Below are 57671 nucleotides of genomic sequence, written 5' to 3'. Positions count from 1 at the left end.
ACCAGCTGCGGATGGGATCCGAACCCATGGTGTTGGCAAACTTCGGATCGTCCTCATGAAGCTGCTTCTCAAGTTGCTCAAGCAGCTTCTGTTCATGCTCCGAGAGGGGCATCGCGACCTCCTTTAGTCAGCCAGCGTCTGGACGAATCGCGGCCTGTGCGTCTGTTTCCAAAACGATCGGGCCACGAAAAGCGTTCCCAAAAATTTCCGCTTTGTTAGCGGACATCCCGGGACCGACTGCTCAGGAAACAGCTGTCCAGACGATCTATATATCTGTACTAATTAGGATAGTTTGTCAGGCGCTGTTCTGAAAGACGCGCGGAAGGCACCTGCGCGGCATCGCAGCGGTCATTCGGCGTCAGGAGTCTTGCGCGGATCCAGGAGCTTGGCCGGGAGCAACGTTTTGGAGCCGAAGCGTTCCGCAACTCGGTCAAGGGCCTGCTCCGCGGCCCGCCAGTTGTCATCCCGTCGATCAAGGCTGAGCTGCATGGACGCTTGGCCGGCCGGTTCCAGCTGCTCCGCACGGACACCCACAAGACGAACGCTCATGGATCGCGCCCCCAGGGATTCCAGCAATTGCACGGCAACCTGGTAAATAAGCTGGGCACTGTCAACGGGAGTATGTACCGTCCGGCTGCGGGTCACAGTGGAAAAATCGGCGTATCGGAGTTTCAAAGCGACGGTTCGGGCCAGCATCCCGGAACTGCGCAGCCGCGCTGCCGTGCGATGGGACAACCTGAGGAGCTCCCTGTGCAGCAGGGCGTCGTCTGCCGAATCTGTGGCGAAAGTCTCCTCCGCCCCGATGCTCTTTTCCAATCTCGTAGGAGTGACCGGCCTGGGATCTATTCCCATGGACAGCCTGTGTACATGCTCTCCGCTGGCGCCAAGGACCTTTTTCAGCGATGCCACCGGCGTAGCCGCTACGTCGGCCACTGTCCGGATGCCGAGCCGCGCCAGCACCTCGCCGGTCTTGCCGCCGACTCCCCAGAGAGCACTGACCGGCAAGGTGTGAAGGTACTGGATGGTGTCCTCGGCGTCGATCTGGAGGATGCCGTCCGGCTTGCAACGGGTGGATGCGATCTTGGCCACAAACTTGGTTCCGGCAATCCCCACTGAAGCGGTGATACCAAGCTCAGACCGAACCCGTTTGCGGATGAGGTGGCCGATGTCCAAGGGAGACCCGAGACGGCGGATTGCACCGCCGACGTCCAGGAAAGCCTCGTCAACGCTCAGCGGCTCCACGAGGTCCGTGATGGAGGCGAAGATCTCCATGAGCTGCGCTGAGACCTCGTAGTAGAGCTTGTGGCGCGGCTGGATGATGACAGCTCCCGGGCACATCCGCATGGCAATAGCCATGGGCATCGCTGACTTCACACCTGTGGCCCGGGCTTCGTAGGACGCCGACAACACGACGGAACGTTCAGCAGGGAAGCCGACGATCACTGGCTTGCCCCGCAGGTCCGGCCGGCTGCGCAATTCCACGGAGACGAAAAAGGCATCCATGTCCACGTGGAGGATGCTGGTTCGCCGCTGTTCCCGCAGTGCATCTTGAGCGCTGCGGGCTGGTTCGCTGCCCGCGCTTTGGGCGCTACCGAATGCTTCCTGCCTCACAACGGCAATACTATGCCCGGCCACTGACTAAACTGGAGGCACTGTCCCCCGTCAGCCCAAGGAAGGATACCCCTGTGAAGCTCTTTGGAACTCCTCAATCGCGAGGGTTTGCCCTGCTCGCAGCGAGTGTCGCCCTGGCGGTTTCCGCCTGTACTCCGTCCACCAGCAACACGGCTGCCCCATCCACATCGGGGAACTCCTCTGATTCATCCACGGCTGCGCCCTCTTCCCCAGCCTCCGCCTCATCCTCGTCACAGGCTCCTGACACGTCCGGATCAGCCGGACCTGTGCCCGGAGCGACGGCCACAGTGGGCGCCTTGGTCCCGGGCTTTCCGGAACAGCTCATCCCGGTGATGCCCAAGACGTCAGTGCGCTCCAGCAGCTTTGACAAAAACGTATCTCCTGCCACCGTTGCCCTTGTAGGAACGGTCAAAGCTCCGCCGGAAAGCGTGGTGGATTACTACAAGACCTCGCTTGAAGCACAAGGATTCAAGGTTGTTCCGGGCCCCGAAGCCGTAGGCAACGTCACGTCGATCGACTTCATCCGCGGTGACGGTGAAACAGTCAACGTGTCAGTGAGGCAAAAAGAAGGCGTTTCCACGTTCACCATCGGCGCCAACGTGGCGGCCGGGTCCGTCAAGTGACGCCGGTTTCCCAACTCCACACGGAGCAACTCGAGTTTATTGCCGGCGTAGCCGGGAAGCTGAATGAGTTCCTGGCGGTCCAGCAGGACATGATGGCTACGATTTCCCCGGACGTCGCGCCCCTCATGGGGTCAATATCGAACCTCGTCACAGGCGGAAAACGGCTTCGTGCGCTGATGTGCTACTGGGGCTGGCGGGGTGCGGGCGGTCCCGCCGGTGACGCGGACATCCTGACGGCCGGCTGCGCTTTGGAACTTTTCCAAGCCGCGGCCCTCATCCATGACGACATCATTGACCGTTCCGATACGCGTCGCGGAGGCCCCAGTGTGCACCGTCGCTTCAGCCAACTCCATGAGGCCAATGGATGGGCGCTGGACAATGAACGGTTCGGCCATGCAGCAGCGATCCTGACCGGCGATTTGTGCCTTTCCTTCAGCGAGGAATCCTTCACGGAAATCGGCCCCAGGGCAGCAGCAGGAAGCGAAGCACGCCGCATTTTCAACCTCATGCGGGCCGAGGTAATGGCCGGGCAATACCTGGACATTCTCGAGGAAGTAGCCGGTCCTGTACGCGATCGCGCGGGTTCCGTGGAGCGCGCCACCTCGATTATTCGCTATAAATCCGCAAAATACTCCACCGAGCACCCTTTGGCCCTGGGTGGAGCGTTGGCGGGCGCTTCGAAGGAGCTGCTGAAGGCATATTCCGCATTTTCCTTGCCCTTGGGCGAGGCGTTCCAATTGCGCGATGATGTCCTGGGCGTTTTCGGCGATCCGGAGACGACAGGAAAACCTGCAGGCGATGACCTCCGCGAGGGCAAACGGACAGTGCTCGTTGGATTTGCCATTAACCTGGCTCCCACGGATCAAGCCACGTACTTGGACGAAATGCTGGGGAAACCGAATCTGGGTGAGGACGAAGTTTCCACAATCCGCAACATAATGGTCCACTGCGGAGCGCTTGACGCCACGGAGTCGCTGATTGCTGAGCTAAGTGACAAAGCCTTCGCTGCCCTGGAACAGCTGCCGCTGGAAGAATTACCGCTCACAGCATTGCGCCAACTGGCTGAGGCAGCTGTCAGCCGGGCCGCTTGACGGGTTTTTCCAGGCGTTGAGTTTTCCAGGCGTTGAGACGACGACGGCGGTCAAGAACCGCCGTCGTCCGCTGTTTAACTGCTTATGACGGAATCTAAACTGCCGACTACCAGGCGAGAGATTGGGCGCGACGCCGAATCTCCGTCTTGCGTCCTTCGCGCAACGCATCCACCGGCCGTCCCCGCAATGAATCGTCGGGGGTAAACAACCACACGATGAGTTCTTCGTCGTTATAACCAGCATCGCTAAGAACCGCAATGGTTCCCTTCAAGCTGTCAACGACGTGTCCATCCTGAATAAACAGCGCCGGAATCGAGCGGATATTACGCTCTCCCCGCCTGATGGCCACCAGTGCACGCTCATCCAACAGTCCGTGGACTTTGGTGATGGAAACTCCCAACAGCTCGGCGACATCCGGCAGCGGCAACCAGTCGGAAACAAGGCTTTCTACATTACTCACGGAACAAGGTTGCCACGCCGGGCTGCCAGTCGCCTAGCCGGAGCACGACGGCGGTCCCTCCGTGCGGGAGAAAGTCGCCTTTTCAGGGGGATGAATTCGGCGAAGAGATTTCCAAGGTGCAGGAATTGTTGTGCCGAATGAATAAGTGTGAGAGATTCACACTGATCACACTTGCAACATTGATAACATCAGTAACATTGGCAACACTGGTAACAGCGGCAACACAAAACTATTCCCGCTGCTGAGATGAGGACACACTCCATGACGACGCCCCGCTCGCCGAAACGAACCATGAGCATGCCGGTAATTGCGGCAACCACGGCTGCGCTTCCCGCCGTGGTTTTGTCCTCGCTTGCCTTGGCCCAGCCAGCCACGGCTGCACCGGCACCCCAGCCGCGAAAGATTCCCGCTACGCTCGCTGCAGCCATGAAGGCCCAGGCCACCAAAGTGGGCAATGTGATTCCCGCCCAAGCAGTTGCGGCAACGCTTCCTGCCGCCCTGCGGCCCATGGCTCCCTCCGTACCGGACACATACAAGATCGTCCGCGGAGACACCATCAGTGCCATTGCACGCCGCTTCAACCTGGACACGTCCGCCGTCCTGCAGTTGAACAAGCTCACGGCAACAACGCTGATTTACCCTGGCCAAACCATCAAACTCACTGGCACTGCTCCGGCCGCCCCTGACCAGGCGCCCACGCCGGCGCCGAGCGCACCTTCAAATGCCACCACCTACACGGTGGTCTCGGGCGATACGCTGGGCGCGATCGCCGCCCGGCACGGTGTCCCGCTGTCCAGCATCTTCAGCTGGAACAATCTCAGTGGCAGCTCCATCATCTACCCTGGCCAGAAGATCAAGGTCAGTGGCGGCTCCTCGCCCTCGACTCCCTCTGCGCCGGCACCCGCTCCGGCACCTGTGGCCACTCCCGTGGCGAGCACAGGCTCTTACACCATCAAAGCGGGCGACACCCTGAGCTCCATTGCATCGCGTCACAACGTGTCGTTGTCAGCCCTGATGAGCGTCAATACAGTGTCGGCAACGACCGTCATTTACCCCGGGCAGAAGCTCACCATCCCCGGCACTACGTCACTGCAGCCCGCCGGGGAAACCAAGCCCCTGGTGCCGAGCTCGTTCCTGGGCTTTACGTACCCGCCCGCTGTTGTCAGCTCCGCCAACGAGAACAAGGCGCTGCTGAACGCTTCGCCTGTCCCGAGCCGGGATGAAATGAAAGCGATCGTGGCTGATACCGCCCGGCGCATGGGAGTCAGCCCCTCACTGGCACTGGCCTTCGCCGAACAGGAATCCGGCTTCGACCAGCGCGCGGTCTCCCCCGCCAACGCCATTGGAACCATGCAGGTCATTCCGTCCTCCGGCCAATGGGCATCTGACTTGGTGGGCCGCAAGCTCAACCTCCTGGATCCATATGACAATGCGACGGCCGGCGTCGCCATCATCAGGGCACTCATCGCTACCAGCAAAGACCTCGACAACGCCATCGCCGGTTACTACCAAGGGCAGTACTCGGTCAGCAAGTACGGCATGTACGACGACACCAAGCGCTACGTCGAATCGATCAAGGCCCGGCAACGTACTTTCGGCTAGGCCGTTCCCAAGCACCTTCGGACGAGGCCTGGATCCATTGCGGATTCGGGCCTCTTCCCTGCCTCGTTTAGGATCATATGGTGCAGGAACCAACGCAGGACCACCTCATCGGGACCACGGTGGACGGGCGCTACCACGTCCGCTCACGCCTTGCCAGGGGTGGAATGTCCACCGTTTACCTGGCCACGGACCAGCGCCTGGAGCGCGACGTGGCCCTCAAAGTCCTGCACCCGCACCTGGCCAATGACGAGACGTTCCTGGAGCGACTCAGCCGCGAGGCCAAGGCCGCCGCGAGCCTGTCCCATCCCCACGTTGTCAGCGTGCTGGACCAGGGCGAAGACGGGCATATCGCTTATCTGGTGATGGAGTATGTCAAAGGCCATACGCTCCGCGACGTCATCAACCAGCAGGGTGCACTTCCACCGCGCCTTGCCCTCGCCCTGATCGATCCGGTCATCGAAGGTCTTGCGGCAGCCCACGGATCAGGACTCATCCATCGGGACATCAAGCCCGAGAACGTGCTGATAGCCGAAGACGGCCGGATCAAGGTAGGCGACTTCGGATTAGCCAGGGCTGTCACGGCCACCACAAGTACTGGCGCCTTGATCGGCACGGTGGCGTACCTCGCTCCCGAATTGGTGCTCGGGAAACCCGCCGATGCCCGCAGCGACGTCTACTCAGCGGGCATCATGCTCTACGAAATGCTCACAGGCAAGCAGCCATATGCTGGTGAGTCCCCGATTCAAGTTGCTTACCAGCACGTCAACGCCGTAGTTGGCCGCCCCTCCGAGGCTGCTCCCGGTCTTGCCGAAGACCTGGACGAACTGGTGCAGTGGTGTACTGCTGTGGACGCCGAAAACCGGCCCGTGGACGGCTCCGCTTTGCTATCCGAACTGCGCCACATCCGGACCACACTGAGCGACGAACAACTGGACCACAGGCAGCCTTCCTCCCGGCCCCTCTCCCCTGGCGCTGCTGCTGGGGCAGCGGGTTCCGTCGGGGCAGCCGCTTCCGGGGGTCCCGCTTCCGGCGCTGCCCGGCAGGGGGCCACCCCGCAGGAGAATCCCACCGAGGCCCTTGCCACTACAGCGTCACCCACCGAATTCATCCCACACCAGAGCAACCCGACAACCGTGATGGCAGCGTCTGCGCGGCAACCACGCAACGCCGGCCTGGCCCTTCCCGGTGTGGACGACGACCTGCGCCAGCCCGGCAAACGGGAGCAGAAAAAACTGGAGCGGCAACAGGCTAAAGACCAAGCCCGGGCTGCTGCCACCCCGGTGCGCCCCTTGCGTGAAGGAAATCCCCGGCGACGCGCTGTTATTTGGACAGTCGTAATCGTGATCCTGGCGCTGCTGGCAGCTTCTGCCGGATGGTTCTTCGGCATGGGGCCTGGATCTCCAGGCACCGTTCCCGATGTCAAGAACAAGACAGTGGCCGAGGCCCAACAACTCCTGCGAACAGCAGGATTCCAGTCCGAGCCCAAGGACGTATTCGACGACGACGTCCAGGCCGGTCTCGCCGTCGGGACTGAACCCAAATCGGGGGAAGTGGTACGGAAATTTCAACCCATCGCACTTTTCGTTTCGAAAGGCGCACAGCTCTTTGCACTGCCTGCGCTGACTGGCGGAACCCTGGATCAAGCAAAGACTGCCCTGAACGCCGCCCAAATGACCCTCGGCAATGTTACGGAGGCTTTCGACGAAAAGATCCCCGCGGGCATTGTCATCTCCCAGGACCCTGCCCCTGGCAAACAAGTCCGCCACGGCACGCCGGTATCCTTCGTTGTTTCCAAGGGACCCCAGCCTATCCCCGTTCCCGATGTTCGGGGTTTGCCTCAGGACGCTGCCGTGAAAGCACTTCAGGATGCCGGGTTGAAGGCCGTTGTCGCTCCGGAGACAGTCAACGACAAATCCGTGCCCAAGGGCGCCGTTGTGGCACAGTCCCCTGGCAACGGCACGCTCGTCCGCGGCGAAACGGTGACCCTGACGCTGTCCAAGGGACCCAAAATGGTCAAACTCCCCAATTACGTTGGCCAGCAGGCCAAGAAGGCCGTGGAGGAGCTTGGCAAATTGGGTTTCGAAGTCAAGATCACCGATGTCCTCGGCGGTTTCTTGGGAATCGTCCGCGACCAGAGCCCAGCAGGCCCAGAAGCGCCGGAAGGGTCAACCGTTAACCTAACGGTGGTCTAGCCGTTCCATCCTAGTCGCAGACTATAGAAACTGGGGCGGCCTGGATTCATCCGGACCGCCCCTTTTCTCGTATCTACTATCGCTTGGACAGGGCTCCTGCAACCAGGAACGCCATCTCAAGTGACTGCATGTGGTTCAGGCGCGGATCGCAGACAGACTCATAGCGGTCCAGGAAAGCGTCCTGGTCGATCGGATCTGCGCCACCGAGGCACTCGGCGACGTCGTCGCCGGTCATTTCGACATGCAGGCCGCCCGGAACCGTTCCCAGGGAGTGGTGTACCTCGAAGAATCCACGTACTTCATCGATGACGTCGTCGAAGTTGCGGGTCTTGTACCCGTTTGGCGAGGTCACCGTGTTGCCGTGCATCGGGTCTGTCACCCACAGGACCTGGGCACCGGAAGCGGTAACGCGCTCGACGACGGCCGGCAGCTTTTCGCGGATGTTGGTGGCTCCCATGCGGGTAATGAATGTCAGGCGCCCGGGTTCGCGGTTCGGGTCCAGCTTGTCGATAAGGCGCAGGGCATCGTCGCCGCTGGTGGTAGGGCCGAGCTTGACTCCAATGGGGTTCCGCACACGGGAAAGGAAGTCCACGTGGGCATGATCGAGTTCGCGGGTCCGCTCGCCGATCCAGAGGAAGTGGGCGGAAGTGTCGTACGGCAGGCCAGTGCGGGAGTCGATGCGGGTCAATGCCCGTTCGTAGTCGAGCAGCAGTGCCTCGTGGCTGGCGAAGAACTCAACCCGCTTGAGGGCCTCGAAGTCAGCACCACACGAGTCCATGAACATGATGGCGCGGTCAATGTCACGGGCAAGGGATTCGTACCGGGCATGTGCCGGGTTCTCAGTGAAGCCCTTGTTCCACTGATGGACCAGCCGAAGGTCCGCGAAGCCACCCTGGGTGAATGCCCGGATCAGGTTCAGTGTGGATGCCGAGGTATGGTATGCCTGCAGCATCCTGCCGGCGTCGTGCGCGCGGGACTCGGGTGTGAAGTCGTAGCCGTTGACGATATCTCCGCGGTACGCGGGAAGTGTCACGCCGTCGCGGGTTTCATCGTTGGACGAGCGTGGCTTGGCGAATTGGCCTGCCATGCGGCCCATCTTGATGACCGGCATCGCAGCACCGTACGTGAGCACGACGGCCATCTGGAGGATCGTCTTGACGCGTGCGCTGATCTTGTCCGCCGTGGCGGCTTCAAAGGTTTCTGCGCAGTCTCCCCCCTGCAGGAGGAAAGCCTTGCCCTGGGCGGCCGCAGCCAAGCGCTCCCGAAGAACGTCAACTTCGCCGGCAAATACCAAAGGCGGAACGACGGAAAGTTCCTTAACGGAGGCCTTGAAGACCTCAGAGTCAGACCATGTGGGCTGCTGGGAAATCGGCAGGTCCCGCCAGGCGTCGAGACCGGGGTAATTTGCAGCCCCACTCTGGGCGGTGCTGGCGAGTGGGTCTACTACGGGGGGTGCGGTGTTCGCGGTTAGCTCAGTCACCCTTCAAGAGTAGTAGCCTCCGCCAATGTTGGGGCACTGCAGGCGTAACTGTCCCTGCCGGATGCGTCACAGTCCCCCGCTGGCTGCTCCCCCGTCTTCCGTGGGTCCGTCCTTGTCATCAGCGATGTCTGAAGGAGCCTCCTCGGCCGCTTTGACTTTCCCAACTGTCCCGGGCCCTTTGCCATCCATCCGGGCCTTGACCACAGCTGCATATTCGTCCACATACTCCTGGCCGGAAAGCCGCATCAACTCGTACATGATTTCGTCAGTTACGGCTCGTTGAATGAGCCGGTCATCTTCCATGCCGTAATAGCGGCTAAAGTCCATCGGCTGCCCAAAGATCACACCGATACGGCGGATGCTGGGCAGCCTCTTGCCAATGGGCTGAACCTTTTCCGTGCCAATCATGGCCACCGGCACTACAGGGACACGGGTCTGGAGTGCGAGCCGGGCAACACCCACCTTGCCCCGGTAGAGCTTGGCATCCGGACTGCGGGTGCCTTCGGGGTAGATTCCCAAGAGCCCGCCGGAATTCAGGACGTCCCTCCCGGCTTGCAGCGATAGCTCCGATGCGGCTCCCCCGGAACGGTCCATGGGCAGTTGGTTGGTCAACCTGAAGAACAGCGCTGTCAGGCGGCCCTTCATGCCCTTGCCGGTGAAGTACTCGGACTTGGCAAGGAAGATCACGGGCCGATCCACCATCAGGGGAAGGAAGATGGAGTCCGAAAAAGACAAATGGTTGGACGCCAGGATCGCTGCGCCGTTTTCGGGGACGTTGTCCAGCCCTTTGACCCATGGCCTGAACAGGAGTTTGAGAACAGGACCAAGAAAGATCCTCTTCATGACCCAATAGAACACGTTTGTCCTCTCACGGCCGGTTTACGGGCGTCCTTCCGGCCAAGCCGGCGGCACTCAACAGCAACCCTACTCCAGTGAGAAATGTCGGGAAGAGTGACACGATGGAGCCATGACGGAACGCAACCAACCAGCCGCGCCGCTCGCCTTCCACCATCCCGGCCACGGAGCCAATGCTTCCACCGGAGTGGCCATCTGCCACGGATTTACGGGTAGCCCGCTGAGCGTCCTGCCTTGGGCCGAGTATCTGGCCGGGCAGGGCTTTTCCGTTTCAGTGCCTCTGCTTCCCGGTCACGGAACCAGCTGGCACGATCTCGCCACAACACGCTGGCAGGATTGGTACAGGACATTTGAGCGAAGCTATCTGAACCTTGCCGCCCGGACCGAAACGTGTTTTGTGGCAGGCCTGTCCATGGGCGGTGCCGTTGCCCTCCGCGTCGCTTCACTGCACGATGTTCCGGGCCTGGTCCTGGTGAACCCGGGGTTGAGTTTCTACGATCGCCGCGTCAGGTACGTCGGAGCACTCAAGTACGTCATGCGGACCACCTCACCCATTGAGGAAGAAAAGCCGACGGCGGCTGCTACCGAGGACGGTGACTACTCAAAGACGCCTTTGAAGTCCGTGCACGAACTGAAGAAGCTCTTTCGCCAAGCAACCCGTGCCCTCCCACAAATTCAAGCACCGGCGCTTGTCTTCAAATCTTCAGTGGACGGTGTCATCCCGCCCAGTTCCGTAGCTATGATCAGCAGGCATATGGACCCATCACGGCTCAAGGTGGTGACCCTCCCGGCGAGCGGCCACGTGGCCACGTTGGATGTGGATGCACCCACCATCTTTGAAGAATCGGCGGAGTTTTTCCGTCAGCATGCCGCGGACAGAGTAGCCTCAGAGTCATCATGAAAATGCTTCCCGATTTCTCCCCGTTCCTCAGCAACTGGACTGGCTCAGGCCCCCGGGTTGGTGTCGTCATGTCACACGGGTTTACGGGAAGCCCGCACAGCGTTCGGCCCTGGGCCGAGCACCTGGCAGCGGCGGGATATGCCGTCAGGGTTCCATTGCTCCCTGGGCATGGAACTACCTGGCAGGATATGGCCACACGTTCATGGCGTGAATGGCACCGGGCCGTTGACGATACCTACAGGGAACTGGCAGGCGAATGCGATTTCGTCTTCGCGGCCGGACTGTCCATGGGCGGAACACTGGCCCTGCGCATTGCCGCGACACGGCCCGTGGCCGGCACTATTGTGGTCAACCCAGGCCTGGTACTTGATGACCCTCGGGCTGTCATCGTTGCGGCCCTGAAGTACGTCGTGAAGAGCACTCCGGCGATCGCCAATGACATTTTGAAGCCGGACCAGGACGAAGGGGCATATTCCCGCACCCCGGTTGCAGCGGCCCACGAGTTGAAGAAGATGTACAAGGATACTGCCGCGCTGCTGCCCCGCATCAGTTCGCCCGTCCGGGTCTTTCGTTCCACGGTGGATAATGTCATCTCCAACGCCAGCCTTGAGTTCCTCCGTGCACGGGTCCAGGCGCCCGTTGACGTCACGTACCTCAGCAACAGCCATCATGTTGCGACCCTGGACAACGACGCCCCTGAAATCTTCACGGGAACTGTCGACTTCATCCAAAAGACCATGGCGGCACTGGCCGGCAACGGGTCTTCCCTCGAAAAGGACAAAGCCGATGAACAGGCCTGATCCCAACTCTGCCGATCAGAGCGCCAACAAAGATGACGACGCTGTCTGGTTGGATTTGGTGGCCAGGCTGGAAGCGACGGAATCCTCACCCCTCCCAGAGGCCTCCGAACCGGGTCGGCCGGAAACGGACCAGGCAGGAGCCGCGCCGGTCAGGAAAGACGCGCCAGCCAGGGAAGACGCACCAAAGGCCTTCAGGGACTTTGATCCGCTGGGACTGTCGTCTGCGGCCACGGCGCCAGAGGCTGATGCCCGGACGCCACAAGGAGAAAAGGAACAATCAGACGGCGGGCCCCTGGGTCCCCGCGATTTCGAGGTGGACGACGACGACGGCGCCTTCGTGCCCGAGGAGCCTCCCAGCCTGGTAGGAACCGACCCGCTGACCATGCTGGCATGGATCGGCGCTGTGGGTGGCCCCCTCGCCCTGCTTTTTACGGCGATGTTTTGGCGTTCGGCACCGTTGCTGGCCATCCTTGGCATAGTGGTGGCCTTTGCAGCTTCCGTCGTCTACCTGATCATGCGGCTGCCGCACGAGAAAAACGAGGACGACGACGGCGCACGCATCTAGCTGCTCTCGCGCCTGCTGAATTGTGGGCTTTCCTGGCTGTTGGCTTTCCTGTTTGTGGTCTTATCAGCTATGGGCACGGCCGCTGACCCTGGAAAGGTCAGCAGCGCCGATCATGCCTGCACGGGGTCCGAGAGCAGCGAGCTCAATCCTTGCCATCGGACGGAATCCACGCCCCGTCAAATTTCGGGCGAATGCCTCGCGGGCCGGTCCGGCAAGGAGGTCCCCTGCGTCGCACAATCCGCCGCCGATCACGAACATACCGGGATCCAGTGCCGCCGCCAGGTTGGCCAGCCCCAAGCCCAACCATTCACCTTGGTCCGCCAACAGTTCCCTTGACGTGGAGTCCCCGGCAAGCGCCAACGCGGTAACTGCAGCGCCGGTGATGCTCTCCTCCACACCTCCCGCCCGATCAAGAAGTGCACGGCCCTCAGGCGAGTTGGTTCGCACCAATTGGCGGGCCTCTCGGCCGAGGGCGTTGCCGGACGCGTACTGCTCCCAGCAGCCACGGTTGCCGCATTCGCAACGGTGCCCGCCGGGAAAAATGATCTGGTGGCCGAATTCGCCAGCCACACCGTAGCGGCCGCGTTCAACCCGTCCGTCCATCACCATTGCACCGCCGATGCCTGTGCCCAGCGTGATGCACACCAGGCGGCTCTCACCCTGGCCGGCGCCAAAGCGCCACTCCGCCCAGGCGGCCGCATCGGCGTCGTTCGTTAGCAATACCGGCCGCCTCAACAGATTCTGCAGGCTTTCCCTCAGGGGCTCGTTGCGCCAGGCAAGATGCGGGCTGAACAGGACCGTACCGCCGTCGAGGTCCATCCAACCTGCCGCGCCAATACCCACGGAGGCAATCCGGTGGTCCGCGCTGAGTTCGTCAACCAGTTCCACGATGGTCTGCTCCACGGCCCGGGGGTCGGCGCCGGGAGTGGACCTGCGCGCCTCAGCAAGGATCCTGCCCTCGGCGTCAACCACGCCGGCAGCTACCTTGGTGCCGCCGATATCAATGCCGATGGCCAGCCCACGCCGGCCTAAATGACTCCTGCGCCCAGCCCAAGGAACGTCCTTCCAGGCAGCGACTGGCGGCCGGGGCCGGGCACGGGAACTGGACCGTAGTGAAGGCATCCCAACATCCTATTCTGCCGGGCAGGGCAAGCAGACATCGCCAAGCGCTGGACAACGCCAAGTTGCTCGAAACGGACGGTCATCCGTAAAGTTACTCGCCAGTAGGTTAAATAGGACACACCTCCGCGAGTGGACATACTAGAGTGAAAGCAGCCTCTCGCGGCCCATGGATATCAAAGGAGCTACCGTGCGTGAATTCAGTGTTCCGCCTCTTGTTAATGTTGCCCCTGAAACCAACATCACGGACCTCGTGGTCCGGGAAGCCGCCAAGCCTTCAAATCCGGCCCTGTTCGCCAAGCTGGACAGCAATGCACAATGGCAGGACATCCGGGCCACGGACTTCCTTGCCGACGTCAAGGCCTTGGCCAAGGGCCTTATCGCCAGTGGAGTGGGCGCCGGCGACCGCGTCGGCATTATGTCCCGGACCCGTTATGAATGGTCGCTGGTGGACTTTGCCATCTGGTTCGCAGGAGCCGTTTCTGTCCCGATTTATGAGACCTCTTCCCCATCGCAGGTGGCTTGGAACCTGGGCGACTCCGGTGCTGTGGCCGCCTTCGGTGAAGCCGCCCACCACGAGGACATCATCCGGCAAGCTGTCGCGGCCGAAGACATTCAGTCAGTGGCCAACGTCTGGCAGCTTGAGGGTGCCGGCCTTGATGCCCTTCGCGCCGCCGGCACCAGTGTCACCGATGAGGAACTCGAGACGCGCCGGTCCGCTGCGGGCCTGACGGACCTGGCCACCATCATCTACACCTCCGGAACTACAGGCCGGCCCAAGGGCTGCGAGCTGACCCACGGAAACTTCGTGGAACTCTCCGAGAATGCCCGTGCGGCGCTGGGCGAAATCATCAACGAATCGGCCAAGACCATCATGTTCCTTCCGCTGGCGCACGTCTTTGCGCGCTTCATCTCCGTGCTGGCCGTTGCAGGGGGCGTCAAAGTTGCCCACACTCCGGATATCAAGCATCTGCTGGCCGATCTGCACAGCTTCCAGCCAACGTTCATCCTTGCTGTGCCGCGTGTCTTCGAGAAGGTCTACAACTCGGCACTGACCAAAGCCGAGGACAGCGGCAAGGGTGCCATCTTCCACCGTGCAGTGGACACGGCGATCGCGTACTCCAAGGCGCGCCAGGCCGGCTCCCTGGGCTTGGGCTTGAAGCTCAAGCATGCAGTATTCGACAAACTCGTCTACGGAAAGCTCCGCGACGCCATGGGCGGACATGTGGCACACGCTGTCTCCGGTGGCGGCCCCCTGGGAGAACGCCTGGGCCACTTCTTCCAGGGCATAGGCCTGCAGATCCTGGAGGGATACGGCCTGACGGAAACCACGGCGCCCATTTCCGTCAACACACCCTCGATGATCAGGATCGGCACCGTGGGCGCCCCGCTTCCGGGCAACGCCGTCAAGATTGCAGACGACGGCGAAATTCTCGCCAAAGGCGTCTGCGTCATGCGTGGCTACTACAAGCGCGAAGACCTCACCGAGGAAACCTTTGCCGACGGGTGGTTCCGCACCGGGGACATCGGTGAACTGGATAGCAATGGCTTCCTCAAGATCACCGGGCGCAAGAAGGAAATCATCGTTACGGCCGGTGGAAAGAACGTGGTTCCTGCGCTGCTGGAAGACCAGATCCGCGCAGACGCCTTGGTTTCCCAGGTCCTGGTAGTGGGCGATAACCGTCCGTTCATCGGCGCTTTGGTGACCTTGGATGAGGAGGCGTTGCCGGGATGGCTGGAACGCCACGGACTTCCATCCGGTACCTCCTTGGGTGAAGCTGCCGGGAACCCGGTAGTAAGGGCTGCCGTCCAGGACCTCATCAGCAAAGCCAACCAGTCTGTCTCCCAAGCGGAGGCGATCAAGTCCTTCCGGATAGTCCCCGCAGACTTCACGGAGGCCTCAGGCCACCTGACTCCGTCGCTGAAGGTCAAGCGCGCGCAGGTCATGAAGGACTTTGACGCCGTGATCGAAGAGATGTATTCGGCGCCACGGGCGCAGTAGGCACGACGCCACGGCAAACAAAAAACCCCTTCCGGAATTCCTCCGGAAGGGGTTTTTCGTTGGTGGATCGTTAGCCGATCACCAGCAGCAAATCGCCGCCCTGGACCTGCTCCACCGAGGAGATCGCAATGCGGGAGACCGTGCCGGCCACCGGCGTCGTGATGGATGCTTCCATCTTCATTGCCTCAATGGTGGCAACGGTATCGCCGGCGTTGACGACGTCGCCCGCTTTGACCGTGACCGTGACGGCTCCAGCGAACGGGGCTGCGACCTGGCCGGGCTGTGCTGGGTCGGCCTTCTCCGCCGCCTTGACGTTGCTCACTACGGAACGGTCACGGACAACCACCGGACGCGACTGGCCGTTGAGCGTACACATCACTGTACGCATGCCCTTCTCGTCAGCCTCGGACACGGCCTCAAGCTGGGCGATAAGCCGTACACCCTTCTCCAGCTCGATGACGTGCTCTGAACCCTGCTGGAAACCGTAGAGGTAATCACGGGTGTCCAGCACGGAGATATTGCCGTAGGTCTCCACGCTCTTGAGGTAGTCCTTGGTAGGACCTGCGAAGAGCAACCGGTTCAGGGTGTGCTGGCGGGTCTTCGAATCACCCTTCAGCGCGGCGCTGTCCTCTGAACTGATCTCAACGTCGCGGACCTTGATGCTGCGGCCTTGGAGGGCCTTGGTACGGAACGGCTCGGGCCAGCCTCCGGGAGGATCTCCAAGTTCGCCCGAAAGGAAGCCGATGACGGAGTCCGGGATGTCGTAGTTCTGCGGGTTCTCGTTGAAGTCCGCAGGGTCAGCGTTCAGGCCGACAAGGTGCAGTGCGAGATCTCCCACCACCTTGGAGGACGGAGTCACCTTGACCAATCGGCCCAGGATGCGGTCTGCCGCCGTGTACATGTCCTCGATGGCTTCGAACTGCTCCCCCAACCCCAGGGCGATGGCCTGCTGGCGAAGGTTGGACAGCTGGCCACCAGGGATTTCGTGCTGGTAGACACGGCCTGTGGGACCGGGCAGCCCAGACTCGAACGGCGCGTAAACGCGTCGAACCGCTTCCCAGTACGGCTCCAGAGCACCGACGTTGGCGAGGCTCATCCCGGTGTCGCGCGGTGTATTGGCCAACGCTGCAACGAGAGCGGATGCGGCAGGCTGGCTGGTAGTGCCTGCCAGTGAAGCAGAAGCGACGTCCACGGCGTCGACTCCAGCATCCACGGCTGCCAGGAGTGTTGCGAGCTGGCCACCGGCGGTGTCGTGCGTGTGCAGGTGCACCGGGAGATCGAAGCGCTCACGCAAAGCCGAGACGAGCTTGGCGGCCGCAGCGGGACGCAGGAGGCCTGCCATGTCCTTGATGGCGAGGATGTGGGCACCGGCGTCGACGATCTTCTGGGCAAGGTCCAGGTAGTAGTCGAGGGTGTACAGGTCCTCGTTCGGGTCAAGGAGGTTGCCGGTGTAGCAAAGTGCGACCTCTGCCACGGCAGTCCCTGTAGCACGCACAGCCCGGATCGCCGGGGCCATCTGGTTGACGTCATTGAGGGCGTCGAAGATGCGGAAGATGTCAATGCCGGTAGCCGCTGCTTCGTTAACGAAGGCCTCGGTCACCTCTTCCGGGTATGGCGTGTAGCCAACAGTGTTGCGTCCGCGGAGCAGCATCTGGATACAGGTGTTCGGCAGCGCCTGGCGCAGAGCAGCCAAGCGGTCCCATGGATCTTCGCCAAGGAAGCGGAGCGCGACGTCGTACGTTGCACCACCCCAGGCCTCCACCGAAAGCAGCTCCGGCAGCAACGCTGTGACGGCCGGACCGGCAGCCACGAGGTCGCGGGTACGGACACGGGTAGCCAGCAAGGACTGGTGGGCGTCACGGAACGTGGTGTCCGTAACGGCGACTGCCTGCTGCTCGCGCAGCGCTTTCGCAAAGCCCTCAGGACCGAGCTCCAGCAGTTTCTGGCGCGAACCTGACGTGGGAACCGGGCCATCGATCACGGGTAGCTTGCTGGCGGGGTCGGAGTGGACCTTGAGTTCACCATTCGGCTTGTTCACGGTGACCTCGGCCAACCAGGTGAGCAGCTTGGTTCCACGGTCGGCAGAGATGTGCGACTTGAGCAGTTCAGGGCGCTTGTCGATGAAGTCCGTGGCCACGTTCCCGGCGTTGAAATCCGGATCGGCCAGCACGGCCTGCAGGAACGGAATGTTGGTGGACACGCCACGGATCCGGAATTCCGCCAGGCCGCGCCGCGCACGGGCAACCGCAGCGGGGTAATCGCGTCCGCGGCAGGTCAGCTTGACGAGCATGGAGTCGAAGTGCGGGCTGATCTCGGCACCTGAGTAGACGGTACCGCCGTCGAGACGCACGCCTGCGCCACCTGCGGAACGGTAGCCGGTGATCTTTCCGACGTCCGGGCGGAAGCCGTTGGCCGGGTCCTCCGTGGTGATGCGGCACTGCAGCGCGGCACCCTTGATGGATACTGTCTCCTGGCTCAGGCCAAGGTCCGCGAGGGTCTCACCCGAGGCAATACGCATCTGCGCCTGCACGAGGTCCACATCCGTGATTTCTTCGGTCACAGTGTGCTCAACCTGGATGCGGGGGTTCATTTCGATGAAAACGTGCTGGCCGGCGCGCTCACCCTCGGTGTCCACCAGGAACTCAACCGTTCCGGCGTTCACATAGTTCAGGGCCTTGGCGAAGGCTACGGCGTCACGGTAGAGCGCCTGGCGGATGTTTTCATCCAGGTTGGGCGCTGGCGCGATTTCCACTACCTTCTGGTGGCGGCGCTGCAAGGAACAGTCACGTTCGAACAGGTGCATGACGTTACCTTCGGCGTCCGCCAGGATCTGCACTTCGATGTGGCGCGGGCGCAGTACCGCCTGCTCGAGGAACATCGTGGGATCGCCAAACGCGGCATCGGCCTCGCGCATGGCGGACTGCAAGGCCTCAGGGAGGGCTTCGCGGGTCTCCACGCGGCGCATGCCACGTCCACCACCACCGGCAACGGCCTTGGCGAAGATCGGGAAGCCGATTTCGTCGGCTGCCGCGATCAGTTCGTCGAGGTCCTTTGAGGGCTTGCTCGACTTCAGCACGGGGACACCGGCCTTGCGGGCAGCTTCCAGGGCAGCAACCTTGTTGCCTGCGAGCTCCAGGACCTCGGCAGGCGGGCCCACGAAGGTGATTCCCGCGGCCTTGGCCGCACGGGCCAGGTCCGGGTTTTCCGAGAGGAAGCCGTAGCCGGGGTAGATGGCGTCGGCGCCGGCTTCCTTGGCGACGCGGACAACCTCCTCGACGTCCAGGTAGGCGCGGACAGGGTGGCCCACCTCGCCGATCAGGTAAGCTTCGTCGGCCTTCTGCCGGTGGATCGAGTTGCGATCCTCGTGCGGAAAGACGGCTACGGTCTTGGCGCCCAGTTCATAACCAGCGCGAAACGCCCTGATCGCGATTTCGCCGCGATTGGCCACCAGAATTTTCGAAAACATACTTCTCCTGCATCATTGCGGGTGGATCGGTCGGTGGTCACAGTGTGTAGTGCCGCCAGCATCAAACACAAATCTTTGTGGCAACCATCACAATGGAATCGTCATCTGGGCTGTATATGCGTGCGCGCGACTCCCCATCGTGCTAATGCCCTCAGCATCCCCCGGCGTCCGGGCGCGTAGAAAGCGGGAATCCACGGCCCCGCCCCATATGATGTTGGAGGGGCTTCGGCAAGCCCCGGCTCCGGCGTTCCCGGAGCTGAAAACAGCGCGATACGGCAACCGGCGTTAGGTTTTGGGTTTTCAAGTGCAAGTAGTCAGCATCAGCAGCCTCAAAGGCGGAGTGGGAAAGACGTCCGTGACCACCGGTCTGGCGTCCGCGGCCCTCGCGGCCGGCATTCCAACCCTCGTGGTGGACCTCGATCCCCATGCCGACGCTACGACGGCACTCGGCGTCCAGCGAGGCGAGCAGTTGGACATTGGCCGCATGCTCAAGAGTCCCCGGAAAGCCAAACTCCCCGAGAACGTCGCCAGCAGCAGCTGGGTCACCAACGGTTCCAGCGGCGGCAAGCTTGACGTTGCTGTCGGATCCGCGTTCACGGGCATCTATGATCGCCCGGACCTCGGCAGACGCGACCTTCGCAGGCTCTCCGCCGTTCTTGCAGGCACCACCAACTACGAACTGATCCTTGTGGACTGCCCTCCTTCGCTGAATGGGCTCACGCGCATGGCATGGAGCGCGAGCGACCGCGTGGTACTTGTGGCCGAGCCCGGTCTGTTCTCCGTGGCCGGTACCGAACGAACCATGCGCGCCATCCAGTTGTTCCGGCAGGAATTTGCTCCGCACCTGGCGCCGGCGGGAATCGTCGCCAACCGCGTTCGCACCGGGTCAGCCGAGCACATCTTCCGGCTGTCCGAGATGGAGTCCATGTTCGGTGAGTTGCTCCTGACCCCGCACATTCCAGAGCAAGCGAATTGGCAGCAGATCCAAGGCGCAGCGCATTCCGTTCACCACTGGCCAGGCGATTCCGCCAAAAACTCCGCAAAACTTTTCGACGCACTCTTGCAGAGCCTGCTTCAGGGCCAAACCGGCTCGCGGAATCGGCAGCAGCGCTAACCCGCAACGCACCAGCCATACAACGGAAGAAGCCGCACCCTGTATCGAGGGGCGGCTTCTTCCGTTGCTAAGAGATCCAGTTGGGCGCTTTTAGCCAATACGGCGCGCAACCCGCCGCTTGCTCAATTCGTCGTCCGGAAAGGACTGCTCGGCGGCGTGCTCGCTCGGAAGCGCGGCAAGGCTTCCCTCGACTTCCCGCCATACACGTCCCACCGCTATGCCAAAGACACCCTGTCCGCCTTGCACGAGGTCGATGACTTCGTCGGCAGAGGTACATTCGTAGACACTGGCGCCATCGCTCATCAGCGTAATCTGCGCAAGGTCTTCAACGCCACGCTCGCGAAGATGCTCAACGGCGGTGCGGATCTGCTGGAGGGAAACACCGGTATCAAGCAGGCGCTTGACCACCTTGAGCACCAGAATGTCGCGGAATCCATAGAGACGTTGCGAGCCGGAACCCGCAGCACCACGGACGGCCGGCTCGACCAAGCCGGTGCGTGCCCAATAGTCCAGCTGACGGTACGTGATACCTGCAGCTTTGCAGGCAGTCGGCCCGCGGTAGCCCGCGTCCTCGTCCAGCACGGGAAGGTCCTCTGTGAAGAGCAAACCTTGGGCGCCGGATGCGGGCGCAGCAATGCCGGTCGAGGCCTGCTTCAGCTCGCCTGCTTCGCCTTTCGGACTCACGTGACCTCCTTGTTCTCAGTTCCCTTGGGGACGGTGCGTACCACTGATCACAACGCCGAAATTCAGCCGTGTAATTCCCACAAGTCGGCACCTTCCAGTGTGACTTGCGCGGGCAGTGTATGCAACGGGAACTTGATACCTTCGACGTTAGGCCCGGGAGGGCCCTAGGTCAAAGACCCCGGGCGCAAAATCCGGTCGTGTCGAAAGTTTCACCCTCAACTTTAGGCTTAGGGTGATTCAGCCTTCGAAATCCTCAGGTTCCACGTCGTCCAGGAACTCGCGGAAACGCCGCATCTCACGTTCTTCGTCCACACTGGGATCCGGCTCTGAATCTTCGCCTTCATCATGCTCGGTGATCCGTACACCGGCTTCCTCCATGACTGCATCCGCGCACCAAATGCGGCATTTGGCCCGCAATGCAAGGGCCAACGCATCAGAAGCGCGCGAACTGACTACCGTGCCGTCATCGAATTGCAACTGCCCATAGAAGATGTTGTCTTCAACCGCCACGATGTTAACGCTGATGATTGAATGCCCCAGGGACTCCACGACGTCAATCAGGAGATCGTGGGTCATGGGTCGCGGTGGGACAACACCTTGCTGGGCCAGGGCGATGGCACTGGCTTCAGGTGTTCCAATCCAGATGGGGACATGCCGCTCCCCCTTGATTTCGCGAAGGAGGACCAACGGCTGGTTGGACGGCAGTTCTATCCGGACGCCGACAATTTCAACTTCGATCATCAGGTGTCCATCCGGGAGATACGGTCGTGGACGAGCGCCCTGTGCAGTGTCAGGCACAGTTCGCTGATTTCACGCGCTGCCTCGGCAGCCCGTGCTTGGGAGGCTGCGTCGCGCCTGGATGTCAGGGGCGCAACCGCTCTTTCCACCAAGCCGAACTCGCGCTCGGCTGCAGCCTGGAACGGCCGGAGATGGCGAGGCTCCAAACCGTGACCCTCCAACTGGACGCAAGCACGCGCAACCTGGAGGGCGTGTTCGTCGAACTTGCCGCCAACGTGGCTGATCAGCCCGAAGCTCAGGAGTGACTCCAGCAAGGGCACGCTTGCACCTGATTCGGTCCGGAGTTGCTCTTCGGTCAGGGCGCGCGCACGGCCTTGGATTTCCGCAGCCATCTCCGCCGAAACCACCCGGGGTGACACCGTGACACCCGGAGGAAGGTTCTCAGGCCGCTCGCCGCGATCAATCGCGTCCAGGTAATCCTTGATGACTTTCAGCGGCAAGTACTGGTCGCGCTGAAGGGCAAGGACAAAACGGAGCCGCTCAACATCACTGTCCGCGTACTGCCTGTACCCGGCAGGGGTCCGCTTAGGATTAATGAGGCCCTTTTCCTCAAGAAAGCGGATTTTGGACGCGGTCATCCCCGGGAAGTCGTCGCTCAATTGCGCCAGGACTTCCCCGATGTTCAGGACCTGCGGTCCGCGACGTTCCGGCTGGGCCATTGCCACAGGCAGGTACCCCGGGGTCAGACTTGGCCCGCCGGGCGGCCAGGGCTCAAGTAGTAGGTCAGCCGGAACTTGCCGATCTGGACCTCATTGCCACTCTTCAACTGCACCCGATCCACGCGGTCGTGGTTCACGTAGGTTCCGTTGAGGCTGCCCATATCCACGAGTTCGAAGCCCGTTGGGGTTCGGAGAAACTCCACGTGCTTGCGGGACACCGTGACATCATCCAGGAAGATGTCGGCGTCGGGGTGCCGGCCGGCCGTCGTGGTATCAGCGTCCAGGAGGAACCGGGCTCCAGCGTTTGGTCCGCTGTGCGCAATGAGCAAGGCGGAGTCCGGTGGCAGGGCGTCAACGGACGCACGCTCTTCGGGTGCAAGCCTGGGTGCAACGCTGGGCTCGTCCCACGTTGGCGTGATGCTGATCGAGGTGGTCTCCGACGTGGGTTGCTCTTCCGCGCCCTTCCCGACATTGGCTTGATTCTGTTCGCCGCCAACCATGGAATTTCCTCCTCATCCGCCGGCAGTTCCAAACCCTGCCAAGCACGTCCGCCTCCCGGTACCGCCGGGCAAATCGGTTGCTGGCCCGCCTTCCCGCGTCCTTGGCTAAAAGAATGCAGCCGGGCGGGCCAGATAACTTTAGCCTACCTGTTGTTCGTACTCCGATGCACTGAGCAGGGAATCCACTGCATCGGCTTCTGCCAGCTTTACTTCAAAAAGCCAACCATCGCCATAAGGATCAGAGTTGATCAGTGCCGGATCCTGGTCCAAAGAGTCATTCCGATTAATGACTTCTCCGCTGACAGGAGCATAGATATCACTGACGCTCTTGGTGGATTCAACCTCGCCAACAACTTCATTCCCGGTGATCTTGGTCCCGGGTTCGGGCATCTGGGCGTAGACAACGTCACCCAGGGCGTCCTGCGCGAAGTCGGTAATACCAATCCGCACCACGCCATCGGCGTCAGGGGCAGAAACCCACTCGTGCTCTGCGGTGTAGGAAAGATCGGCTGGAATATTGCTCATGGGTCGCCTTTCATCGGGACATTTACGGATCTCGACGGCGGCCCGGGCATCCGGCCACCGCTGAAAGTATAGGCACAATTCCCCTGCGCCTGATGAGGTCTCTGCCATGATTGACCCATGACTGAACAAGCACAAGTACCGGCTCGGAAAAAACGCAATTGGGGCGTCAAAATTATTCTGATCCTGGTGGCATTGCTTGTCGCTGTGGCAGCCTACTTCATCCTTGGGGCCATTCTGCCGCGTTGGTGGTCCGACGTCGTGGCGGGGCAGATCCGGCGGGACCTCGGCGCGAGCGTACTGGTGGGCATGTTCTACGGCTTCGTCTTTACCTTCATTCCCCTCGCGGTGGCGTGGCAGGCAACCCACAAGGCTGTCTCCTGGCCTTGGAAGATCGTCATCCTGCTGGCGGCCGTCGCCATCGCCACGCCCAACCTGCTGACGGCAGGCATTGTGTTCGGTTCCACCGAATCTGCGCACGCCGGCCAGCGCACCTTGAGCGTGGACGCCGGATTCTTCACCACCTGGACCGCGATCTCGGCGGTAGCGGCTGCGGTGGTTTTTGTGGTGGTCACCGTTCTTTGGGCCCTGTGGCGCCAGCGGGGCAAGCAGATGAGGGCGTTGAAGCAGGCAGAGAGCGAACGAACCAGGGCTGCGAAGAGGGCTGAGCAGGAAGCCCGTGACAGCACGCCCAAGCCATAACCGGGCCAGAGACGTTGAAGAGCCCGCCGTGGAACGGTTGAACCGTTCCACGGCGGGCTCTTCACTTTCCCGGGTGGGACGTCAGGTGACGGCCGCCCCTTGAGGTTCGCGTTCGACGTCGGGCGTGGCCTTTGTTGCGGTACCTTCCTGGCGCTTGGCTGCTGCGGCGGCAGCAAGCATGACCAGCAACGCCGCCACAGTAATCGCGGCTCCGGCCCAGATGGGCGAGGTGTAGCCCAGACCAGCCGAAATGGTGACCCCTCCGAGCCAGGCACCCAGCGCATTGCCAAGGTTGAAGGCGCCAATGTTGGCACCGGATGCCAGCGTGGGCGCGGAGGAGGCAAAGTGCATCACGCGCATCTGCAGACCGGGGACTGTAGCGAAACCGAAGCCGCCCATGAGGGCCAGCGAGACCAAAGTAGCGATGCTGCTGGACGCGGTGAGGGCGAAGAACCCCAGGACCAGCACCAATCCGGCGAGGATAATGACGAGCGATCCGTCCAGGTTTTTGTCGGCCGCCTTCCCGCCCAGGAAGTTGCCGACGAAGAGTCCGCCACCGAAGAGCACCATCAACCACGGGACGGCGCCTGGCTCAAACCCGGAGACTTCAGTAAGCGTGAAGGCGATGTACGTGAAAGCGCCGAACATGCCGCCAAAGCCCAAAATCGTCACCAGGAGGGACAGCCAGACCTGGCCGGATTTGAAGGCACCAAGTTCGCTACGGAGGCCCTTGGTTGACTCCGCACTCCCCTTCGGCACCATCAACGCGATACCAAGCAGTGCCACCACGCCGATTCCGGTGATGGCCCAGAACGTTGAACGCCAGCCCAGGTTCTGGCCCAGGAGCGTGCCGAAAGGAACGCCAAGGACGTTGGCAGCAGTAAGTCCAGTGAACATGATGGCAATGGCGCCGGCCTTTTTGTGCGCAGGAACCAGGCTGGCTGCCACCACCGAGCCGATTCCGAAGAACGCACCATGGCACAACGCGGCAATGATGCGGCCCACAAGCATTGCCGCGTACGAGTCGGCGATAGCGGAGAGGAAGTTGCCGAGGATGAACAGCACAAGCAGTCCAACAAGGACGGGTTTACGCGGAAGCCTGGTAACGGCGGCAGTAACCAGAAGGGCGCCGACTGTCACGCTTAGCGCATAGCCGGAAATGAACCAGCCTGCCGAGGCCTCGCTCACTTGGAAATCTGCCGCTACTTCCGGCAAGAGGCCCATGATGACGAACTCGGTTAATCCGATGCCAAATCCGCCAAGGGCGAGGGCTATCAACCCTGCGGGCATGTGGAACTCCTTAAATGGGTGGCTCCCAAAAGCAAAGTGGATGTGCGCCTCTGGAAACCCGTAGAATAATAGTTGCAGACGCTGTGTATATAGTTGCACACGCTAGATAATTGCGCAAGCAACTACTTTCGGTCGGCTGCACTGATACGCAAACCAAGGCAGGAGCACAACAGGCATGGGCATCAAGGATGACGCCGTAGAAGTACGGGCACAGGGATGGCGCACCCTCGCTGCCCTGCATGGAAGCATCGAGGCAGAACTCGAGAAAGCACTCCAGGCTTCCACCGAGCTGTCGGTGGTGGAATACACGGTCCTTGACGCCCTGAGCCGCCAGGACGGATGGCACATGCGCATGCAGCAACTTGCCCGGGCCACGGCTCTTTCCAGCAGCGCAACCACCCGCCTGGTCAATCGCCTGGAGGACCGGGGGCTGCTGACGCGGATCCTCTGCGCGGACGATCGGCGCGGGATCTATACCGAGCTCACAATCGCCGGCCAAAAGCTGCTTGAGGCAGCAAAGCCTGTCCACGATGAGACCCTGGCGTCGGCTCTGGAAGCCGCTGAGCAGGTTCCCGAACTCGAACCCCTGGTACGCGCGCTGGGGGCGCTGCAGAAGGCCTGAGTTTCGACGTCGGGGTTGTCTAGTCCCGCCCTTGTTCGCTCTCCTCACCGCACAACGGCGAGAGGAGCGAACAAGAGCGGGCTTTGCCGCCACCCACGCAGATTCGGACTTACGACCAAAGGCCGGAACCCCGCGTTTCCGCGTGGTTCCGGCCTTTATGGTCGGGCTGACAGGATTTGAACCTGCGACCCCTTGACCCCCAGTCAAGTGCGCTACCAAGCTGCGCTACAGCCCGCTGGTTCCACCGTTCTCCGCCCAGGTTTTCCTCCGAAGAGTCCCACCTAAGCAGTCCGGCCGAACCACCTCCAAAAGCTTACACGAAGTTGGAGGGTGCCAATGCCATCAGAGCCAAAGTCGACTGTGATGCCCGTCTCATTTAGCGCTTCTTGCCGCGCTTCTCGCGGACGCGCATGTTGACCTCGATGGGCGTGCCCTCGAAGCCGAACGTTTCGCGCAAGCGACGCGTGATGAAGCGGCGGTATCCAGGATCCAGGAACCCGGTGGTGAACAGGACGAATTTCGGCGGGCGGCTGGAAGCCTGGGTGCCGAAGAGGATGCGCGGCTGCTTGCCACCGCGAACCGGGTGCGGGTGGGCAGCAACCAGTTCACCAAGGAATGCATTCAGGCGGCCAGTGGGGATACGGCGGTCCCAGCTTTCCAGCGCAGTATCCAAAGCAGGAACCAAGCGGTCTTTGTGCCAGCCGGTCTTCGCGGAAATGTTGACTCGCGGAGCCCACTCAACGTGGGCCAGGTCCTGCTCGATTTCACGCTCGAGGTAGCGGCGGCGTTCGTCGTCCAGCAGGTCCCACTTGTTGAAGGCGAGTACCAGCGCACGGCCGGACTCAATGGCCAACTGCAGGATGCGGACATCCTGTTCGCTGAGGACCTCGTCCACGGCGAGGAGCACGACGGCGACCTCCGCCTTTTCGAGCGCGGCCTGCGTACGCAGTGACGCATAGAAATCGGCGCCCTGTGCCATGTGCTGGCGGCGGCGGATACCTGCGGTGTCCACGAAACGCCACGTGCGGTCGCCAAGTTCGATGAATTCGTCAACCGGGTCACGGGTGGTGCCGGCCAGCGGATCCACGACTACGCGCTCGGAACCCGCCAGCTTGTTCAGCAGCGAGGACTTGCCGACGTTCGGGCGGCCGATCAGAGCGATACGGCGGGGTCCACCGGAACGTTCCACGCCCTCCACCAGGGAGAACTCAGGCAGGGTGTCCATGACGTGGTCCAGGAGGTCGGCTACGCCGCGGCCATGGAGGGCGGACACCGGGTAGGGCTGGCCGAAACCAAGGCCCCACAACGCAGCGGAGTCAGCTTCCTGTGCGAAGTCATCCACCTTGTTGGCCACCATGATGACCGGCTTCTTGCTCTTGCGCAGCATCTTCATGACGCCTTCATCCGTCGCAGTCGCGCCAACGGCGGAGTCCACGACGAAGAGAACAGCGTCCGCAAGCTCAACAGCCATCTCGGCCTGCTCGGCAACACGGGCGTGGATGCCTTTGGCATCGTGTTCCCATCCGCCGGTGTCTACCAACGTGAAGTTACGGCCATTCCAACGTGCGGAGTACATAACGCGGTCGCGGGTAACACCGGGGGTGTCCTCAACCACAGCCTCGCGGCGGCCCAGGATGCGGTTGACCAAGGTTGACTTGCCCACGTTCGGACGGCCAATGATGGCAAGCACCGGATCCAGCTTGAGGGGACCTTCGTCGCCTTCATCGCCGTATTCGCCGCTGAGCAGCGCGGTATCTTCTTCGTCGAGGTCGTAATCGTCCAGGCCGGCCCGGAGGGTGGCCGCACGGAGTTCGGCCTCGTCATCGTCCAGGGCAGCCAGGTTTTCAGCCACCTGGTCGGTGCCGGTGGGCGTGTATTCGTCGTCGCCGGCTCCGTGGAGGCCGGATTTTTGAGTCGTATCGCTCATTGCACGTTCCTTAATGGTGGTCTGCCGGCGTCCCGGCTACTTCTGTTTGGCGGTGCTGCGGTGTGGATGGTCCGGACGGAGGTTCCTGGGGAAGGCCCTGCCCTGTAGTCCTGACTGCATCCTGGACGTGTCCGGCCAGTGCATCGCGGATTGCCGCAGCCGCCCTGTCCATTGAAACACGCCCCGGTTCGCCCTTCCGGCGCTGCACCGTGAGGGGTTCGCCGAAGCTGACATACAGCCTGCGGCGGGGTTTGGGAATATGGTCGCGATGCTCATCGCCCTTGCGGGTTCCGAGGATCGCGACTGGTATGACGGTGGCCCCGGAGTTGATGGCCAGCCAGGCGACACCATTGCTGATGCTGTCAGCGGAGCCGCTCCCCCGGGTCCCTTCGGGCAGGATCCCAACGCAACGTCCGGCGTCGAGCAATTGCTTGCCCACGTGCAGTGCGCTGCGGTCACCGCTTCGGTCCACGGGAATCTGCCCTGATCCCTTGAGGACGCGGCCCAGGAATCCACGGAACATCTCTTTCTTGACCAGGATGTGCATTGGACGCGGCGAGGCGCCGAACATCACCGGACCGTCCAGGAAGCTGATGTGGTTGCCCGCAAAGATCACGGGTCCAGCGGCGGGTATGTTGCTCTTGCCCGCCACGACCGTCCGGTAGATGACATGATCCAGGATCCAGCCAACGGGACGGCTCCAGATGCGTGTCCACTTGGCTGGAAGGCGGAGCGCAGGAAGCTGGTTCTTAGTCGCCATAGATGACCTTGCTAACGATCGCGAGGGCTGTTTCCACTGTTTCCTCAAAGTCCAGATCAGAGGAATCGAGCGTCACAACGCCGTCGGCCGCTTGGGTGAAGTTCACCACCGTGGAGTCCTTGGCATCGCGCTGTGTCACCTGCGCGGCAAGCTGTTCCTTGCTTTGCGTACCGCCCAACTGAATACCACGACGCCGGAGCCTGGCCTCTTCGCTTGCGGTCAGGAGCATGCGGACCTCGGCGTTGGGGGCAACCACTGTGGTGATGTCGCGTCCCTCCACCACCATCCGATGATGGTGCTGGTCGATGAGCTGGCGCTGGCGGCGGATCAGCTCCGTGCGGGCACCCAACGTAGTAGCTACGGCGCTCACGGAGGACGAAATCAAGGGATCACGGATTTCATCGGTAATGTCCGTGCCGTCTACTGCCACATACTCGGTAGCGGTGCTGGTGCTGATTTCCAGCGGCATGACTTTGGAGGCCTGCTCCACCGCAGCGCCGTCTTGGAGGTCGAGCCCTGTTTTGAGGCAGTACCACGTCAGTGCGCGGTACATCGCACCGGTATCCAGGTACGCCAGCTTCAAGCGCCGGGCAACTTCCTTGCTGACGCTGGACTTGCCCGACCCTGAGGGGCCATCGATCGCGATCACGAGCGGCTTGCCGGGGCGGGCAACTGTCTCCGGCCCAAAGAATTCACGCGTCATTACTGGAGTACCCGCCATCCACGGTCGGTCAAGGCTTCAACAAGGAGGTCGTGCTTGCTCGGCAGGACTGAGAGCTCCACCATGCCCACGTTCTGGCCCGACGAATGATCGAGCCGGAGGTCTTCGACGTTCACGCCGATCTCGCCAATTTCGGTCAGGAGCTGCGCGATCTGGCCAGGCTTGTCATCCACGAGGATCGTAAGCCAGGAATACGCTTGTGGAGGCCCGCCGTGCTTGCCCGGAATCCGGGCCTGCCCGGCGTTGCCTTCGCTGATGAGCTGGGCGAGATCCAACCGCGCTCCGGGTGCACTCGGCGCTTCCAAAGTCCCGATCAAGCGATTCAGGTCCTCACGAACACCGTGCAGGATGGAAACAACCTTTTCCGCGTTGCCACCCAGGATCTGCACCCAAAGGGTAGGATCACTGGCAGCGATGCGGGTGGTGTCCCGCAACCCGTTCCCGGCCAAGGACAGCGCATGCAGGGGTGTCCCCTGCAAGCGGCTCGCCAGAAGCGAAGACATGATCTGCGGCAGATGCGAGACCAAAGCCACCGCTTCATCGTGCTCATCAGCGGTGAACTGGGAGACGATTGCCCCCAGGTCCCCCGCCAGCGAACGTGCCGTCTGCAGTGCGTCGGTGTCGGTTTCCTCCGTTGGGCAAACCACCCACGGCATGGACGTGAAAAGCTCGCCCCTGGCTGCAACCGGCCCGGACTTTTCCCGTCCGGCCATCGGATGGGTCCCCACGTACCTGGCCAGGTCCACGCCGCGCTCCCGCAATTGGGATTGGATAGTGGCCTTGACGCTGGCAATGTCAACCACAACGGCGGACGGGTAGTCCGCCAGAGCTTTCTCCACGACGTCGGCCGTCACGTCAGGCGGTGCAGCGACAACAACCAACTGAGGTTGCTCGTCAAGCTCCGCCAAGGGCCGGCCGGCACCAATGTCCACCGCGACCGCCTGGTTCGTCGGCGAGGGGTCGAAAAGGAAAACGGGAACGCCGCGTCCGCGCAGGCCAAGGCCAATGCTGGCTCCAAGCAAGCCTGTACCAAGAACCACGACCGGGCCATCAAGATGGCCGCGGCCGTGCGAGCGGAATGCCGACATGCCCTAGAGCCCCACAGATGCCAGAAGGTGACCGACTTCCTGCCTGCCGAGGTTGCGGATGCTTCCTTGGCGCTGGTCTCCCAGGCCAATGGGACCGATCTTGACACGGACAAGACGCTCTACCGGGAAACCAACAGCATCGAACATACGGCGAACGATGCGGTTCTTGCCGGAGTGCAGGACAACCTCAATGAGCACGTGGCCAGGGGTGGAGTCAACAAGGCGGAAGGAATCCACTGTTGCCAGACCGTCTTCAAGCTCGACGCCGGACTTCAGCTGCGCGCCGACGCCCTGCGGGAAGGGGCCGCGAACCTGAACCAGGTACGTCTTGGGCACCTCATAGGAAGGGTGGGTCAGGCGGTTGGCGAGTTCGCCGTCGTTGGTCAACAACAGCAGCCCTTCGGTGCCGACATCCAAACGCCCGACGTGGAAGAGCCGCTCACCCTTGGCATTCTTCAGGAAGTCGCTGATGCACGGACGGCCCTCGGGGTCCTCCATGGTGGAAACAACGCCCTTGGGCTTGTTGAAGACCATGTAGACGAGGGTTTCGTCCAGCTGGATGCGGATACCGTCAACGTGAATCACGGCGGTTTTGGGGTCAACCCGCATGCCAAGCTCGGTGGTGACCACACCATCTACCTCGACGCGGCCTTCGAGGATCATTTCCTCACACACGCGACGTGAGGCCACGCCGGCCTGCGCCATGACCTTTTGCAGGCGTACGCCGTCCACATCGTGGAGGTCCGACTGCGGGACTTCCTGGCGCGGACCGCGGTTGCGGGCAGGCTTGCGAATGGGGCCCAGGTTCTGGCCGAAGCGTTCGCTGCCGAAAGCCTTGGAGCCGTACTGCCTGGCGGGCTTCGCCTTGGGCTTCAACGCACCGGGTGTTCCGGGAGCCTTGCCGTAACCGGGCTTGTTGGAGCCGGGCTTGCGGAAGGGCTTGGCAGGCCTGGCGGTCTGGCCGCGATCGTAATCGCCAGCCGTTGTGGGGTTATCGGGATCGAAAGGGGCCGCTTCCCGTGGCTTTGAAGCCTTGAACGGGCGGCCCTCGCCCTGAGTGAAGTTGCGCTTTCCAGCGCCGGCACTGCCGCCGCGGCCGGAGAAGCCGCCGGCATTCGAGCGGCCTGTGCCGCCCCTTGCCTCATTGCGTCCAGAACTGTTGCGTCCCGAACTGTTACGTGGTGAACCCTGGCGTCCCGCCTGTGTCATGACCCGTCCTTGTGTAGTAATGGCCGGCAATTAGTGCTGCAATCAACACTAGCCAGCCGGGCAGACATCGTCTGCCCCTTGTTGCCGTGGCACCGTCCATGCGGTGCCGTGAATCAGTATGTAGTTATCGTGCGGTGCCGGGCTTACATCCGGCTGGCGTCGTAGTACTCGTCGATTCCTTCCAAACCCGGAAGGTGCGGCGAGAGCTGGGGCAGTTCCGCCACCGAGCCGATCCCCATCCGTTCCAGGAAGTAGGAGGTTGTCCTATACAGGACAGCCCCTGATTCGGGATCGTTCCCGGAGTCTTCGATCAGACCACGCTGGGTTAGAGTCCGGACCACAGAATCGACGTTGACGCCTCGAATTGCGGACACCCGGGCCCTGGAGACCGGTTGCCTGTAGGCAATGACCGCCAGTGTTTCAAGCGCTGCCTGAGTGAGCCTGGTGGTCTGCCCTTCGAGGACGAACCTGCCCACGATGTCCGCAAAATCAGACCGTGAATAGATCCGCCACCCACCGGCGACGTTCCGCAATTCAAAACCCCGGGGGGCAGAGCTGGCAACGGCAAAGCCGACAGCATCCACGTCCGGGGCTTTAACAGTATAGCCGCTATACTCCTGCTGCAGGTCCTGCAGCAAATCCTCGACGACGGCGACCGTTACGTTCAATCCCGCAGCCAACTCTTCCGAGGTGGCTGGCTCGTCGATGACCATGAGCACAGCTTCCAAGGCTGCCCGTGCCCCGCCAGGCAAAGTTTCAAGCTCAGCAAGGCCGGCTGCGGCTATATCCTGCTCAGTCACTGCCTGTCCCTTCAGTCGTTTCCTCGTACTCTTCGCTCAAGTTCGAGCTGTCCCAGTCAGCCACATCCCCTGTCCATCGCACTGTCAGTTCTGCCAACGGACCTGCCTGTTCGAATGCCACAACCCTGTCCCGGAACATCTCCAGCAAGGCCAGGAAGCGGGCCACGACAACCAGGGTCGTCTCGGCGTCGGCTATCAGCGCTCGGAAGGAGAGCGGGGCTCCACGTTGAAGCCGGTCGCCGATGATCCCGGCTTGCTCCTTGACGCTCACCGGTGGCGCGTGGAGATGGTCCAATCCCACCTCTGCGGGCGCCGCGTCTTTTGGTTTCAGTGCCTTGGCGGCAAGCTCCGCAAATTGTTCGGGGGTGTGCCGCCACACCAGTTCCGGCAGCAGCGCCGCGAAATGGCCTTCCAACGCCACCTGGCGCGGGTATCTCCGGTCTTCCTGTTCGAGCGTTTCACTGATGAGACCTGCTACATGCTTGAACGCCTTGTACTGGAGCAGGCGGGCGAACAGCAGATCCCGGGCTTCCAGGAGGGCAATATCTTCTTCGTCCTCTACTTCGCCAGCGGGAAGGAGCCGGGCAGCTTTGAGGTCCAGGAGCGTGGCGGCAATCACCAGGAATTCGCTGGCCTCGTCCAGCGCCCAGTCCTCCCCCAGTTCCTGGAGGCGGCGGATGTACTTAATGAACTCATCGGTGACAGTGGCCAGCGCCACCTCGGTAATGTCCAGCTTGTGCTTGGATATCAGGCCCAGCAGGAGGTCGAACGGCCCGGTGAAGTTTGCGAGCCGAACCTCAAAGCCCGCCTTACGGGCGTCGGAGGTGCCGGCGTCGGACGTTTTTTCCGGACTTGCCGCCTCGGCGAGTGACGGTCCCACGTGTTCGCTACGGCGCGCCGCCGCGCGAGATAAGTTCCTTTGCGAGGCGGCGGTAGGCGTCTGCACCAATGTGGTTGCCGGCATAGCTCGTAATAGGCTCCGCGGCCACGGTGGCGTCCGCGAACTTAATGGAACGCTTGATGACGGTCTCGAAAACTTTGTCACCGAAGGCCTCCACGAGGCGCGAGATGACTTCGCGGCTGTGCAGGGTGCGGGCGTCGTACATAGTGGCGAGGACGCCGTCCACCTGCAGGCGCGGATTCAAACGGTCCTGCACTTTCTCGATGGTTTCCACGAGGAGTGCTACTGCGCGAAGTGCGAAGAACTCGCAGATCAACGGAATGATGACGCCGTGGGCGGCGGTCAGTGCGTTGACAGTCAGCAGGCCGAGCGATGGCTGGCAGTCGATCAGCACGACGTCGTAGTCATCTTCAACCCTCTTGAGCGCGCGGTCCAGGACTTGCTCGCGGGCGACTTCGTTGACCAGCTGCACTTCAGCAGCGGAGAGGTCGATGTTTGCGGGCAGAAGGTCCACGCCTTCCACACCGGTCTGCTGGATGGCATCCCGGATGTCCACTTTGCGGTCCATGAGGACGTTGTAAACGGTGAGATCGAGTTCGTGCGGATTGGCGCCTAGCCCTGCAGAAAGAGCGCCCTGGGGATCGAAGTCCACCAAGAGCACGCGCCGGCCATATTCCGCGAGCGCCGCGGCAAGGTTGATGGTGGACGTGGTTTTGCCCACCCCGCCCTTCTGATTCACCATGGCGATGACCCTTGCAGGGCCGTGGGAGGCAAGCGGAGCCGGTTCCGGGAATTCGCGGTGAGGACGGCCCGTAGGCCCCATGATGGCGTCTTCCAGATCGAGCTCGGTGTCTCCCAGCGTAGCCGTTCCCCGTTCGCTGCTCACGTATCTAACCACTCTTTCGACGACGATCTTCCCTGCCGCTGTTCCCCTGGATACAGCGCTGCTACCCACCTAGGCTACAGCGCCCGACACGGCATTTTGGGGAACTTGACTTTCGTTGCTCTTTGAGCCTTTACCCTCTAGTTGAGGTCGAAGGTTAGTGGGTTGAGCCGTATTTCCCCCGGCGAACTGCAGAGGACCGGCACCCTGCCTGGGTGCCGGTCCTCGTTGCTTTGTATTGCGTGAAGCTGATCCTGCTAGATGGTTGCCTTGGGGCGGTGTTCAGCTTCCGGAGCAGGCTCAGCCTCTGCGCCGTGGGCGATCATGGTCGTCTCGTCGAACGGTTCGCTGCCGGAGAGAACGCGCTCCACCTGGTCGTTGTCGATTTCCTTGACCCAGGTGCCGATCAGGACGGTGGCAACGGCGTTGCCGGTGAAGTTCGTCAGTGCACGGGCTTCTGACATGAAGCGGTCGATGCCAACGATCATGCCCACGCCGCCCAGGAGCTCGGGCCTGTGTGCCTGCAGGCCAGCGGCAAGGGTTGCAAGGCCAGCTCCGGTGACGCCTGCGGCGCCCTTGGAAGCGATGATCATGAACACCAGCAGCGAGATCTGGGCACCCAGGTCCAGCGGCGTACCCATGGCGTTGGCGACGAACAAGGAGGCCATGGTGAGGTAGATGGCCGTGCCGTCAAGGTTGAAGGAATAGCCGGTGGGTACTGTCACGCCAACAACCGGCTTGGAGACACCCAGGTGTTCCATCTTGGCGATGAGACGGGGCAGGGCTGCCTCGGAGGAGGACGTGGAGAAGATGAGGAGGTATTCCCGCGCCAGGTACTTCATCAGCTTGAAGATGTTGACGCCGGCCACCGCACGGAGCAGGGAGCCAAGGATGACCACGATGAACACTGCGCAGGTGATGTAGAAAGCCACCATCAGCGTGAACATGCCGAGGATTGCCTGGAAGCCAGTGGCACCAACGACGGCGGCGATCGCACCGAAAGCGCCGACGGGAGCCAGCCACATGATCATGATGAGGATCCGGAACACAAGGCGCTGTCCGTGGCCGATTGCGGTAAGGATCGGGGTGCCCTGCTTACCCATCTTCTGGAGCGCGAAGCCCACCAGGATGGCTGCGAGGAGGGTGGGCAGGACGGGAATGTCGCTGGGGATGATGCCCATAAGGAAGTCCACGGTGCTGTCCGTGGCCGCCTTCTTGTTGGGATCGTACGGAGTCAGCTTCAGGCCTTCGCCCGGGTGGATGAGGTTGCCGACAACGAGGCCGATAGCCAATGCGAAGGTCGACATGGCCACGAAGTAGCCAAGTGCGAGTCCGCCGACCTTGCCGACGGTGGCAGCTTTGGCGATGGAACCGATGCCAAGGACGATGGTGCAGAAGATGACCGGAGCGATCATCATCTTGATGAGCTTGATGAAGCCGTCCCCGAGCGGCTTCAGGGACTTTCCAACCTCAGGGAACAGCAGGCCGACCACGGCACCGAGCACCACGGCCAGGATGACCGCAATGTACAGGTAATGCGACTTGTCGAGCCCCCTGCGTCCACCGGTGGTGGCTACTGCCGACTCTCCTCGTTGAGAGGTCATGGGATTCTCCTTCTGGATACTGTGTAAGGCGCTGCGGTCCTGCACTTGTGTCCAATCCGCTGCCCTTGTGTGATATCCATCATTCAGCCATGGGTGACACACATCACCGTTGCGGTCATATTGGTCATGGGAGGCCTACTTGTTTCATCGCTGGAGCATCGCCCGCCGCTTGTTTGTGGCAAACCTGCTGTTCGTGCTGGTGCTGACAGCTGTCTTCGGCGCGTTCTCGGTACTGGAGGCGCGGGACAGGGCATACGAGGATGCGGGCAGCCGGATGCTTGCAATCGCAACGTCCATTGCCAACAACCCCCTGGTGTTGCAGGCGGCGGCAACTTCTGATCCATCGGCGATACTGCAGCCCTATGCGCTGGAGGTCATGAAGGACGCGGATGCGGATTTCATCACCATCATGGCTCCCGACCGAACGCGATGGACACATCCCCGTCCCGAAGAGCTGGGCAAGCCCTATATCGGCACGATCGAGCCTGCCCTTCGGGGCGAGGCTTTCACTGAAGTCACTGCCGGTACCTTGGGGCCCTCGGTCCGGACGATCGTGCCGGTGAAGGACTCCAGTGGAACCGTCAAGGCCTTGGTGGCGGCAGGCATCACCGTAAGAACAGTGGATACCGATGTCGCCGAAAGGCTGGGAGTGATTGGCGGCATCGCGCTGGTGGTGTTGTTCTTTGGCTCCATAGCCTCCTGGCTGCTCGGACGTTACCTGCGATCCGTGACGCGCGGCTGGGGCCCGGAACAGCTCGCGCAGCTCTTCGCCTACTACGAGTCAGTCCTGCACTCCGTCCGTGAAGGCGTGATCCTGATCGATACCCGGGGAAAAGCAGTGATGTACAACGATCAAGCCGCGGAGTTGCTGGGCCTGGAACCTTCCGAGGCCGACCGCTCCCCCGATGATGCTCCCAAGCTGTCCGATCTCCCCTTCGACGGGAGCCTGCGAGCGCTTTTCGAATCCGGCAGGCCAGCCCACGACGAAATCCATTTGACTGGTTCACGGATCCTGGTGGTAAACCAAGCCCCTGCCGTGGGCCCGGTTCCTGCCCGCAGCCGCCAAAAGCCATCGGTCTACGGCACCGTGGCCACCATTCGTGACCGCACTGAGATTGAGTCCTTGGGCACCGAGCTGGAAACCATGAAGACTCTCTCGGATGCGTTGCGGGCCCAGACCCACGAGCATGCCAATCGCCTGCATATGATCGTTTCCCTTCTTGAGTTGGGCCGCACGCCCCAAGCGCTCGAGTTCGCCACCAAGGACCTGGAGCTCAGCCAGCAGCTCACGGACGACATGCTTGCTTCGGTGGATGAACCGGTGATGAGTGCTTTGGTGATGGGCAAGGCCGCCGAAGCACATGAGCGCGGGGTGGAGCTGGTGGTTCGGACATCAGGGAGTTCGGGGGTCCGCGGTCTGGAAATCCAGGACCTCGTGACGATTCTGGGAAACCTCCTGGACAATGCCATTGATGCTGCAGCGTCCGGTGAGATGCCCCGAAAGGTGGAACTGGACGTTGAAGCCAGTGCGGCCGGTGTTGGATTTACCGTTCGGGATTCCGGGGCCGGGATCGATCCTGGTTCGATCGATGACGTGTTGCAGTACGGGTACAGCACCAAGTCCGCCCAGGACGATCCGCGGGGAGCCCATGGCCGTGGTGTCGGCCTTGCCTTGGTCCGGCAGGCGGTCCAGCGGCTGAACGGTACTATGACGATCAGCAATCCAGGCGGCGCCCAGTTCCATGTTGTGCTGCCCGCGCCCATCCCCGAGGAAGAGAAGGCATGACAGACATCCGCGTCCTGGTGGTCGAGGACGAGCCCATCGCCTCGGACGCCCACTCCATTTACGTGGGCCGGCTCCAAGGTTTCACGCTCGTGGGGACCGCCCCGGATGGTCAGTCTGCCCTGCGCATCCTTGGCGAGTTCGCTGCGTCCGGTTCGCCCGTGGACCTGGTCCTGCTTGATATGAACCTGCCGGACCTCCACGGGCTGGATGTTGCCCGACGCATGCGCTCTGCGGGAGTCTTCGCCGACATTATTGCCATCACAGCCGTCCGTGAACTGAACATCGTGCGCAGCGCCGTTTCCATCGGCGTCGTGCAGTATTTGATCAAGCCATTCACGTACGCAACCTTTGCCGACAAGCTGAACAGCTACCGCACTTTCCGTGATCAGTTGGCGGGTTCGGTGTCCGGCATCTCCAAGGCCGGAGCTTCGCAGAGCGATGTAGATCAGGCCTTCGCGAGTCTTCGGGCACCAACGGAGCTACCACTGCCGAAGGGTTTGTCCGGTTCCACGCTGGAGTCGGTCAAGGATTTGGTCCGCGCCCGGCAACAAGCCGTCTCCGCGAGTGAAGTCATGGATGCCCTGGGAATGTCGCGGGTCACGGCCCGCCGGTATCTGGAGTACCTGGCCGACGCCGGGACGGTCACCAGGGCGCCGCGCTACGGAACACCAGGCCGTCCGGAGAACGAGTACGGCTGGAACCGGGGCTAGCCTTCTGCCGAAGGAACGGCTCCCGCAGTAAGCTGGAGCCGAACCTGTGGAGAGCCCATGTCCCAACAGCTGCAGCAACTTTCCGAGGCCCGCGAAGCCTTTGCCCGTGGGGAATGGGACGTGGCGCGCCGACGCCTGGAACGGGCGGCCGAGGACACTCCACTCAGCTCGCCGGACCTTGAGATCCTGTCCCGTTCCGCCTGGTGGCTGGGAGACGTTCAACGCTCCATGTCCCTCTCGGAGGAGATCTTCCATCGCCTGGATGACGACCACCAGACGCAGGCCGCGGCCCGGACTGCACTGACGCTGTCCATGCAGTGGGGCATCCGCGGCAACCTCGCAGTTTCTTCGGCGTGGCTCAATCGTGCGCACCGCCTGCTGGAGAATATGCCCGAGGTGCCAGAACACGGCTATCTGCTCTACCTTGAGGCCAATGACGCAATGAACCTCGAAGGGGATCCAGTTCCGGCCCTCGCCGCCTCGGTTTCCCTCAAGGAGATGACCCGGAGGCACGATTCACCCGAACTGGCCAGCTTTGGGTACATGTTGTCCGGCTTGGCGGCGGTTCGGACAGGACAGTCCGCACGAGGATTCCAGGACCTGGACGAGGCCATGCTGCCCGTGATGGCGGGGCAGGTTCCGGCAGAGTGGGGCGGAGACATTTACTGCTCCATCATCCACCTCTGCTACGAGATGGCTGACTTCGCACGGATGCGCGCTTGGACCGACGCGCTGGCAACGTGGTGTGCAGGGCTTTCCCAATCCTTCATGTACAGCGGGATATCGCGCGTTCACGAACTTCAATTGCTCGGCACTGAGGGCAATTGGGGACAGGTTGAGGCTGAGATGCCCCACGAAGCCGAGCGCCTCAGGAATGCCCACGGCTGGATCGCTGCGGATGGCTACTGTGAGCTGGGTGAAATCCGTCGGCGCCGCGGCGACGTGGCCGGCGCAGAGTCCGCGTTTGCCCTGGCCCGCGGGCTGGGGCTGGATGCGCAACCAGGACGTGCCCTGCTGCTTGCCGATGCGGGAAAGACAGACGCCGCCATAGAGGCCCTTCGGGCTGCCTTGGCGGACCGCGGAACCTTGGGCAGGGCCAGCCTTCTCTTGCCCCTGGTGGAACTGCTGGCTCCCCGGGATCCCGGCGCGGCGGCCACCCATTGCCTGGAACTTGAACAGACCGCCGCTTTCTACAGGACCCCCGGTTTCCTGGCCTGGGCCCACCATGCGCGTGGTGCCGTGCTGATGGAGGAGCGGCGTTGGCCTGAGGCGATCAATGAGCTTGAATCCGCAGCACAGACCTACCGCTCCCAACACATGCGCTACGAACTGGCACGGATCCACGAACGCCTGGCAACTGTCCGGGCTGCCCTCGGTGAAACCGGACGCGCAGAGGCCGAGCGCGCCACCGCGGCCGCCATCCGGAACCAGCTCGGCGCCAAGCACATCTCCTGGACGCGGCCTGCCCAGGAGCCTGGCGGCCTGACGTCCCGGGAAGTGGAAGTACTGGGCTGCGTCCTGGCTGGTTCCAGCAACAGGCAAATTGCCAAGTCGCTGACTATTTCAGAAAAAACAGCCGGACGTCATTTGGCCAACATCTTCACCAAGATCGGCGTAACTTCCAGGACGGCCGCCGCCGCCTGGGCGCACCAGCACGGGATCTCCGAGCGGCCTGGAGCGTAGCTGCCGTTCCACCGGGGGCCCTGCATGGTTCGCCCCACGCCCGGTCGAAAAAATGCAGAAAATGCCCGAAGAAGCTCATGAGGACCCGGATCTACCGTGGGGATTGGGACAACAGGCCGGATCCACCGGCCCCCTGAAGACCAAGGAAATGCCATGGAGACCACCCAGCCCGGGAAATATGAAACGGCGACGATGCCCGGAATGTCACTTGAAGAAGCGAGGCAGGAAGCGGCGCTGGAAGCAACGGGACGGTTGATTGACATCCTGAACAGCTCATCCATCGGACTGCTCATTGCCGTGGGCCATCAAACCCACCTGTTTGAGACCCTTGCGTCGCTGCCCCCTGCGACAAGTCAACTCGTGGCGGACGCTGCCGGCCTACATGAGCGTTACGTCCGCGAATGGTTGGGAGGGATGACGACCGCGGGATTCGTGGACTTTGAACCCAGCGATTCCACGTATTACCTTCGTCCTGAATTTGTTCCGGTTCTGTGCGGGACCGGAACGGAAAACCTGGCCCGGACACTGCAGTATCTCCCACTGATGGGAGAGGTGGCCCCCAAGATCGTCAGGGCTTTCCAGGAGGGCGGTGGAACAAGTTACAGCGACTACCCGCAGTTCCACCACATCATGGCTTCCGAAAGTGCCGCAGTGAATGACGCCGCGCTCCTGGACGCAATCCTCCCGTTGAGTGGCTGCGAAGGTGACTTGCAGGCAGGAATCCTCGTGGCCGATATTGGCTGCGGCGAAGGCCATGCAGTAAACCTGCTGGCCAGCACTTTACCCCACAGCACCTTCACCGGCTACGACTTCGCTGAGGAGGCGCTGACTGTGGCCAGAGCCGAAGCCACCGCATTGAAACTTCCCAACGTCCGGTTCGTGTCCAGGGACGTAACCCAGCTTGGGGAAGAAGGCCAATACCACCTTGTGACAGCCTTCGACGCCATCCACGACCAAGCGCATCCTGCGCAGGTCCTGGAGAATATTCACAAGGCGCTCAAACCCGGCGGAACATTCCTTATGGTGGATATCAACGCGTCGAGCAACCTGGAAAAGAACACCGACCTTCCGTGGGCTACCTTCCTTTACACCATCTCCACTTTTCATTGCATGGCCGTCTCCTTGGGGCAAGGCGGGGAGGGTTTGGGGACCGTCTGGGGAAAGGAATTGGCAACAGCCATGATCCGTGATGCCGGCTTCAGCAGCGTGGAAGTCAAGGAACTCGAGGAAGATCCATTCAACGTGTACTACGTTGCAAGGCGCTAGTGATGTATACATAACTAGACAATCCAGCGCACTCTGGTGGACATTGCAGGCGTTATGTATACACTGGGGTTATGCGCGCCAGTGATCGGGCCTACGCGGCCCTTCGTGAAGACATCATTGAGTGGCGTCTGCGGCCGGGGGCGGTGCTGGCGGAGGTGGAGCAGTCCGAGCGGTTGGGGGTTTCCCGCACGCCGGTGCGGGAGGCGTTGGGCCGGCTGACCGCGGAGGGATTGACGACGGCGGCTGGTGGGCGCGGTGTCGTCGTGACCGATATTTCGCTGGACAGCATCGATGAGTTGTTTGAATTGCGCGAAACGCTGGAGGTCAGGGCCGCGGCGTTGGCCGCGCAGCGTGGAGAGCCGGGCGTTTTCGCCGAACTGCATGCCCAGCTGCTGGGGGCGCCGGATCTGCTCAGCGATACCGATCCTGCCCGGCACGACTATTACGCGTTGGTGGGCCGCCTGGATGAGGCCATCGACGCCGCCGTCTCCAACTCCTACCTTGCCCAGGCGATGCGGGGCCTGCGCGTGCACCTGGTCCGGGTGCGTCGGCTGGCAGCCGATGACGCCGCCAGGCTCCGTGCCGCAGCCGCCGAGCACGCCGCGATCGCCGAAGCGATCGCCGCAGGCAACCCGCGGCTGGCCGAAGCCGCAACCACACTTCACTTGCACCGAAGCCTCACCCACGTCAAGGCCGCTCACGTGGCCCGCTAAACACCCTCAGTAGAAGGAGCACCATGGTCAAGAACAACCACGTCCGCGTGTACAAGTCCGAAGAGAACCTCCCGCGCGAGGAACAACTCGCGCACAAAATCGCCGTGGTCGCCGCCGACCCCGTCGACGTCACCCCGGAGGTGACCGATATGGTGATCAACCGGATCATCGACAACGCCTCGGTGGCCATCGCCTCCCTGAACCGCGCCCCGATCATCGCAGCACGCGCCCAGGCCCTGACCCACGCCCCGTCCGCCAACGGCACGGGCGGGCACGTTTTCGGCATCACGGAACGGGTCTCCCCCGAGTGGGCTGCCTGGGCCAACGGCGTGGCCGTGCGTGAACTGGACTACCACGACACGTTCCTGGCCGCGGACTACTCCCACCCCGGAGATAACATCCCGCCGATCCTGGCCGTCGCCCAGCACGTCGGCTCCAACGGCAAGGACCTGGTCCGTGCCATCGCCACCGGGTACGAGATCCAGGTGAACCTGGTCAAGGCCATCTGCCTGCACAAGCACAAGATCGACCATGTCGCCCACCTTGGTCCGTCCGCCGCGGCCGGCATCGGCACGTTGTTGGGTTTGGATGTTGAGACGATCTTCCAGTCCGTGGGCCAGGCCCTGCACACCACCACCGCCACTCGGCAGTCCCGCAAGGGCGAAATCTCCACGTGGAAGGCCCACGCCCCGGCGTTCGCGGGCAAAATGGCCGTCGAAGCCGTGGACCGTTCCATGCGCGGACAGACTTCCCCCGTGCCGATCTACGAAGGCGAAGACGGCGTGATCGCCTGGCTGCTCGACGGCCCGGACGCCTCCTACGAAGTCCCCCTGCCGCTGCCCGGTGAGCCCAAGCGCGCCATCCTGGACACCTACACCAAGGAACACTCCGCCGAATACCAGGCCCAGGCCTGGATCGACCTCGCCCGCAAACTCCACCGCGATCACCCGGAACTCACGGACCCGGCCAATGTGAAGTCGGTGCTGATCAAGACCAGCCACCACACGCACTACGTGATCGGCTCGGGCGCGAACGACCCCCAAAAATACGATCCGTCCGCGTCCCGCGAAACCCTGGACCACTCCATCCCCTACATCTTCACCGTCGCCCTGCAGGACGGTACCTGGCACCACGTTCACTCCTACGCCCCCGAACGCGCCGGACGCCCGGACACCGTGGCACTCTGGCACAAGGTCACCACCGTCGAAGACCCGGAATGGACCCGCCGCTACCACTCCCTGGACATCGCCGAGAAAGCCTTCGGCGGTTCGGTGGAAATCACCCTCACGGACGGAACCGTGATCACGGATGAGATCGCCGTCGCCGACGCGCACCCGCTCGGTGCCCGGCCCTTCGCCCGCGAGCAGTACATCACCAAGTTCCGCACCCTCGCCACCGGTCTCGTGGAGGAGACCGAAATCGAACGGTTCCTCACCGCCGTCGAACGCGTCACCGACCTCGGCCCCGGCGAACTGGACCAACTGAACATCACCGCAGCACCCGGCGTCATCGACCCTACCAACGCGCCGAAGGGACTGTTCTAAATGCTGTACTCCAAAGTCACGCCCGAACAGAAACGCCTCAAGCTCCGGGAACTGCTGGCCTCCGGGACCGTGCAGCAGTTCCCCGGCGCGTTCAACCCCCTCTCGGCCCGGCTGATCGAGGAGAAGGGCTTCGCGGGGGTCTACATCTCCGGCGCGGTCCTGGCCAACGACCTCGGCCTGCCCGACATCGGCCTGACCACCCTCACCGAAGTAGCCACCCGGGCCGGGCAGATCGCCCGGATGACCGACCTGCCCTCCCTCGTGGACGCGGACACCGGCTTCGGTGAACCCATGAACGTGGCGCGTACCATCCAGGAACTCGAAAACGCTGGCCTGGCCGGTTGCCACATCGAGGACCAGTTCAACCCCAAACGCTGCGGCCACCTGGACGGCAAGAACGTCGTGGACATCGACACGGCCACCAAACGCATCCGCGCCGCAGCAGACGCACGCCGGGACCCGAACTTCCTCATCATGGCCCGCACCGACATCCGCGCCACCGACGGAATCCACGCCGCACAAGACCGCGCCAAAGCCCTCGTGGACGCAGGCGCCGACGCCATCTTCCCCGAAGCCATGCGTGATTTGAGCGAGTTCCAAGCAATTCGGGATGCCGTGGACGTGCCCATCCTGGCCAACATGACCGAGTTCGGCAAAAGCGAGCTCTTCACCGTGGAGCAACTACAGGGCGTGGGCGTGAACATGGTGATCTACCCGGTCACTCTCCTGCGCATTGCGATGGGCGCTGCAGAGCGTACGCTGGAATCGATCAAGGCTGCGGGGACCCAAGAGGCACAAGTGGAAAACATGCTCACGCGTGCGCGCCTCTATGAACTCGTTGATTACGAGGCATACAACCAGTTCGATACCGGCGTTTTTAACTTCCAGGTCCCTGGCATCCGCTAGGTCCGGGAATCACCAAGGGGACAGCAAGCACTCCGGCAACCCGGGGCGCTTGCATAATGAACGAAGGAGTTCAGCATGGCTGCTGAAGACATCAAAAAAGGCCTTGCCGGCGTCGTGGTGGACTACACCGCCGTCTCGAAGGTCAACCCGGACACCAACTCGCTGCTGTACCGGGGATACCCGGTTCAGGAACTGGCCGCCAAGTGCAGCTTTGAAGAGGTTGCCTACCTGCTGTGGAACGGCGAACTGCCGGACGATGCCCAATTGGCTGAATTTGTTGCCCGCGAACGCGCGGGACGTGCCCTGGACCCGGTGGTCAAGTCAGTTATAGACACGTTGCCCACTACCTCACATCCCATGGATGTATGCCGTACCGCAGCTTCCGTCTTGGGAGCCCGGCATCCGCTGGCTGAAGACTCATCTTCGGATGCCAACATGAAGAAGGCGATCGACCTCTGGGCTGCGATGCCCGCCGTGGTGGCTTACGACCAGCGCCGACGCCGCGGCCAGGACGTGGTGGAACCGCGGGAAGACCTGGACTACTCGGCAAACTTCCTGTGGATGACGTTCGGCGAAGAAGCAGTAGTGGAGGTTGTGGAGGCATTCAACGTCTCGATGATCCTGTATGCGGAGCACTCCTTCAACGCGTCCACGTTCACAGCCCGCGTGGTTACCTCCACGCTCTCGGACCTGCACTCAGCCGTCACGGCTGCGATCGGTGCCCTCAAAGGCCCGTTGCACGGCGGCGCAAACGAGGCCGTCATGCACACGTTCGACGAGATTGGCATCCGCAGCGAAGAATCCATGGAGGAAGCCGCGGTCCGGGCCCGGGCATGGATGGAAGACGCCCTGGCCCAGAAGAAGAAAGTCATGGGCTTCGGGCACCGCGTCTACAAGCACGGCGACTCCCGCGTGCCCACCATGAAGGCCGCCCTGGACAAGATGATCGCCCACTACGGACGGCCCGAACTCCTGGGACTGTACAACGGACTTGAACAGGCCATGGACGAGGCCAAGGCCATCAAACCCAACCTGGATTACCCCGCCGGACCCACGTACCACCTCATGGGCTTCGACACCCAGACGTTCACCCCGTTGTTCGTCGCCAGCCGGATCACCGGCTGGACAGCGCACATCATGGAGCAGTTCGCCTCGAACTCCCTGATCCGTCCGCTCAGCGAATACAACGGACCCGAAGAGCGGCACGTGCCCTAGCCTATTGGCGTGTGGGCGCTATAGAAGCAGACGACGGCGGGCTGGTCACCGAAAGGCGACCGGCCCGCCGTCGTATGCTGGAGAATGCGTTTTCTACTCGGTTCCGAGCCAATCGATGGTGTGGACTTTGGCTACGCTCTCGTTATCGGCCGCCAAGTCGACTCGAACCGCAATCCGCTGCCCCGAAATCATCGCCGGGAGCCAATGCTCTGCGTCGGCCCACATCCGTTCCACCGGAAGCTTGGACACCGGGAACCACTCCGGCGCAATCTCGTCACTTTCAGCCGGTTCGCCTACCCAAGCACGCGTCAGATACACGGTGGTGTACATGTTCCATTCGGGTCTGGCAGGAAACACGAAATCAATGATGCCGGCCGGGATGAGATCTGCGGCTTCAACCACCACGCTGATCTCCTCCATGACCTCGCGGCACACCGCCTGCAGTGCCGTCTCCCCCGGCTCCACATGCCCACCCACGCCCACCACTTTGCCACGCCCAAAACCGGTCTTCTTGGTACCGAGGAGGACGTGTTCCCCGTCCGCCCCGTCACGGAGAAGGAAGCACAGTGTCACATGGGCTGCTGTCATGCTGCCTACCTTAACCCGATCTCGTGTACCAGGGCTGCCATTGCCACACTCAGCCCAATTGCTACAGTGAGCCCATGAGCGAAGGTGGGGGCGAAACGCGTGCGGAGACACAGGCACAGCCGCAGGCCATCAACCATGAGGTGAAGTCCCAAGCTGGGGAAGATTTCGCAACAGCCCCTATGGCCGAGGCCCCATCAAACACCAGAGCCAGGCACGAGCGCGACGCCTGGCTGCCCCGTTGGGTGGTAGCACATCCGCTCTACGCCGGCTGGGCCTGGACGGTGGTGTGGGCCGGACTCATTGTTCTGGATGAAGTGGTGGACCTGGCTGGATGGACTTGGTATTTGTTGGTCCTCGTCGCTGCCCTGCCAACGCTGCTGTCCACGCTGGCGGTGCTGCATGCCACGCCCCGCAGCCACCTCAAGGCAGTGGACGCCACTGTCCTGGGCCATTTTTTCGTCCGCTTCCTCGCCCTGGTGGTGGCCTTCATGGTGTGGGCTGCCTCCGTGGTGATGAGTGCTTCCATCTCGACCACAGTGCAAACCGTCATCGGTGACTCCGAAAAGGAGGTGACCGCACTCGGCTTCAACCTCATGCTGGCCTCGGTCCCGCTGGTGCTCTCTGTCCTGTGGATGGCGTTCATCGTGCGGTGCGCCTGGTTCCTCCGGCGGTTACGCGGTTGGCGGCAAATACCGTTGAAGACGCGGGTACCCAAAAAGTTCCTCAAGGGACAGCCGCGGCTGAAGCGGGTGGTGGTGGGACTGGCCCACCCGGGGCTCTTGCTCGTGGCCGGTTTGGGGACGTCGCTTCTGGCCTTGTTCGTCGATGCCGTAGAGCTGACGGTCAGCGTGCTGGACTAACTGCTGCTACCGACTGCAACTTCAGCCGAGCGCCCTGGGATGGGCAGCAGCGTAAACTTCCCGCAAAGTATCGGCCGTGACCAACGTGTAGACCTGGGTGGTGGTCACCGATGCGTGCCCCAACAGCTCCTGGACTACGCGTACGTCAGCCCCGCCTTCCAGTAGGTGCGTGGCAAAAGAGTGCCGCAAGGTGTGTGGCGACACATCCTTGGTGATGTTTGCCTTCTCCGCAGCAGTCTTGAGGATGGTCCAGGCACTTTGCCTGCTGATCCTGCCGCCCCGGGCGTTCAGGAACAAGGCGGGCGTTCCCTTGCCCTTGGAAGCGAGCAGCGGCCTGCCCCGGACCAGATAGGCCCCGACGGCGCGTGCACCGTAAGAGCCCAAAGGAACCAACCGTTCCTTGGAACCTTTGCCGAAGAGCCTGACGATTGCAGGTTCGCCACCGGCGTGCTCCAGGGATACATCGTCAACGTCCAGCCCTACGGCCTCGCTGATGCGTGCACCGGTGGAGTAGAGAAATTCAAGCAATGCCCGGTCCCTCAGCCCAGTCGCAGAGTCCGAACCCGCAGCTTCAAGTATCCGTGTTACTTCACCAACGCTGATGGCTTTCGGAAGCCGTTTGCCCGGCATCGGCGGGTGGACATCGCTGGCGGGATCCGACGTCGTGGTTCCCTCAAGGGCCCAAAACTTATGGAGCCCCCGCACGGCCACTATGGTCCTGGCAGCAGAGCGGACGCCGAGGGCCGCAGCCCCATCGGAGCCGTCGGACAAGGCTTGGGCAAAGGCGGTGACATGATGCCGTGTAACGTCTTCGGGCCGTTCCGCGCCTTGACCAGCCAGGAAGTTCGAATAACGGGCAAGGTCACGGCGATAGGCGGCCAAGGTGTTGGCGGCCAGGCCACGTTCCACCCCGATGTGCTGGAGGTAGTCCGTAACTCCGCGATCAATGCCGTTGGCGGTGCGGGTGGCGGCCTCCGCCATTCTCAGCGCTGGCTCGGGTGCGCGGGCCACGGCGCGTCAGCGGGGCGCAGGCTGGAAAAGCCATCAGCCTTCGCGGCGGCGGCCGCAAGGATTCCCAGGACCGCGGACGGATTATGCAGGCGCCCTTCAAGGACGGCTTTCACGGCGTCGTCGAGCGGAATCCAGTGGAACTCAATTTCTGACTCTTCGTCCGTGCGGACATGCAGGTCAGCCTCGGGAACAGCGCTCAACCCACGAGCCAGATAAATCCGAACAGCCTCGCTGGAGGATCCCGGAGAGTTGAAGAAATCCACCAGGACATTCCACGTGGCCGCAACCAGATCAGCTTCCTCCGCGAGCTCCCTGGCAGCACCCGCCACGAAATCCTCGCCCTCAACGTCCAGCAAGCCGGCCGGGATTTCCCAGAGGTCCATACCAACGGGGTGCCTGTACTGCTTCAGGAGCAGGATTTCGCCGTCAACGTTCATCGGCAGCACGGCCACCGCCCCAGGGTGGTCGATATAATCCCGGACCAGGGTGTCCGTATCCTCGCTGAGCTGGAAGGCGTCGCTGACCACATCCCAGATACGGCCTTCGTAGACCTTGCTGGTGGACAAAAGACGGCGCGGGCTCGGCATATCCGAAACCTGCCTTGAGGTGCTGGGGGTTTCAGAAATGCCAGGCATCGCGCCGTCCTTCGTTAGTGCTTGCGTTTTACCGTTTACTTGGCAACTACCGCGCGGGCACCGGTGTTGGTTCCCACAACGGCGCCTTCACGGCGCTCCAAGGCAGCCTTCACGAGGCCTGCGAAGAGCGGGTGCGGGCGCGTCGGGCGGGAGCTAAGCTCCGGGTGTGCCTGCGTAGCGACGTAGTACGGGTGCACTTCGCGGGGAAGTTCAACGTACTCAACCAGCTTGCCGTCAGGAGAGGTACCCGAGAAGACCAAGCCCTCTGCCGCGATCTGGTCACGGTACTTGTTGTTGACCTCGTAGCGGTGGCGGTGGCGTTCGCTCACTGATGTGGTGCCGTACGTCTCTGCGACAACGGAGCCCTCGTCCAGCTTGGCTTCGTAGAGGCCCAGGCGCATGGTGCCGCCGAGGTCTCCCTTGCCTTCCACAATGTCCAGCTGCTCTTCCATCGTGGCGATGACCGGGTACTTGGAGTCCGGCTCGAACTCACTGGACGAGGCGCCTTCCAGGCCAACCACGTTGCGGGCGTATTCGATCACCATGCACTGAAGACCAAGGCACAGGCCCAGAACCGGGAGCTTGGATTCGCGGGCAAACTTCAACGCGCCCAGCTTGCCCTCAAGTCCACGGATGCCGAAGCCGCCCGGCACGCAGATGGCGTCGACGCCGGCAAGGGACTTGGTGGCCCCAGCAAGGGTCTCGCACTCGTCAGAGGGGACCCAACGGATCTTGACCTTGGTTTCATTCGCGAACCCACCGGCGCGGAGGGCCTCGGTCACCGAAAGGTAGGCATCGGGGAGGTCGATGTACTTGCCCACCAAGGCGACTTCGACCTCGTGCTTGGGGTTGTGGACGGCTTCAAGCAGCTTGTCCCACTTGCTCCAGTCAACGTCCTTGAACGGCAGGTCCAGTGCACGGACGATGTAGGAATCCAAGCCCTGGGAGTGAAGCGTCTTGGGGATGTCGTAGATGCTGGGTGCGTCAGCGGCGTTGACCACGGCGTCGATATCGACATCGCACATGCGGCCAATTTTCTCGCGCATTGCGTCCGGCACTTCGCGGTCCGAACGGATCACGATGGCTTCGGGCTGGATACCGATGGAACGAAGGGCTGCCACGGAGTGCTGCGTAGGCTTGGTCTTCAGTTCCTGGGAAGGACCGATGTACGGAACCAGGGAAACGTGGAGGAAGAAGACATTGTTCCGGCCGATGTCCTGGCGCACCTGGCGGGCCGACTCAAGGAAGGGCTGCGATTCGATGTCGCCAACCGTGCCACCGATTTCGGTGATGATGACATCCGGAGCGTTCTTGCCTTCGGAGGGAAGGCGCATGCGGCGCTTGATTTCATCCGTGATGTGCGGGATGACCTGAACGGTATCTCCGAGGTATTCACCACGGCGTTCCTTCGCGATGACCGTGGAGTAGATCTGGCCCGTTGTGACGTTGGCCGAACCTTCGAGGTTTTCATCGAGGAAGCGCTCGTAGTGTCCGATGTCGAGGTCGGTTTCGGCGCCATCATCAGTCACGAAAACTTCGCCGTGCTGGAAGGGATTCATCGTGCCCGGATCCACGTTCAAATAAGGATCGAGCTTCTGCATAGTTACAGACAAACCGCGTGCCCGCAGCAGGTGGCCGAGGCTGGAAGCCGTCAGACCCTTACCGAGCGAGGACGCCACACCACCGGTGACGAAGATGTGTTTGGTCGTCTTGGACGAGCCCGGGAACCGGGAATTTACACGGGAATTTGATCGCTGCACCACGGAATTCGAGCTTATCATCAATTACGCCTTCCAAGCGTCCGTCCGGATTCCCCAAATGGTCAATAGTTGCCCAAGACCATGCCTGCAATCAAGAGCCGGGCGGGACCAAGTGCACGGATGTGATAGTGGTCGCAGTCCGGCAGCAGCCGCGTGCCCGGAATTTCCTAAGCTCGCTGGGGAAGCAATTTCGCGTCGTCCAACAATTCCTGCGCGTGCGCCTGGGCAGATTCTGAGTCTTCCTGCCCTGCCAACATACGCGCAAGCTCCTTCACGCGCTCGTCGTCGTCCAGCAGTTGCACATCGCTGGAGGTGAATCCGGTGGACGTTTTTCCGTCGGCGCCCCGCACTGAGGTTTTGGTAACCCGGATGTGCTGATCAGCGAAGGCGGCAACCTGCGGCAGGTGCGTCACCACGAGGACCTGGACGTGGCGGGCCAGCATGGCCAGTCGGCGCCCGATCTCGACGGCGGCCCGTCCACCTACTCCGGCGTCCACCTCGTCAAAGACGAACGTAGGAACAGGATCCACTGCAGCGAGCACTACCTCGATGGCCAGCATCACCCTTGAGAGTTCACCGCCGGAGGCTCCCTTGCCCAGTGGGCGCGCCGGAGCGCCGGAGTGGGGCTGGAGGAGGAAGGCGATCTCGTCGGTTCCCCAGGGGCCAAGCGACCCGCTGGCCTCTATTTGGATGATCAACGTGGCATCCGCCATGGCCAATGCCTTCAACTCTGCACTCACGCGGGCTGAGAGGTCCTTGGCCGCCTTGAGCCGGGCCTTGCTGATCGCTGCGGCCTGCTTGCGCAGGGTAGCTTCGGTCGAAGCCACCTCGGCATCCAAGGATTCGATGCGGCTTGAATCGTCCTGCAGCTCGTCCAAACGCGTCCGGGCCGTGGCCGCCCACTCCAGCACTTCATCGATGCTGGGGGCGTACTTACGGATCAGTTTGGCCAAGGCGGCGCGGCGTTCCTCGATTTCAGAGAGCCGCTCCGGGCCTTCGGTGTCCAATGCGGCTTGGTAGCTGGACAAGTCAGCGGCGATATCGTTCAGCAGGAAGCCAACTTCGGCAAGGCGTGCAGCAGCGGCTCCCAACGCCTCATCATGTTCTGCAACGTGCTCCAGCGTTCGCTTGGCCGCATCCACCATCGATGTGGCATCGCCGGCATCGCCGAATTCCTCGGCAATGAGCGACTCATGTGCCGCGGCCGCTGCGAGCCGGAGTTCTTCAACATTGGCAAGCTTCACGGCCTCGGCCTTGAGGGTCTCATCCTCACCCGGCTGGGGATCCACGTCATCGATCTCTTTGAGCGCCGCGTCCAGCGACTCCGCCTCACGAAGCCGTTCCCGCGCTTCGCTGCGAAGGGTCTCCAGCTCGGCCTGAATGGACTTCCAGTGGTTATACAGGTCCTGGTACTCCCCCAGGACCTTGGCCAGCGGTGCACCAGCGAAGCGATCCAGGGCGTGTCGCTGCGCGGTAGCGCTTTTCAGCCGGATCTGGTCCGACTGGCCGTGCACCACCACCAGGCTCTCGCCAAGTTCGGCCAGAACCCCAACCGGCGCCGCCCGTCCCCCAACGTAAGCCCGGCTGCGGCCATCGGCACCAACGGTGCGGGCCAGCAGGAGTTCAGCAACGCCGTCGAACTCCTCAGCCTCTCCGCCGGCCTCCTTGGCACGCTCCACAGCACTGTGCCCTGGATCAAGCTTCAGGACTGCCTCGGCGGAGGCAGATTTGGCGCCGCTCCGGACTGCGCCGGCGTCCGAACGGGCACCCAGGAGAAGCCCGACGGCGGTCACCACCATGGTCTTGCCGGCACCAGTTTCACCGGTAACGACGCTGAGGCCGGGACCTAGCGGCAGGGCGGCATCGGTAATGACACCGAGGTCACGGATTCGGAGTTCTTCAAGCATGCTTCACTTCGCATTCGTGGGGTCGGATGGCTCACCGTGCCCCGGCTTCAGGGATGTTTCGGCGTCCCGGGGAGCACTCGCTTCCCGGGAATCACTCGCGTCCCGGGGAGTGGGCAAAGGAGCCGGCGAAAGGGTTCGGATCACGGGAATGGGGCCAGTGTGGACTTCACCTGACCGGGGAGCCGGACCGCGCCAGCCGTGGATGGGCAGTTGGAACTTGCGCACAAGCCGCGCCGAGAAAGGAGTCCTGTGCGTCCGTGCCAGTCGTACAGGCGTGGCTGAGCGGGTCACCTCGACACGCGCCCCCGGAGGCAAGTCAACGGAGCGCCTGCCATCACACCAGAGGACGCCCAAGGCATCCGTCCGGTTCATGATTTCCACAGCCAGCTTGGATCGCGGAGACACCACCAAAGGTTTGGCAAAAAGGGCATGGGCGCTGATCGGCACAATGACGAGCGCTTCCACTTCAGGCCACACCACTGGCCCACCAGACGAAAACGCATACGCCGTTGATCCCGTTGGCGTCGCAAGGACCACGCCATCACAGCCGAACGACGTCAACGGGCGTTCATCCACCTCAGTGACGACTTCGAGCATCCGTTCCCGGTTGGCCTTCTCGATAGCGGCCTCGTTCAGGGCCCAGGTATGCCAGATCTTCTGGCCCTTGATCCACACCTGGACATCGATGGTCATTCGCTCTTCAACGGTGTACTGGCGGCTCGCGATCCATTCAACCGTCTGAGCAAGGTCAGCACGTTCGCTCTCTGCAAGGAAGCCCACGTGGCCCAGGTTGACGCCCAGCAAGGGAACGTCCACCTCCCGGACCAGTTCAGCCGCGCGCAGGATGGTTCCGTCGCCACCCAGAACCATCACCAATTCCACGTCTTCCAAACTCACGTCGTCGTGGAGGATCTCAATGGGGGTATCAACGGCGCCAAAGAAGCGCTCGACATCTGCCAATTCTGACTTCTGAAGGACGGGCACCAGGCCCGACGAGTGCAATTGCGTACAAGCATCCCACGCCGCCCGGAGCGATTCCTCCCGCCCTGTGTGGGCAAGGACAAGTACATGCCTGCTCATCGGGTTCTGCTTTCTAGTCGTTTGGCCAGAGGTTCTTTATCAACGCAGCAACGTCCTCGTCCCGCTCTTCGATCTTAGGCAACACAGCGGACATCCTGCGCTTCATCCACAGGAAGTACTCAACATTTCCGTCCTGGCCCGGGAGTGGACTTGCCGCCAGGCCATGAAGTTCCAGCCCGGCATCAACTGCAGCGCGGGCCACTTGGGCCACCGCCCGGCGTCGTTCATTCTCGGAAGACACGACGCCCGTACGGCTTAGCCGCTCCTTGCCGACTTCAAACTGCGGCTTGACCATCAGGACAAGGTCTCCGCCAGGTTCCGTGCAGGCAGCAAGGGGGCCAAGGACCAACGTCAGGGAAATGAAGGAAAGGTCTGCAACAGTCAGGGCCGCGGTGCCGCCGATCTGGTCCGGCGTCATGTACCTGACGTTAAGCCCCTCATGGACCACCACCCGGGGATCATTGCGAAGCAGCGGCACCAGTTGGCCGTGCCCGACGTCGACCGCCACCACTTGTGCCGCTCCTTGCCGAAGCAACACGTCAGTGAAGCCGCCAGTGGAGGCTCCGGCGTCGAGACACCGCCGGCCGGATACGGCGACCCCCGGAAACGCGGCCAGCGCGCCCGCCAGCTTGTGCCCGGCGCGGCTCACGTAGATGTCCTCAAGGTGGGATTGGACGGCCAGGTCTGTACCGGCGTCCACATGCTGGGCCGCCTTTGCGAAGACAACCCCGCCAGAACTCACCTTGCCGTCGCTAATGAGCTTGGCAGCATGCGTCCGGGACCTCGCCAGCCCACGCGCGACGAGTTCCTGATCAAGTCTTGCCATTCGCTAATTCCCGCCTTCCGGGCGGGTACGAGTGGTATCCCGGTCCGCAGCGGGCGGCAGGCCAGGCTCAGCATCCAGAGCCTCCAGGAGGGAGTCATGAATTGCTGCATACAACCCAGCATGATCGGCCACCGGAGCACCATGAACGCCCTCCAGCAAGCTGAGGGCACGGTCCACCGGGGCGTCGCCGGTGGAATCGAGAGCCTCCGGCCAGTGCACAGCGGTCCGTTCAGCCTCAGCTTCCGGGAGATTGTTGGGCTCAGTCATCGCACCAGTCTAATGAGTTCGCCATTCCAGCTGCGGCGCTTGGGCCACGGCAGTGTCCGGCACCGCAGCCCACCAAGCGGCGCACGCCGCCCGCCAGGCGTCGAGGTCATCCTTATCCCCCGTGAGCGTAACCTTCCCGTCCTCGGCAATTGCTGATGCTGCACCGCAGCGGTAAGTGCCGGCGTCGCTGACGATTTCCGGGTATGGATTGTAAAGATCACCCAGATCGGCCAACAGGTAATCGGGACGCTCTTCCGTCCGTGCAGCCAGAATCGTTAGCGTCGTATCGACGCCGGTGAGTACCGCCGCCGTCGCAAATCCAGCACGGTTGCCACCCAGGATGTCCGTATCCAAACGGTCCCCCACCACCAAAGGGCGATCAGACTTCAGCCGCTTGGCAGCAGCGTGGAACAACGGCGCTTCGGGTTTACCGGCCACCAACGGCGTCTTGCCCGTTGCGGCGGCAACTGCCGCAACGAGCGTACCGTTGCCAGGAGCCATACCGCGCGCCTGCGGGATGGACATATCCGTGTTGGTCGCGAACCATTGGGCGCCACCGGCAACAACATAGGAGGCCTCAGCGAGGTCCTTCCAGCCGATCTCCGGGTTGAAGCCCTGGACAACAGCCACCGGCGATTCCGCCGCACTATGCACGGGCTTGAGGCCCACGAGTTCGATCTCGTGGGCCAACGCCGCACTGCCCGTGATGAGCACGTGAGCCCCGGCAGGCAGCATGGAAGCAAGCAACTCCCCCGCGGCCTGCGAAGAGCTGACCACCTGGTGATCCTCCGCGGGCGCCCCGAGTTCCCTCAGGTGCGCGGCAACCTGGGCGGGAGTACGCGAGGCGTTGTTCGTCACGTAACCCAACCCGACGCCTACCGTCTCCAGGCGCTGCAGCGACTCCACAGCGCCGGGAATGGCATGGGGACCGGCATAAACGACACCATCAAGATCGGAAAGAACCGCGTCAAAGGACGAAATGAGTGAATCAGCCATGCTGGGAGTCAGTGCCCTGTTCCTCGGTGGGTTCCGTGTGGGAAACGGATTCCTCGGCCTCTTCTTCTGTTTCTTCTGCTTCTGCTTCGTCAGCCTCTTCTGCTGAATCGATGTCCGATTCGGCGTCGTCCGACTCGAAGTAATCGGACTCTGCATCATCGATGTCAACGTCGTCGTGTTCGGCATCTGCAGCAGCCGCCTCGGCGATCACCGATTCGCTTTCCGGCCTAACGACGTCGGAATCCTCGCCGCGCTTCTCGAAGCGCGGCTTCCGTGCAGCCGCCGCTTCTTCTTGCTCGTCCCAGCCGAGATCAAGAATTTCCGGTTCCGCGAAGTCGCCAACACCCAAGGCATTCTCGGCTACCAGTGCCTGACGAGCCCATTTATCGGCTTCCTCACTGCGACCCACAGCCGTCAGCGCTTCCGCATACGCACGGAACAGGCGGGGGCTGTAAGAGAACGCCCGGTTGATGTCCAGCTGCGGGATCTCAAGCTCGGCAACAGCAGCATCAAGCTGGTTGAGGTCCGCGCGGGCGCCTGAAGCCACAATCGCCAGCTCTACCTTGCCCGGAGCATCCAGGTCCTGCGCTTCTGGAGACCGGACCATGTCCAGTGCACGGTCCGGGCGGCCAAGGCCACGCTCACAGTCCGCCATGACGGGCAGGTGAACGTTGGATCCGCTGATACGGCGGTACGTACGGAATTCGCGCAGCGCTTCGCCATAGTGACCCGCAGCGTAAGCCGTCAAGCCAACAGCTTCCCGGACAGCCGAGAGCCGGCCACCCCTTCGGCTGGCGGCCAAAGCGTGCTGGAAGGCCAACTCCGGCTCGATGTCGATCAGGCGACCGGCCATGACCAGGTGCTTGGCAACCCAGCCTGCGCTCTGCTCTTCGAGGGTCTTGATCTGATGCCCGGTGGCGCGGTCAAGTTCCTTACCCGTGACATCCTCATCGATCTCGGGAGAACGTTCGCGGTCAGGGCGGTTGGCGCTGCGAATATCCTTCGCGTTGGGAACCCGGGCCGGGCGCTCTTCCCAGGAGTTGGCACGGTCGTTGCCGAACGGACGACGCTCGCCACCACGCTCGGGACGGTCGCCAAACGGCTTACGCTCGCCACGGTCGTTGCTGAACGGACGACGCTCCTCGCCATCACGACGCGGCCCATCAAAGTTCCGCGGGCCACGCTCAGGGCGGCTACCGAAGGGCTTACGCTCGCCACGGTCGTTACCGAAGGAACGACGCTCGCCATCGCGGGGCGGGCGGTCGCCAAACGGCTTCCGCTCGCCACGGTCGTTGTTGAAGGGACGACGCTCACCATCGCGGGGCGGGCGATCGCCAAACGGCTTACGCTCGCCACGGTCATTGTTGAACGGACGACGCTCACCATCACGGGGCGGGCGATCAGCGCGGTCGCCGCGGTCACCGAAGGGCTTACGCTCGCCACGGTCGTTGTTGAAGGGACGACGCTCACCATCGCGGGGCGGGCGGTCGCCGAACGGCTTACGCTCGCCACGGTCGTTGTTGAAGGGACGACGCTCACCATCGCGGGGCGGGCGATCAGCGCGGTCGCCGCGGTCGCCGAAGGGCTTACGGTCACGGTCGTTACCGAAGGAACGACGCTCACCATCACGGGGCGGGCGGTCGCCAAACGGCTTACGCTCGCCACGGTCGTTGTTGAACGGACGACGCTCACCATCACGGGCCGGGCGATCACCGCGATCGCCGCGGTCACCGAAGGGCTTACGATCACGATCGCCACTAAAGGAACGACCCTGCTCGTTGCCGTCGCGATTCTCCCTGGAACGGAATCCGCGAGGATCTCCACCGGAGTTGTTGTTGGGGCGGAAAGAACCGCGGTCACCGCGATTCCCGCCAAAGTTCCCGCGATTGCCGTCGCGATTGCCGCCGTTGTGCTCAGCCATGGTGGATTCCTCCTGTTGCGAGCCGACCACTGGCGCGTGCGTAGTCGCTCATAACCCTTATTTCGTTGTCACGCCGTCTGCAGCACTGGGCTGCCGACTCGTATGTCTTATGCAATTCTAGGCGACAGCGCCTCAGGCGCCGAACGTCAGGGCACCTCCATGGGCGCCCCGTGGCAAGTCTCACAGCGTTGTTGGCGCTGCGTCTTCCGGGGTTAAATGGGGCAAGCCCCGGCCGTGGTGGTCGGGGCTTGGTTGGTTCTGGTGTGGTGGTCGTGGCGTTAATGTGGGAGACCCCCCGTCCCTGGTGTGGGTTGGGGGGTCTCGACCTAATGTGTGTCCGGCGGTGTCCTACTCTCCCACACCCTCCCGGGTGCAGTACCATCGGCGCTGTGGGTCTTAGCTTCCGGGTTCGGAATGGGACCGGG

At 62.4% G+C, this 57671-nt stretch carries 53 protein-coding genes, 1 tRNA gene and 1 rRNA gene (1 of these 55 running past the window's edge); 21 read left to right on the top strand and 34 right to left on the bottom strand.

The window, feature by feature from the left end:
- Positions 1-112 carry the start of a DUF3040 domain-containing protein gene (locus AC1DD7_RS21770; protein ID WP_224167050.1) on the bottom strand. It extends 257 nt beyond the left edge of the window, so only the first 112 of its 369 coding nucleotides appear in the window; its start codon is at positions 110-112; its stop codon lies off the left edge, out of view.
- Positions 113-348: 236 nt separating this feature from the next.
- Positions 349-1611 carry a DNA polymerase IV gene (gene dinB, locus AC1DD7_RS21765; RefSeq protein WP_477516516.1) on the bottom strand — a complete coding sequence of 421 codons (1263 nt, stop codon included), beginning with the start codon at positions 1609-1611 and terminating at the stop codon, positions 349-351.
- A gap of 74 nt (positions 1612-1685) precedes the next feature.
- On the opposite strand from dinB, the gene AC1DD7_RS21760 reads away from it, so the two are divergent.
- The gene (locus tag AC1DD7_RS21760; protein WP_477516515.1) at positions 1686-2255 is read left to right on the top strand and encodes a hypothetical protein; all 570 of its coding nucleotides are present in this window, start codon (positions 1686-1688) and stop codon (positions 2253-2255) included.
- Positions 2252-3346 carry a polyprenyl synthetase family protein gene (locus AC1DD7_RS21755; RefSeq protein ID WP_477516514.1) on the top strand — a complete coding sequence of 365 codons (1095 nt, stop codon included), beginning with the start codon at positions 2252-2254 and terminating at the stop codon, positions 3344-3346. The genes AC1DD7_RS21760 and AC1DD7_RS21755 overlap by 4 nt, the downstream gene beginning before the upstream one ends.
- 106 nt (positions 3347-3452) lie before the next feature.
- Here AC1DD7_RS21755 and AC1DD7_RS21750 read toward each other — a convergent pair whose 3' ends face one another.
- Entirely contained in the window at positions 3453-3806 is a 354-nt protein-coding gene (locus tag AC1DD7_RS21750) for an Rv2175c family DNA-binding protein (RefSeq protein ID WP_216922937.1), read from the bottom strand.
- Between the two features lie 261 nt (positions 3807-4067).
- On the opposite strand from AC1DD7_RS21750, the gene AC1DD7_RS21745 reads away from it, so the two are divergent.
- Both AC1DD7_RS21745 and pknB read left to right on the top strand, forming a co-directional pair.
- Positions 4068-5408 (top strand): lytic transglycosylase, encoded by a 1341-nt coding sequence (locus AC1DD7_RS21745; protein WP_477516513.1) that lies wholly within the window; start codon positions 4068-4070, stop codon positions 5406-5408.
- A 77-nt stretch (positions 5409-5485) separates the two neighbouring features.
- Positions 5486-7600 (top strand): Stk1 family PASTA domain-containing Ser/Thr kinase, encoded by a 2115-nt coding sequence (gene pknB / locus AC1DD7_RS21740; RefSeq protein ID WP_477516512.1) that lies wholly within the window; start codon positions 5486-5488, stop codon positions 7598-7600.
- 76 nt (positions 7601-7676) lie between these two features.
- On the opposite strand, the gene AC1DD7_RS21735 is transcribed toward pknB, so the two are convergent.
- Positions 7677-9080: a class II 3-deoxy-7-phosphoheptulonate synthase gene (locus AC1DD7_RS21735; protein ID WP_431119635.1), complete on the bottom strand. Its 1404-nt coding sequence runs from the start codon at positions 9078-9080 to the stop codon at positions 7677-7679.
- Positions 9081-9146: 66 nt separating this feature from the next.
- The gene (locus AC1DD7_RS21730) at positions 9147-9938 is read right to left on the bottom strand and encodes a lysophospholipid acyltransferase family protein (RefSeq protein WP_477516511.1); all 792 of its coding nucleotides are present in this window, start codon (positions 9936-9938) and stop codon (positions 9147-9149) included.
- A gap of 109 nt (positions 9939-10047) precedes the next feature.
- On the opposite strand from AC1DD7_RS21730, the gene AC1DD7_RS21725 reads away from it, so the two are divergent.
- From AC1DD7_RS21725 to AC1DD7_RS21715, 3 genes are read left to right on the top strand one after another with little or no spacing between them, the layout of a single operon-like run.
- Positions 10048-10836: an alpha/beta hydrolase gene (locus tag AC1DD7_RS21725; RefSeq protein WP_477516510.1), complete on the top strand. Its 789-nt coding sequence runs from the start codon at positions 10048-10050 to the stop codon at positions 10834-10836.
- On the top strand, positions 10833-11636 hold the full coding sequence (locus tag AC1DD7_RS21720; protein WP_416418663.1) for an alpha/beta hydrolase: 804 nt from the start codon (positions 10833-10835) through the stop codon (positions 11634-11636). Before AC1DD7_RS21725 ends, AC1DD7_RS21720 begins: the two co-directional genes overlap by 4 nt.
- Positions 11623-12201, top strand: a complete 579-nt coding sequence (locus tag AC1DD7_RS21715; RefSeq protein WP_477516509.1) for a hypothetical protein — start codon at positions 11623-11625, stop codon at positions 12199-12201. Before AC1DD7_RS21720 ends, AC1DD7_RS21715 begins: the two co-directional genes overlap by 14 nt.
- 63 nt (positions 12202-12264) lie before the next feature.
- Here AC1DD7_RS21715 and AC1DD7_RS21710 read toward each other — a convergent pair whose 3' ends face one another.
- Positions 12265-13323 carry an ROK family protein gene (locus tag AC1DD7_RS21710; RefSeq protein ID WP_477516508.1) on the bottom strand — a complete coding sequence of 353 codons (1059 nt, stop codon included), beginning with the start codon at positions 13321-13323 and terminating at the stop codon, positions 12265-12267.
- Positions 13324-13510: 187 nt separating this feature from the next.
- Between AC1DD7_RS21710 and AC1DD7_RS21705 the strand changes: the two genes are divergently transcribed.
- Positions 13511-15322 (top strand): AMP-dependent synthetase/ligase, encoded by a 1812-nt coding sequence (locus AC1DD7_RS21705; RefSeq protein WP_477516507.1) that lies wholly within the window; start codon positions 13511-13513, stop codon positions 15320-15322.
- Between the two features lie 70 nt (positions 15323-15392).
- Here AC1DD7_RS21705 and AC1DD7_RS21700 read toward each other — a convergent pair whose 3' ends face one another.
- Complete coding sequence (locus tag AC1DD7_RS21700; protein WP_477516506.1) at positions 15393-18788, bottom strand: pyruvate carboxylase; 3396 nt, start codon at positions 18786-18788, stop codon at positions 15393-15395.
- A 304-nt stretch (positions 18789-19092) separates the two neighbouring features.
- Here AC1DD7_RS21700 and AC1DD7_RS21695 point away from each other — a divergent pair, with 304 nt between their 5' ends.
- Positions 19093-19902, top strand: a complete 810-nt coding sequence (locus AC1DD7_RS21695) for a ParA family protein (RefSeq protein WP_477516505.1) — start codon at positions 19093-19095, stop codon at positions 19900-19902.
- Between the two features lie 90 nt (positions 19903-19992).
- Here AC1DD7_RS21695 and AC1DD7_RS21690 read toward each other — a convergent pair whose 3' ends face one another.
- The 5 genes from AC1DD7_RS21690 to gcvH form a co-directional block, all read right to left on the bottom strand.
- Complete coding sequence (locus AC1DD7_RS21690) at positions 19993-20586, bottom strand: MerR family transcriptional regulator (protein ID WP_275965381.1); 594 nt, start codon at positions 20584-20586, stop codon at positions 19993-19995.
- 237 nt (positions 20587-20823) lie between these two features.
- Positions 20824-21327 carry a bifunctional nuclease family protein gene (locus tag AC1DD7_RS21685; protein WP_216922920.1) on the bottom strand — a complete coding sequence of 168 codons (504 nt, stop codon included), beginning with the start codon at positions 21325-21327 and terminating at the stop codon, positions 20824-20826.
- A complete protein-coding gene (gene ftsR, locus AC1DD7_RS21680) occupies positions 21327-22043 on the bottom strand; it encodes a transcriptional regulator FtsR (RefSeq protein ID WP_223936658.1) in 717 nt (238 codons plus the stop codon). The genes AC1DD7_RS21685 and ftsR overlap by 1 nt, the downstream gene beginning before the upstream one ends.
- A 23-nt stretch (positions 22044-22066) precedes the next feature.
- The gene (locus AC1DD7_RS21675) at positions 22067-22543 is read right to left on the bottom strand and encodes an FHA domain-containing protein (protein ID WP_477516504.1); all 477 of its coding nucleotides are present in this window, start codon (positions 22541-22543) and stop codon (positions 22067-22069) included.
- A gap of 138 nt (positions 22544-22681) precedes the next feature.
- Complete coding sequence (gene gcvH, locus AC1DD7_RS21670) at positions 22682-23068, bottom strand: glycine cleavage system protein GcvH (RefSeq protein WP_216922914.1); 387 nt, start codon at positions 23066-23068, stop codon at positions 22682-22684.
- 117 nt (positions 23069-23185) lie between these two features.
- Here gcvH and AC1DD7_RS21665 point away from each other — a divergent pair, with 117 nt between their 5' ends.
- Entirely contained in the window at positions 23186-23767 is a 582-nt protein-coding gene (locus tag AC1DD7_RS21665; RefSeq protein ID WP_477516503.1) for a hypothetical protein, read from the top strand.
- A gap of 81 nt (positions 23768-23848) precedes the next feature.
- On the opposite strand, the gene AC1DD7_RS21660 is transcribed toward AC1DD7_RS21665, so the two are convergent.
- Positions 23849-25057 carry an MFS transporter gene (locus AC1DD7_RS21660; protein WP_477516502.1) on the bottom strand — a complete coding sequence of 403 codons (1209 nt, stop codon included), beginning with the start codon at positions 25055-25057 and terminating at the stop codon, positions 23849-23851.
- A 175-nt stretch (positions 25058-25232) separates the two neighbouring features.
- Here AC1DD7_RS21660 and AC1DD7_RS21655 point away from each other — a divergent pair, with 175 nt between their 5' ends.
- Entirely contained in the window at positions 25233-25679 is a 447-nt protein-coding gene (locus tag AC1DD7_RS21655) for a MarR family winged helix-turn-helix transcriptional regulator (RefSeq protein ID WP_477516501.1), read from the top strand.
- 158 nt (positions 25680-25837) lie between these two features.
- Here the strand turns inward: AC1DD7_RS21655 and AC1DD7_RS21650 are convergent.
- From AC1DD7_RS21650 to AC1DD7_RS21605, 10 genes are all read right to left on the bottom strand, one after another.
- Positions 25838-25914, bottom strand: a tRNA-Pro gene (locus AC1DD7_RS21650).
- A gap of 141 nt (positions 25915-26055) precedes the next feature.
- Positions 26056-27606: a ribosome biogenesis GTPase Der gene (gene der / locus AC1DD7_RS21645; protein WP_477516500.1), complete on the bottom strand. Its 1551-nt coding sequence runs from the start codon at positions 27604-27606 to the stop codon at positions 26056-26058.
- 10 nt (positions 27607-27616) lie between these two features.
- Positions 27617-28366 carry a lysophospholipid acyltransferase family protein gene (locus AC1DD7_RS21640; protein ID WP_477516499.1) on the bottom strand — a complete coding sequence of 250 codons (750 nt, stop codon included), beginning with the start codon at positions 28364-28366 and terminating at the stop codon, positions 27617-27619.
- On the bottom strand, positions 28356-29069 hold the full coding sequence (gene cmk / locus AC1DD7_RS21635; protein ID WP_216922906.1) for a (d)CMP kinase: 714 nt from the start codon (positions 29067-29069) through the stop codon (positions 28356-28358). The genes AC1DD7_RS21640 and cmk overlap by 11 nt, the downstream gene beginning before the upstream one ends.
- On the bottom strand, positions 29069-30175 hold the full coding sequence (locus tag AC1DD7_RS21630; protein WP_431119607.1) for a prephenate dehydrogenase: 1107 nt from the start codon (positions 30173-30175) through the stop codon (positions 29069-29071). Before AC1DD7_RS21630 ends, cmk begins: the two co-directional genes overlap by 1 nt.
- A gap of 3 nt (positions 30176-30178) precedes the next feature.
- A complete protein-coding gene (locus tag AC1DD7_RS21625) occupies positions 30179-31384 on the bottom strand; it encodes a pseudouridine synthase (RefSeq protein ID WP_477516498.1) in 1206 nt (401 codons plus the stop codon).
- A 143-nt stretch (positions 31385-31527) separates the two neighbouring features.
- Positions 31528-32184 carry an SMC-Scp complex subunit ScpB gene (scpB, locus tag AC1DD7_RS21620; protein WP_477516497.1) on the bottom strand — a complete coding sequence of 219 codons (657 nt, stop codon included), beginning with the start codon at positions 32182-32184 and terminating at the stop codon, positions 31528-31530.
- Positions 32177-33064 carry a segregation and condensation protein A gene (locus AC1DD7_RS21615; protein WP_477516496.1) on the bottom strand — a complete coding sequence of 296 codons (888 nt, stop codon included), beginning with the start codon at positions 33062-33064 and terminating at the stop codon, positions 32177-32179. The genes scpB and AC1DD7_RS21615 overlap by 8 nt, the downstream gene beginning before the upstream one ends.
- 7 nt (positions 33065-33071) lie before the next feature.
- Positions 33072-33971 (bottom strand): ParA family protein, encoded by a 900-nt coding sequence (locus tag AC1DD7_RS21610; RefSeq protein ID WP_477516495.1) that lies wholly within the window; start codon positions 33969-33971, stop codon positions 33072-33074.
- Between the two features lie 254 nt (positions 33972-34225).
- Complete coding sequence (locus tag AC1DD7_RS21605) at positions 34226-35572, bottom strand: cation:dicarboxylate symporter family transporter (RefSeq protein ID WP_477516494.1); 1347 nt, start codon at positions 35570-35572, stop codon at positions 34226-34228.
- A gap of 139 nt (positions 35573-35711) precedes the next feature.
- Between AC1DD7_RS21605 and AC1DD7_RS21600 the strand changes: the two genes are divergently transcribed.
- From AC1DD7_RS21600 to AC1DD7_RS21565, 8 genes are all read left to right on the top strand, one after another.
- Entirely contained in the window at positions 35712-37358 is a 1647-nt protein-coding gene (locus tag AC1DD7_RS21600) for a sensor histidine kinase (RefSeq protein WP_477516493.1), read from the top strand.
- Positions 37355-38068, top strand: a complete 714-nt coding sequence (locus AC1DD7_RS21595; protein ID WP_477516492.1) for a response regulator — start codon at positions 37355-37357, stop codon at positions 38066-38068. Before AC1DD7_RS21600 ends, AC1DD7_RS21595 begins: the two co-directional genes overlap by 4 nt.
- 57 nt (positions 38069-38125) lie before the next feature.
- Complete coding sequence (locus AC1DD7_RS21590; RefSeq protein WP_477516491.1) at positions 38126-39751, top strand: LuxR C-terminal-related transcriptional regulator; 1626 nt, start codon at positions 38126-38128, stop codon at positions 39749-39751.
- A gap of 153 nt (positions 39752-39904) precedes the next feature.
- Entirely contained in the window at positions 39905-41017 is a 1113-nt protein-coding gene (locus tag AC1DD7_RS21585) for a class I SAM-dependent methyltransferase (protein WP_477516490.1), read from the top strand.
- Positions 41018-41088: 71 nt separating this feature from the next.
- A complete protein-coding gene (locus AC1DD7_RS21580) occupies positions 41089-41730 on the top strand; it encodes a GntR family transcriptional regulator (protein WP_477516489.1) in 642 nt (213 codons plus the stop codon).
- 23 nt (positions 41731-41753) lie between these two features.
- Positions 41754-43274, top strand: coding sequence for an MmgE/PrpD family protein (locus AC1DD7_RS21575; RefSeq protein WP_477516488.1), 1521 nt, complete (start codon positions 41754-41756; stop codon positions 43272-43274).
- Complete coding sequence (gene prpB, locus AC1DD7_RS21570) at positions 43275-44180, top strand: methylisocitrate lyase (RefSeq protein ID WP_477516487.1); 906 nt, start codon at positions 43275-43277, stop codon at positions 44178-44180.
- A 75-nt stretch (positions 44181-44255) separates the two neighbouring features.
- Positions 44256-45395: a bifunctional 2-methylcitrate synthase/citrate synthase gene (locus AC1DD7_RS21565; RefSeq protein WP_477516486.1), complete on the top strand. Its 1140-nt coding sequence runs from the start codon at positions 44256-44258 to the stop codon at positions 45393-45395.
- A gap of 93 nt (positions 45396-45488) precedes the next feature.
- Here AC1DD7_RS21565 and AC1DD7_RS21560 read toward each other — a convergent pair whose 3' ends face one another.
- Positions 45489-45983, bottom strand: a complete 495-nt coding sequence (locus tag AC1DD7_RS21560) for an 8-oxo-dGTP diphosphatase (protein ID WP_477516485.1) — start codon at positions 45981-45983, stop codon at positions 45489-45491.
- A gap of 74 nt (positions 45984-46057) precedes the next feature.
- On the opposite strand from AC1DD7_RS21560, the gene AC1DD7_RS21555 reads away from it, so the two are divergent.
- Positions 46058-46843, top strand: coding sequence for a hypothetical protein (locus tag AC1DD7_RS21555; protein WP_477516484.1), 786 nt, complete (start codon positions 46058-46060; stop codon positions 46841-46843).
- Positions 46844-46864: 21 nt separating this feature from the next.
- On the opposite strand, the gene xerD is transcribed toward AC1DD7_RS21555, so the two are convergent.
- From xerD to AC1DD7_RS21510, 9 genes are all read right to left on the bottom strand, one after another.
- Entirely contained in the window at positions 46865-47824 is a 960-nt protein-coding gene (gene xerD, locus AC1DD7_RS21550; RefSeq protein ID WP_477516483.1) for a site-specific tyrosine recombinase XerD, read from the bottom strand.
- A 2-nt stretch (positions 47825-47826) separates the two neighbouring features.
- On the bottom strand, positions 47827-48489 hold the full coding sequence (locus AC1DD7_RS21545; protein ID WP_477516482.1) for an NUDIX domain-containing protein: 663 nt from the start codon (positions 48487-48489) through the stop codon (positions 47827-47829).
- A gap of 35 nt (positions 48490-48524) precedes the next feature.
- The gene (locus AC1DD7_RS21540) at positions 48525-50270 is read right to left on the bottom strand and encodes a CTP synthase (protein ID WP_477516481.1); all 1746 of its coding nucleotides are present in this window, start codon (positions 50268-50270) and stop codon (positions 48525-48527) included.
- Between the two features lie 146 nt (positions 50271-50416).
- Positions 50417-52156: a DNA repair protein RecN gene (recN, locus tag AC1DD7_RS21535; RefSeq protein WP_477516480.1), complete on the bottom strand. Its 1740-nt coding sequence runs from the start codon at positions 52154-52156 to the stop codon at positions 50417-50419.
- 3 nt (positions 52157-52159) lie between these two features.
- Positions 52160-53236, bottom strand: a complete 1077-nt coding sequence (locus tag AC1DD7_RS21530; RefSeq protein WP_477516479.1) for an NAD kinase — start codon at positions 53234-53236, stop codon at positions 52160-52162.
- Positions 53237-53249: 13 nt separating this feature from the next.
- Positions 53250-54062 carry a TlyA family RNA methyltransferase gene (locus tag AC1DD7_RS21525; protein ID WP_477516478.1) on the bottom strand — a complete coding sequence of 271 codons (813 nt, stop codon included), beginning with the start codon at positions 54060-54062 and terminating at the stop codon, positions 53250-53252.
- 3 nt (positions 54063-54065) lie between these two features.
- Complete coding sequence (locus AC1DD7_RS21520) at positions 54066-54329, bottom strand: hypothetical protein (RefSeq protein ID WP_477516477.1); 264 nt, start codon at positions 54327-54329, stop codon at positions 54066-54068.
- Between the two features lie 9 nt (positions 54330-54338).
- Positions 54339-55325, bottom strand: a complete 987-nt coding sequence (locus tag AC1DD7_RS21515; protein ID WP_477516476.1) for an HAD-IIA family hydrolase — start codon at positions 55323-55325, stop codon at positions 54339-54341.
- Entirely contained in the window at positions 55318-56073 is a 756-nt protein-coding gene (locus AC1DD7_RS21510; protein WP_477516475.1) for a hypothetical protein, read from the bottom strand. Before AC1DD7_RS21510 ends, AC1DD7_RS21515 begins: the two co-directional genes overlap by 8 nt.
- On the opposite strand from AC1DD7_RS21510, the gene AC1DD7_RS21505 reads away from it, so the two are divergent.
- The gene (locus tag AC1DD7_RS21505) at positions 56050-57300 is read left to right on the top strand and encodes a hypothetical protein (RefSeq protein WP_477516474.1); all 1251 of its coding nucleotides are present in this window, start codon (positions 56050-56052) and stop codon (positions 57298-57300) included. The genes AC1DD7_RS21510 and AC1DD7_RS21505 overlap by 24 nt on opposite strands.
- 281 nt (positions 57301-57581) lie before the next feature.
- Here AC1DD7_RS21505 and rrf read toward each other — a convergent pair.
- Positions 57582-57671, bottom strand: a 5S ribosomal RNA gene (gene rrf, locus AC1DD7_RS21500); the annotation flags it as partial.

It is taken from the genome of Paenarthrobacter sp. 10L412, assembly GCF_056395565.1.
This window is presented reverse-complemented; position numbering and strand designations above follow the sequence as displayed.

Excerpts from the sequence above, each read along its gene's own strand:
- AC1DD7_RS21745 (WP_477516513.1), top strand. The coding sequence starts at position 4,068 with ATGACGACGCCCCGCTCGCCGAAACGAACCATGAGCATGCCGGTAATT.
- pknB (WP_477516512.1), top strand. The coding sequence starts at position 5,486 with ATGGTGCAGGAACCAACGCAGGACCACCTCATCGGGACCACGGTGGAC.
- AC1DD7_RS21725 (WP_477516510.1), top strand. The coding sequence starts at position 10,048 with ATGACGGAACGCAACCAACCAGCCGCGCCGCTCGCCTTCCACCATCCC.
- AC1DD7_RS21720 (WP_416418663.1), top strand. The coding sequence starts at position 10,833 with ATGAAAATGCTTCCCGATTTCTCCCCGTTCCTCAGCAACTGGACTGGC.
- AC1DD7_RS21715 (WP_477516509.1), top strand. The coding sequence starts at position 11,623 with ATGAACAGGCCTGATCCCAACTCTGCCGATCAGAGCGCCAACAAAGAT.
- AC1DD7_RS21710 (WP_477516508.1), bottom strand. The coding sequence starts at position 13,323 with ATGCCTTCACTACGGTCCAGTTCCCGTGCCCGGCCCCGGCCGCCAGTC.
- AC1DD7_RS21700 (WP_477516506.1), bottom strand. The coding sequence starts at position 18,788 with ATGTTTTCGAAAATTCTGGTGGCCAATCGCGGCGAAATCGCGATCAGG.
- AC1DD7_RS21685 (WP_216922920.1), bottom strand. The coding sequence starts at position 21,327 with ATGATCGAAGTTGAAATTGTCGGCGTCCGGATAGAACTGCCGTCCAAC.
- ftsR (WP_223936658.1), bottom strand. The coding sequence starts at position 22,043 with ATGGCCCAGCCGGAACGTCGCGGACCGCAGGTCCTGAACATCGGGGAA.
- AC1DD7_RS21675 (WP_477516504.1), bottom strand. The coding sequence starts at position 22,543 with ATGGTTGGCGGCGAACAGAATCAAGCCAATGTCGGGAAGGGCGCGGAA.
- gcvH (WP_216922914.1), bottom strand. The coding sequence starts at position 23,068 with ATGAGCAATATTCCAGCCGATCTTTCCTACACCGCAGAGCACGAGTGG.
- AC1DD7_RS21665 (WP_477516503.1), top strand. The coding sequence starts at position 23,186 with ATGACTGAACAAGCACAAGTACCGGCTCGGAAAAAACGCAATTGGGGC.
- AC1DD7_RS21660 (WP_477516502.1), bottom strand. The coding sequence starts at position 25,057 with ATGCCCGCAGGGTTGATAGCCCTCGCCCTTGGCGGATTTGGCATCGGA.
- AC1DD7_RS21655 (WP_477516501.1), top strand. The coding sequence starts at position 25,233 with ATGGGCATCAAGGATGACGCCGTAGAAGTACGGGCACAGGGATGGCGC.
- der (WP_477516500.1), bottom strand. The coding sequence starts at position 27,606 with ATGAGCGATACGACTCAAAAATCCGGCCTCCACGGAGCCGGCGACGAC.
- AC1DD7_RS21640 (WP_477516499.1), bottom strand. The coding sequence starts at position 28,366 with ATGGCGACTAAGAACCAGCTTCCTGCGCTCCGCCTTCCAGCCAAGTGG.
- cmk (WP_216922906.1), bottom strand. The coding sequence starts at position 29,069 with ATGACGCGTGAATTCTTTGGGCCGGAGACAGTTGCCCGCCCCGGCAAG.
- AC1DD7_RS21630 (WP_431119607.1), bottom strand. The coding sequence starts at position 30,175 with ATGTCGGCATTCCGCTCGCACGGCCGCGGCCATCTTGATGGCCCGGTC.
- AC1DD7_RS21625 (WP_477516498.1), bottom strand. The coding sequence starts at position 31,384 with ATGACACAGGCGGGACGCCAGGGTTCACCACGTAACAGTTCGGGACGC.
- AC1DD7_RS21605 (WP_477516494.1), bottom strand. The coding sequence starts at position 35,572 with ATGACCTCTCAACGAGGAGAGTCGGCAGTAGCCACCACCGGTGGACGC.
- AC1DD7_RS21595 (WP_477516492.1), top strand. The coding sequence starts at position 37,355 with ATGACAGACATCCGCGTCCTGGTGGTCGAGGACGAGCCCATCGCCTCG.
- AC1DD7_RS21590 (WP_477516491.1), top strand. The coding sequence starts at position 38,126 with ATGTCCCAACAGCTGCAGCAACTTTCCGAGGCCCGCGAAGCCTTTGCC.
- AC1DD7_RS21585 (WP_477516490.1), top strand. The coding sequence starts at position 39,905 with ATGGAGACCACCCAGCCCGGGAAATATGAAACGGCGACGATGCCCGGA.
- AC1DD7_RS21580 (WP_477516489.1), top strand. The coding sequence starts at position 41,089 with ATGCGCGCCAGTGATCGGGCCTACGCGGCCCTTCGTGAAGACATCATT.
- AC1DD7_RS21575 (WP_477516488.1), top strand. The coding sequence starts at position 41,754 with ATGGTCAAGAACAACCACGTCCGCGTGTACAAGTCCGAAGAGAACCTC.
- prpB (WP_477516487.1), top strand. The coding sequence starts at position 43,275 with ATGCTGTACTCCAAAGTCACGCCCGAACAGAAACGCCTCAAGCTCCGG.
- AC1DD7_RS21565 (WP_477516486.1), top strand. The coding sequence starts at position 44,256 with ATGGCTGCTGAAGACATCAAAAAAGGCCTTGCCGGCGTCGTGGTGGAC.
- AC1DD7_RS21560 (WP_477516485.1), bottom strand. The coding sequence starts at position 45,983 with ATGACAGCAGCCCATGTGACACTGTGCTTCCTTCTCCGTGACGGGGCG.
- AC1DD7_RS21555 (WP_477516484.1), top strand. The coding sequence starts at position 46,058 with ATGAGCGAAGGTGGGGGCGAAACGCGTGCGGAGACACAGGCACAGCCG.
- xerD (WP_477516483.1), bottom strand. The coding sequence starts at position 47,824 with ATGGCGGAGGCCGCCACCCGCACCGCCAACGGCATTGATCGCGGAGTT.
- AC1DD7_RS21545 (WP_477516482.1), bottom strand. The coding sequence starts at position 48,489 with ATGCCTGGCATTTCTGAAACCCCCAGCACCTCAAGGCAGGTTTCGGAT.
- AC1DD7_RS21540 (WP_477516481.1), bottom strand. The coding sequence starts at position 50,270 with ATGATAAGCTCGAATTCCGTGGTGCAGCGATCAAATTCCCGTGTAAAT.
- recN (WP_477516480.1), bottom strand. The coding sequence starts at position 52,156 with ATGCTTGAAGAACTCCGAATCCGTGACCTCGGTGTCATTACCGATGCC.
- AC1DD7_RS21530 (WP_477516479.1), bottom strand. The coding sequence starts at position 53,236 with ATGAGCAGGCATGTACTTGTCCTTGCCCACACAGGGCGGGAGGAATCG.
- AC1DD7_RS21525 (WP_477516478.1), bottom strand. The coding sequence starts at position 54,062 with ATGGCAAGACTTGATCAGGAACTCGTCGCGCGTGGGCTGGCGAGGTCC.
- AC1DD7_RS21520 (WP_477516477.1), bottom strand. The coding sequence starts at position 54,329 with ATGACTGAGCCCAACAATCTCCCGGAAGCTGAGGCTGAACGGACCGCT.
- AC1DD7_RS21515 (WP_477516476.1), bottom strand. The coding sequence starts at position 55,325 with ATGGCTGATTCACTCATTTCGTCCTTTGACGCGGTTCTTTCCGATCTT.